The organism is Streptomyces sp. NPDC006529 (assembly GCF_040611795.1).
Classification (GTDB): domain Bacteria; phylum Actinomycetota; class Actinomycetes; order Streptomycetales; family Streptomycetaceae; genus Streptomyces.
This window is the reverse complement of record NZ_JBEXPB010000003.1, coordinates 225606-274559: the sequence shown is the minus strand read 5'-3', so window position 1 is coordinate 274559 and position 48954 is coordinate 225606. Positions and strand designations below refer to the sequence as shown.

General features: G+C 73.4%; 38 protein-coding genes (1 of these 38 cut by a window edge). 23 read left to right on the top strand and 15 right to left on the bottom strand.

Translation table 11 applies throughout. From position 1 onward, the window contains the following. The first annotated feature begins 221 nt into the window (after nucleotides 1-221). Nucleotides 222-878, top strand: coding sequence for a superoxide dismutase (locus ABZY31_RS04890; RefSeq protein ID WP_356404842.1), 657 nt, complete (start codon nucleotides 222-224; stop codon nucleotides 876-878). A 112-nt stretch (nucleotides 879-990) separates the two neighbouring features. Here the strand turns inward: ABZY31_RS04890 and ABZY31_RS04885 are convergent, their stop codons facing one another. After that, entirely contained in the window at nucleotides 991-1638 is a 648-nt protein-coding gene (locus ABZY31_RS04885) for a DsbA family protein (protein ID WP_356404840.1), read from the bottom strand. 146 nt (nucleotides 1639-1784) lie between these two features. Between ABZY31_RS04885 and pepN (ABZY31_RS04880) the strand changes: the two genes are divergently transcribed. From pepN (ABZY31_RS04880) to pepN (ABZY31_RS04855), 6 genes are all read left to right on the top strand, one after another. Next, on the top strand, nucleotides 1785-4343 hold the full coding sequence (gene pepN, locus ABZY31_RS04880) for an aminopeptidase N (RefSeq protein WP_356404838.1): 2559 nt from the start codon (nucleotides 1785-1787) through the stop codon (nucleotides 4341-4343). Between the two features lie 204 nt (nucleotides 4344-4547). Next, nucleotides 4548-5507 carry a hypothetical protein gene (locus tag ABZY31_RS04875; RefSeq protein WP_356404836.1) on the top strand — a complete coding sequence of 320 codons (960 nt, stop codon included), beginning with the start codon at nucleotides 4548-4550 and terminating at the stop codon, nucleotides 5505-5507. A gap of 85 nt (nucleotides 5508-5592) precedes the next feature. Further along, nucleotides 5593-6159 (top strand): CGNR zinc finger domain-containing protein, encoded by a 567-nt coding sequence (locus tag ABZY31_RS04870; RefSeq protein WP_356404834.1) that lies wholly within the window; start codon nucleotides 5593-5595, stop codon nucleotides 6157-6159. Nucleotides 6160-6432: 273 nt separating this feature from the next. After that, the gene (locus ABZY31_RS04865; protein WP_356404833.1) at nucleotides 6433-9756 is read left to right on the top strand and encodes a S8 family serine peptidase; all 3324 of its coding nucleotides are present in this window, start codon (nucleotides 6433-6435) and stop codon (nucleotides 9754-9756) included. Between the two features lie 228 nt (nucleotides 9757-9984). Beyond that, nucleotides 9985-11013, top strand: coding sequence for an aspartate-semialdehyde dehydrogenase (locus ABZY31_RS04860; protein WP_356404831.1), 1029 nt, complete (start codon nucleotides 9985-9987; stop codon nucleotides 11011-11013). A gap of 152 nt (nucleotides 11014-11165) precedes the next feature. Next, nucleotides 11166-13754: an aminopeptidase N gene (pepN, locus tag ABZY31_RS04855; protein WP_356404829.1), complete on the top strand. Its 2589-nt coding sequence runs from the start codon at nucleotides 11166-11168 to the stop codon at nucleotides 13752-13754. A gap of 412 nt (nucleotides 13755-14166) precedes the next feature. Here pepN (ABZY31_RS04855) and ABZY31_RS04850 read toward each other — a convergent pair whose 3' ends face one another. The 4 genes from ABZY31_RS04850 to ABZY31_RS04835 form a co-directional block, all read right to left on the bottom strand. Beyond that, a complete protein-coding gene (locus ABZY31_RS04850) occupies nucleotides 14167-15066 on the bottom strand; it encodes a LysR family transcriptional regulator (protein ID WP_356404827.1) in 900 nt (299 codons plus the stop codon). A 10-nt stretch (nucleotides 15067-15076) separates the two neighbouring features. Beyond that, nucleotides 15077-16009 (bottom strand): DMT family transporter, encoded by a 933-nt coding sequence (locus ABZY31_RS04845; protein ID WP_356404825.1) that lies wholly within the window; start codon nucleotides 16007-16009, stop codon nucleotides 15077-15079. Between the two features lie 53 nt (nucleotides 16010-16062). Further along, the gene (locus ABZY31_RS04840; RefSeq protein ID WP_356404823.1) at nucleotides 16063-17037 is read right to left on the bottom strand and encodes an EamA family transporter; all 975 of its coding nucleotides are present in this window, start codon (nucleotides 17035-17037) and stop codon (nucleotides 16063-16065) included. An 89-nt stretch (nucleotides 17038-17126) separates the two neighbouring features. Further along, entirely contained in the window at nucleotides 17127-18479 is a 1353-nt protein-coding gene (locus ABZY31_RS04835; RefSeq protein ID WP_356404821.1) for an MFS transporter, read from the bottom strand. Between the two features lie 104 nt (nucleotides 18480-18583). On the opposite strand from ABZY31_RS04835, the gene ABZY31_RS04830 reads away from it, so the two are divergent. Further along, nucleotides 18584-19072 (top strand): MarR family transcriptional regulator, encoded by a 489-nt coding sequence (locus ABZY31_RS04830; protein WP_356404819.1) that lies wholly within the window; start codon nucleotides 18584-18586, stop codon nucleotides 19070-19072. Nucleotides 19073-19215: 143 nt separating this feature from the next. Here the strand turns inward: ABZY31_RS04830 and ABZY31_RS04825 are convergent, their stop codons facing one another. The 4 genes from ABZY31_RS04825 to ABZY31_RS04810 form a co-directional block, all read right to left on the bottom strand. Further along, the gene (locus ABZY31_RS04825) at nucleotides 19216-19458 is read right to left on the bottom strand and encodes a hypothetical protein (RefSeq protein WP_356404817.1); all 243 of its coding nucleotides are present in this window, start codon (nucleotides 19456-19458) and stop codon (nucleotides 19216-19218) included. Between the two features lie 20 nt (nucleotides 19459-19478). Then, nucleotides 19479-21533 carry a 4-alpha-glucanotransferase gene (locus tag ABZY31_RS04820; protein ID WP_356404815.1) on the bottom strand — a complete coding sequence of 685 codons (2055 nt, stop codon included), beginning with the start codon at nucleotides 21531-21533 and terminating at the stop codon, nucleotides 19479-19481. A 13-nt stretch (nucleotides 21534-21546) separates the two neighbouring features. Then, nucleotides 21547-21789, bottom strand: coding sequence for a hypothetical protein (locus ABZY31_RS04815; RefSeq protein WP_356404813.1), 243 nt, complete (start codon nucleotides 21787-21789; stop codon nucleotides 21547-21549). Nucleotides 21790-22136: 347 nt separating this feature from the next. Beyond that, nucleotides 22137-22703, bottom strand: coding sequence for an HNH endonuclease (locus tag ABZY31_RS04810; protein ID WP_356404811.1), 567 nt, complete (start codon nucleotides 22701-22703; stop codon nucleotides 22137-22139). Nucleotides 22704-23033: 330 nt separating this feature from the next. Between ABZY31_RS04810 and ABZY31_RS04805 the strand changes: the two genes are divergently transcribed. The 14 genes from ABZY31_RS04805 to ABZY31_RS04740 all read left to right on the top strand — a co-directional run bounded on the left by ABZY31_RS04805 (nucleotide 23034) and on the right by ABZY31_RS04740 (nucleotide 41732). Further along, nucleotides 23034-24077 carry a mechanosensitive ion channel family protein gene (locus ABZY31_RS04805; protein WP_356404880.1) on the top strand — a complete coding sequence of 348 codons (1044 nt, stop codon included), beginning with the start codon at nucleotides 23034-23036 and terminating at the stop codon, nucleotides 24075-24077. Nucleotides 24078-24298: 221 nt separating this feature from the next. Next, on the top strand, nucleotides 24299-25528 hold the full coding sequence (locus ABZY31_RS04800) for an ROK family transcriptional regulator (RefSeq protein WP_356404809.1): 1230 nt from the start codon (nucleotides 24299-24301) through the stop codon (nucleotides 25526-25528). A gap of 180 nt (nucleotides 25529-25708) precedes the next feature. Beyond that, on the top strand, nucleotides 25709-27046 hold the full coding sequence (locus tag ABZY31_RS04795; protein WP_356404807.1) for an extracellular solute-binding protein: 1338 nt from the start codon (nucleotides 25709-25711) through the stop codon (nucleotides 27044-27046). A 3-nt stretch (nucleotides 27047-27049) separates the two neighbouring features. After that, nucleotides 27050-27991, top strand: a complete 942-nt coding sequence (locus ABZY31_RS04790; RefSeq protein WP_356404805.1) for a sugar ABC transporter permease — start codon at nucleotides 27050-27052, stop codon at nucleotides 27989-27991. Between the two features lies 1 nt (nucleotide 27992). Beyond that, entirely contained in the window at nucleotides 27993-28907 is a 915-nt protein-coding gene (locus ABZY31_RS04785) for a carbohydrate ABC transporter permease (protein ID WP_356404803.1), read from the top strand. Between the two features lie 2 nt (nucleotides 28908-28909). Then, nucleotides 28910-30175: a 6-phospho-beta-glucosidase gene (locus ABZY31_RS04780; protein WP_356404801.1), complete on the top strand. Its 1266-nt coding sequence runs from the start codon at nucleotides 28910-28912 to the stop codon at nucleotides 30173-30175. Continuing rightward, a complete protein-coding gene (locus tag ABZY31_RS04775; RefSeq protein ID WP_356404799.1) occupies nucleotides 30166-31170 on the top strand; it encodes a BadF/BadG/BcrA/BcrD ATPase family protein in 1005 nt (334 codons plus the stop codon). Before ABZY31_RS04780 ends, ABZY31_RS04775 begins: the two co-directional genes overlap by 10 nt. Nucleotides 31171-31432: 262 nt before the next feature. Next, the gene (locus ABZY31_RS04770; protein ID WP_356404878.1) at nucleotides 31433-32749 is read left to right on the top strand and encodes a hypothetical protein; all 1317 of its coding nucleotides are present in this window, start codon (nucleotides 31433-31435) and stop codon (nucleotides 32747-32749) included. Between the two features lie 5 nt (nucleotides 32750-32754). Continuing rightward, on the top strand, nucleotides 32755-33768 hold the full coding sequence (locus ABZY31_RS04765; RefSeq protein ID WP_356404797.1) for a glutamate ABC transporter substrate-binding protein: 1014 nt from the start codon (nucleotides 32755-32757) through the stop codon (nucleotides 33766-33768). Nucleotides 33769-33806: 38 nt separating this feature from the next. Further along, nucleotides 33807-35066, top strand: coding sequence for a hypothetical protein (locus ABZY31_RS04760; RefSeq protein WP_356404876.1), 1260 nt, complete (start codon nucleotides 33807-33809; stop codon nucleotides 35064-35066). Nucleotides 35067-35119: 53 nt separating this feature from the next. Then, on the top strand, nucleotides 35120-37849 hold the full coding sequence (locus tag ABZY31_RS04755; protein ID WP_356404874.1) for a tetratricopeptide repeat protein: 2730 nt from the start codon (nucleotides 35120-35122) through the stop codon (nucleotides 37847-37849). Nucleotides 37850-37852: 3 nt separating this feature from the next. Next, entirely contained in the window at nucleotides 37853-39289 is a 1437-nt protein-coding gene (locus ABZY31_RS04750; RefSeq protein ID WP_356404796.1) for a protein phosphatase 2C domain-containing protein, read from the top strand. Nucleotides 39290-39333: 44 nt separating this feature from the next. Further along, entirely contained in the window at nucleotides 39334-40665 is a 1332-nt protein-coding gene (locus tag ABZY31_RS04745) for a VWA domain-containing protein (protein WP_356404794.1), read from the top strand. Nucleotides 40666-40766: 101 nt separating this feature from the next. After that, entirely contained in the window at nucleotides 40767-41732 is a 966-nt protein-coding gene (locus tag ABZY31_RS04740) for an FHA domain-containing protein (RefSeq protein ID WP_356404792.1), read from the top strand. A gap of 3 nt (nucleotides 41733-41735) precedes the next feature. On the opposite strand, the gene ABZY31_RS04735 is transcribed toward ABZY31_RS04740, so the two are convergent. Beyond that, nucleotides 41736-42716 carry a methyltransferase domain-containing protein gene (locus ABZY31_RS04735; protein WP_356404790.1) on the bottom strand — a complete coding sequence of 327 codons (981 nt, stop codon included), beginning with the start codon at nucleotides 42714-42716 and terminating at the stop codon, nucleotides 41736-41738. Nucleotides 42717-42833: 117 nt separating this feature from the next. Between ABZY31_RS04735 and ABZY31_RS04730 the strand changes: the two genes are divergently transcribed. Further along, nucleotides 42834-43238, top strand: a complete 405-nt coding sequence (locus tag ABZY31_RS04730) for a globin (RefSeq protein ID WP_356404789.1) — start codon at nucleotides 42834-42836, stop codon at nucleotides 43236-43238. 33 nt (nucleotides 43239-43271) lie between these two features. Here the strand turns inward: ABZY31_RS04730 and ABZY31_RS04725 are convergent, their stop codons facing one another. The 5 genes from ABZY31_RS04725 to ABZY31_RS04705 all read right to left on the bottom strand — a co-directional run. Further along, nucleotides 43272-43979: a hypothetical protein gene (locus tag ABZY31_RS04725; RefSeq protein WP_356404787.1), complete on the bottom strand. Its 708-nt coding sequence runs from the start codon at nucleotides 43977-43979 to the stop codon at nucleotides 43272-43274. Next, nucleotides 43976-44431, bottom strand: coding sequence for a thioesterase family protein (locus ABZY31_RS04720; RefSeq protein ID WP_356404785.1), 456 nt, complete (start codon nucleotides 44429-44431; stop codon nucleotides 43976-43978). The genes ABZY31_RS04725 and ABZY31_RS04720 overlap by 4 nt, the downstream gene beginning before the upstream one ends. Nucleotides 44432-44450: 19 nt before the next feature. Beyond that, nucleotides 44451-46115, bottom strand: coding sequence for an energy-dependent translational throttle protein EttA (gene ettA / locus ABZY31_RS04715; protein ID WP_356404783.1), 1665 nt, complete (start codon nucleotides 46113-46115; stop codon nucleotides 44451-44453). A gap of 210 nt (nucleotides 46116-46325) precedes the next feature. Further along, a complete protein-coding gene (locus tag ABZY31_RS04710) occupies nucleotides 46326-47897 on the bottom strand; it encodes a phosphatase PAP2 family protein (RefSeq protein WP_356404781.1) in 1572 nt (523 codons plus the stop codon). 99 nt (nucleotides 47898-47996) lie between these two features. Continuing rightward, a protein-coding gene (locus ABZY31_RS04705; RefSeq protein WP_356404779.1) for a TQXA domain-containing protein crosses the window boundary here: on the bottom strand, nucleotides 47997-48954 show its 3' portion. It continues 260 nt past the right edge of the window; the window shows 958 of its 1218 coding nt (coding positions 261-1218); its start codon lies beyond the right edge, outside the window; its stop codon occupies nucleotides 47997-47999.

Genomic DNA, 48954 nt, shown 5'->3' with positions numbered 1-48954 from the left:
TAGGTGGGCTACGAGCTTTGGGGGGCGGGGCCCCCCGTGCCCACACCCCCCCTACCCCCCCCCCCCGGGGGCCGGCGGCGCCCCGCACGCCCTGGCCCGGCCTCCGGCGCACCCGGGGCGCGCCGGAGCCAGGGGACCCTTAGCTGCCCGGGAAAACAGATACTGCTAGCGTGCAGTTGCGCATGTGTTGCAATAAGACACTGAGGGGACCGGATATCCGCATGGCCATCTACACGCTTCCCGAGCTGCCGTACGACTACGCGGCACTGGAACCGGTGATCAACCCGCAGATCATCGAGCTGCACCACGACAAGCACCACGCCGCCTACGTCGCGGGCGCCAACACCACGCTGGAGCAGCTGGAGGAGGCGCGCGACAAGGAGAACTGGGGCGCGCTGAACGGCCTGGAGAAGAACCTCGCGTTCCACCTCTCCGGCCACATCCTGCACAGCATCTACTGGCACAACATGGCGAACCCGAAGACGGACGAGGGCGGCGGCGTCCCGGACGAGAAGGACGGCCTCGGCGACCTCGCGGACGCCATCACCGCGTCCTTCGGCTCGTTCGAGAAGTTCCGCAAGCAGCTCACCTTCGCGGCCTCCGCGACGCAGGGCTCCGGCTGGGGCGTGCTCGCGTACGAGCCGATCAGCGGCCGTCTGATCGTCGAGCAGGTCTACGACCACCAGGGCAACGTCGGCCAGGCCTCGGTGCCGGTCCTGGTCTTCGACGCCTGGGAGCACGCCTTCTACCTGCAGTACAAGAACCAGAAGGTGGACTTCATCGAGGCCATGTGGAAGGTCGTCAACTGGCAGGACGTGGCCAAGCGCTACGCCGACGCCAAGGCGAACACCCCGCTGCTGATCCCCGCCCAGGGCTGAGCGGCCACCGAGCCGCCCGCCTCGTGATCGTCTTCTCACCCTTCACGTGCGGGCGTTTCCACCGGAAGGCCCCCGCGAGGACGTGACTCGCGGGGGCCTTCCGCGTGCGCCGCTACGCGAAGTTCGGACCGACGGTACGGGTCCGCTTGATCTCGAAGAAACCGGGCGTGGAGGCCACCAGCAGGGTGCCGTCCCACAGCCGGGCCGCGGCCTCGCCGCGCGGGGCCGGGGTGACGACCGGGCCGAAGAAGGCCACGTCCTCGCCGTCGGCGCCGGGCACCGAGATCACCGGGGTGCCGACCTCCTGGCCGACCCGGTCTATGCCGTTGTTGTGCGAGGCCCGCAGGATCTCGTCGTACTCGTCGGAGTCGGCGTACTCGATCAGCTCGGCCGGCAGGCCGACGTCGGCGAGGGCGGCGGCGATGGTCTCGCGGCCGGCGCCCTGGTCCTCGTTGTGGAAACGGGTGCCCAGCGCCGTGTACAGCTTGCCGGTGACCTCGCTGCCGTGCTTCTGCTGGGCCGCGACGACCACGCGGACCGGCTCCAGGCCCTTGGGGCCGAGCAGGTCGCGGTAGCGCTCCGGCAGCTCCTCCAGCTTGTTCTCGTTCAGCACCGCGAGGCTCATGACGTGCCAGCGCACCTCGATGTCGCGGACCTTCTCGACCTCCAGCATCCAGCGGGAGGTCATCCAGGCCCAGGGGCACAGCGGGTCGAACCAGAAATCGACCGGGGTCTTCTCGGGCACCTGGGTGTCGGGCATGACTCTCCTCGCGGCGACGGGACTCGGGGGGGCACATCGGGGGCGCACCGGGGTGCACGCCCACGGACGCCAACCGCCCGGCGGTTCGGCGCATTCCCCGTGGGAGGATTCGAACCGAAAACGTGAACACGCACGAAGGAGTGCCCGTGTCCGGTGAAAACCTGTCCCGCGACGAGGCCCGCGAGCGGGCCGAGCTGCTGTCCGTCCAGGGGTACGAGGTGGTCCTCGACCTCCGGTCCGCCGTGGACGAGAACGAACCGGCCGAGGGGCCACGGACCTTCCGCTCGGTGACGACGATCCGCTTCCGCTCCGCGGTCCCCGGCGCCGCCACCTTCGCGGACCTGATCGCCCCCTCCGTGAACGCGGTCACCCTCAACGGCTCCGCCCTCGACGTCGCCGCCGTGTTCGACGGCTCGCGGATCGCGCTGGCGGACCTGGCCGGCGACAACGTCCTGGTCGTGGACGCGAACTGCGCCTACAGCCGGACCGGCGAGGGCATGCACCGCTTCGTCGACCCGGAGGACGGCGAGGTCTACCTCTACACCCAGTACGAGCCGGCCGACGCCCGGCGGGTGTACGCGAACTTCGAACAGCCCGACCTGAAGGCCCCGTACCGCTTCGAGGTGACGGCGCCCGAGGGCTGGCAGGTCTGGAGCAACGGCGTGGAGGAGTCCCGCGAGGGGAACACCCGCCGCTTCGCCGAGACCGCGCCGATCTCGACGTACATCACCTGCGTGGTCGCGGGCCCCTACCACTACGTCACGGACACCTACACGCGCGGCGACCTGACGATCCCGCTCGGCGCGATGTGCCGCAAGACGCTGGCCAAGCACTTCGACGCGGACGACGTCTTCCTGGTCACCAAGCAGGGGTTCGACTTCTTCCACGAGCACTTCGACTACCCGTACCCCTTCGGCAAGTACGACCAGGCCTTCGTGCCGGAGTACAACCTGGGCGCCATGGAGAACCCGGGGATGGTGACCTTCCGCGAGGAGTACATCTTCCGCGGCAAGGTCACCAAGGCCTCCTACGAGCGGCGCGCGAACGTCATCCTGCACGAGATGGCGCACATGTGGTTCGGCGACCTGGTCACCATGAAGTGGTGGGACGACCTGTGGCTGAAGGAGTCCTTCGCGGACTTCATGGGCTCCTTCTCGATGGTCGAGGCGACCCGCTTCGACAACGGCTGGGTCACCTTCGCCAACAACCGCAAGGCCTGGGCCTACCGCGCCGACCAGCTGCCCTCCACCCACCCGATCACGGCCGACATCCGTGACCTGGAGGACGCGAAGCTCAACTTCGACGGCATCACCTACGCCAAGGGCGCGGCCGTCCTCAAGCAGCTCGTCGCCTACGTCGGCCGGGACGCGTTCCTCGACGGCGCGCGCCGCTACTTCAAGGCCAACGCGTACGGGAACACCACCCTGGACGACCTGCTGTCGGTCCTGGCCGAGGTGTCCGGGCGGGATATGGCCGAATGGTCGCGGGCCTGGCTCCAGACGGCCGGCGTGAACGCGCTGACCCCGCTGGTGACCCACGACGCCGACGGGCGGATCACCGAACTCGCCGTGCTCCAGGAGGGCGACGAGCTGCGGCCGCACCGGGTGGCCGTCGGCCTCTACCGGTTGCAGGACGGCGCCCTGGTCCGCTACGCGCGCACCGAGGCCGACGTCGCGGGCGCGCGCACGGTGGTCCCGGAGCTGGCGGGCGCCGAGCGGCCCGACCTGGTCCTGGTCAACGACGACGACCTGACCTACTGCAAGATCCGCTTCGACGAGGGCTCGCTGGCCACGCTGCGCGCCCATCTGGGCGAGCTGACGGACCCGCTGGCGCGCGCGCTGTGCTGGTCCGCGCTGTGGAACCTGACGCGCGACGCGCTGATGCCCGCCCGGGACTTCCTCGCGCTGGTCCTGGCCCACGCGGGCCGGGAGACGGACGTCGGCGTACTCCAGATGCTGCACGCGCAGGCGCAGAGCGCGGTCACCCACTACGGCGCGCCCGAGTGGCGCGAGCAGGGCGGCCGCGAGCTGGCGGCGGGCGCGCTGCGCGAACTACGCCGTGCCGAGCCGGGGTCGGAGCACCAGCTGACCTGGGCCCGCTTCTTCGCGGCGGGCGCCGCGACCGAGGGCGACTTCCAGCTGCTGCTGGGCCTGCTCGACGGCAGCGCCCGGATCGACGGGCTGGAGGTGGACCAGGAGCTGCGCTGGGACTTCCTGCTGCCGCTGAGCGCGCACGGCGCGGTGGACGAGGGCGTCCTGGCCGCCGAGCTGGCACGGGACGACACGGCGTCGGGCAAGCGGCACCAGGTGCGCTGCCTGGCGGCGCGGCCGTCGCAGGCCGTCAAGGCGCAGGCGTGGGCCGTGGTGGTGGAGTCGGACGCGCTGTCGAACGCGCTGGTGGAGGCGACGATCGCGGGGATGCAGCAGTCCTCGCAGCGGGAGCTGCTGGCGCCGTACGCGCAGCGCTACTTCGACGCGATCGAGCGGGTGTGGAGCGAGCGGTCGATCCAGATCGGCATGGACGTGGTCCGCGGGCTCTTCCCCGCCCTTCAGGACCCCGAGCCGACGCTGGCCGCGGCGGACGTGTGGCTGGCGGGGCACGCCGGGGCGGCTCCGGCGCTGCGCCGGCTGGTGCTGGAGTCGCGTGACGACCTGGCCAGGGCGCTGCGCGGGCAGCGCTGCGACGCGGCGGCCGCGGCCCGCTGAGGCACCCCGGGGCTCCGTCCCGGACCCCGCGCCTCGAACGCCGGCGAGGCTTGATCTCGCCGGCGTTCGCGTTGCCCGGCGCCCCCTTTCGGCGGCGCCCCTATCGACACTCGAACGCCCGTACTTTAGCCCGGGCTTGTCCCGGTTTGTCGACGAGCGTGTAACAGCGGTTAGCGGGGCGGCCGGATGCGGAATCCCCGGCTCATGAACCACGACACGCCCCTCCCCCTCCGGCACCTCACCGGCAGCCGCCCCCGCGTCCTGACCCTCGCGGAGCTCCGCGAGCACGGCGTCACCGCCTCCGACGCCGCCGGGCGGCCCTGGCAGCAGATCCTGCCCGGGGTCTTCCTGCTCCACTCGGGGCCCGCGACCAGCGAGGAGCGGCTGCACGCGGCGCTGCTGTACGCGGGCCGCCGCGGCGGGGAGGTCATGATCACGGGGCTGGCCGCACTCGCCCTGTACCGGTTCACCTCCGCCCCCACCCTGCTCGCGCTGCCGCAGATCGACGTCCTGGTCCCCGGCACCCGCAGGCTCCGCTCCACCGGCTGCGCCCGGGTGGTCCGCGCGCAGGTCCCGCCCCGCCCCCAGGAGGTCACCGGGCTCCCGGTGGCGCCCGTGGCCCGCGCGGTGGCCGACGCCGTCGCGCAGCTCTCGGACGCCCAGACCGTGCGCCGCCTGCTGAGCGAGGCGGTGCGCGGCGGCCACTGCGAACCGGCGGCCCTGGTACGGGAGCTGACGGTGGGCCGGCTGTTGAGCCGCCCGCACGTGGTGGACGCCGTCGAGTCGCTGCTGGCGGAGGGGCGGGCCATCGCCGAGGAGCGGCTGTACGACCTGGTGCGCCTGCACGGCCTGCCCGAGCCGCTGTGGAACGTGGACCTGCGGGTCCCCGGCGGCCCGCACCTCGGCGGAGTGGACGCCTACTGGCCGGACCAGGCGGTCGCGGTGGAGCTGGACACCCGGGCCCCGCGCCAGGGCGAGGACGAGGAGTGGTCGCAGTGCGCGCGCAAGCGGGACGCCCTGGAGCGGCTCGGGGTGACCGTCCTGCACCTCACCCCGCGCAAGCTGCGCGACCACGCCGAGCAGCAGGCCGCGGTGGTCCGGACCGCCCTGACGGCGGCGGCCGACCGCGAGCCGGCCGCCTACCTCGTGGTCCTGCCGCGGTGATCCCGAGCGGGCCGGCCGCTCACGTACGCTTGAGGGGATGGGCGCGGCGGTCGGTACGGCGCCCCGCTCGGCCCCTGGAGCAGGCATGACGACGACGGACCCGCGGCCGCTGACCGGGGAACCGATCGCCCTGGACCTGCTGAACACCCGCTGGACGCGGGACGGGGTGCCCGTGGACCTCTTCGCCGGGGCCGGAGCCGCCGGACTGACCCGGGTGGAGGGCGTGGCCCTCTGGCTGCGGTCCACCGGGCTCGACGACCGCTTCCAGGCGGACGCCCCGACCCTGATCCACCTGCTGACCGCGCGCGAGGCACTGGCCCGCGCGGTCGCCGACCCCGCCGACGAGGGGGCGCGCGCGCTCGTCGACGCGGTGCTGGAAAACGGCCGGATCCGGGTCACGCTCACCGCCCGGGGGCCCGGCGAGCGGGCCGAGTTCGCCGACCCGGCCTGGGGCCCGGCCTGGACGGCCGCCCGCGGCTACCTCGACCTGCTGGCCACCGCGCCCGGGCGGATCCGTAGCTGCGCCGGGGAGGACTGCACCCTGCGCTTCTTCGACGCCTCGCGGGGCGGCACCCGGCGCTGGTGCGCGAGGGGCGCCTGCGGAAACCGGGCGCAGGCCCCGCACCACCCCGCGCGCACGCGCGTGCGCTAGAAGCCCGGAAACTGTCACACCCGGGCCGCGGCCGGACCGCCGCCATGCGCTGACATCCGGTCAGCGAGTCTACAAATCTCCTCTTCACCGGCCTCGGTTGGTGCGGGTCTGCCCGCCTATGAGCCCGATGGCGCATACCCCGTGGTGGCGAATATCCGCCATGACAGGTCACGGTCAATGACAACCCTCCCCAAAGAGCGGTCACGTGCACCAAGCTGACCGGTCATCCGGCACCGAAATCCGGACCGTTTCTTTCACTACCCAGGGATGCTGATGACCCTCGAATCCCCCGGCCCCATATCCGGCTCGCGACGCGTGGCACGCGTCGCGGCCGCCGCGGGCCTGGTGGCCGCCCTCGCGGCCACCGGCGCGGTGCCCGTGTTCGCTGCGGGTGGCACCGTCGACCCGGCCGCTTCCGCAGCGGTCAAGTCCGCGGACCAGAAGCTCGGTTCCGCCGACGCCGAACTCCTGCAGCAGGCCCAGGCCAAGGGCGAGAAGACCGTCACCGTGATGGTGGCGACCGCCCCCGGCGAGACCAAGCAGGTGGCCCAGCAACTGGACGCCGTACAGGGCGCCTCCGTGGGCCAGACGTACGACAAGCTCGGCTACGTGCGCGCCACGCTGCCCACCGACAAGGCGGACGCGGCCCTCAAGGCCGCCGCCAAGCTGTCGGCCGTGCACGGCATCGACCTGCGGCACGAGATCGAGCTGCCGGACCCGCGCCCCGACGCCAAGCAGGAGAACGCGGCGGCGCGCAAGACGGCCGCCGAGACCTACCCGGGGCCCGGCAAGGACACCCCCGCGAAGAACCCGTACAACCCGTCCTTCGAGACGGGCGCGGTCGACTTCGTGCAGCAGAACCCGCAGGCCGACGGCCGCGGCGTGACCATCGGCATCCTGGACTCCGGCGTCGACCTCGGCCACCCGGCGCTCCAGAAGACCACCACCGGCGAGCGCAAGATCGTCGACTGGGTGACGGCGACCGACCCGATCGCGGACAACGACGCGACCTGGCGTCCGCAGATCACCCCGGTCACCGCCGCCGGCGGCACCTTCACCGCGGGCGGCCAGAGCTGGAAGGCCCCCGAGGGCTCCTTCCAGTGGAGCCGCTTCAGCGAGTCGATCACCGCCGCCGGTGACATGAAGGGCGACGTCAACCGCGACGGCGACACCACCGACAAGTTCGGCATGCTGTACGACCCGGTGGCCGGCACCGTCCGCGTGGACACCGACCAGAACGGCGACTTCACGGACAACGAGCCGATGAAGCCGTACAAGGACGGCTACCAGGTCGGCTACTTCGGCACCGACAACCCGTCGACCGACGTCGCCGAGCGGATCCCGTTCACCATCGAGATCCGCAAGGACGTCCCGATGGACCCGTACGGCGGGGACTGGGTCGGCAAGAAGGCCGACTTCGTCAACATCGGCATCATCGAGTCCGAGCACGGCACCCACGTCGCGGGCATCACCGCGGCGAACAGCCTGTTCGGCGGCAAGATGAACGGTGAGGCCCCGGGCGCCAAGCTCGTCTCCTCCCGCGCCTGCTCCTGGTCCGGCGGCTGCACCAACATCGCGCTGACCGAGGGCATGATCGACCTCGTCGTCAACCGCCACGTGGACATCGTCAACATGTCCATCGGCGGCCTGCCGGCGCTGAACGACGGCAACAACGCGCGCTCCGAGCTGTACGGCCGCCTGATCGACACCTACGGCGTCCAGCTCGTCATCTCGGCGGGCAACGAGGGCCCGGGCGTCAACACCATCGGTGACCCCGGCCTCGCCGACAAGGTCGTCAGCGTGGGCGCCGCGGTCTCCAAGGAGACCTGGGCCGCCAACTACGGCTCCGGCGTGACCAAGAAGTACGCGCTCTTCCCGTTCTCCTCGCGCGGTCCGCGTGAGGACGGCGGCCTGACGCCGACCATCACCGCCCCGGGCGCGGCCATCAACACCACCCAGACCTGGCTGCCCGGCTCCCCGGTGAAGGAGGCCGGCTACACCCTGCCGGCCGGTTACTCGATGCTGCAGGGCACCTCGATGTCCTCGCCGCAGGCGACGGGCGCCAGCGCCCTGCTGATCTCGGCCGCCAAGCAGCAGCACCTCGCGCTGACCCCGGCGAGCCTGCGCATCGCGCTCACCAGCACCGCGAAGAAGATCGACGGAGCCTCCGCGATCGACCAGGGCGCCGGCCTGATCGACGTCAAGGGCGCGTGGGAGTCCATCCAGCGCGGCCCCAAGGCCAACGACTTCGCCGTCAAGGCCCCGGTCGACACCGCGATCGACCAGTTCCTGAAGACCCCGGGCTTCGGCACCGGCCTCTACGACCGCGAGGGCGGCCTCAAGGTCGGCCAGAAGAAGGTCTACGACGTCGTCGTCACCCGCACCACCGGCGTCAAGTACGGCACCCGCCACGACCTGACCTGGCGCAACAACGACGGCACCTTCAAGGTGGTCGGCGGCTACGACTACGTCACCCTGCCGCTGAACAAGCCCGTCACCATCAAGGTCGAGGCCAACGCGAAGACGGCCGGCGCGCACAGCGGCATCCTGCAGCTGGACGACGCCACCACCGAGGGCATCGACAAGCAGATCATGACGACCGTCATCACGGCGGCCCCGCTGGCGAAGCCGTCCTTCGGCCTCTCCGACACCTCTTCGGTGCAGCGCAACAGCACCAAGTCGTACTTCGTCACCGTGCCGCAGGGCGCCAAGACGCTGGAGGTCGCGCTCGGCGGTCTCGCGGCGGGCAGCCAGACGCGCTTCATCTCGATCCACCCGTACGGCGTGGGCGTCGAGGACAGCGCGACCACCCAGTGCTACCCGAACTACGACAACCCGGCGAACACCTGCCGCCCCGACCTGCGGTCGTACGCGGCCCCGACGCCGGGCGTCTGGGAGATCGAGGTCGAGGCGCGCCGCACGTCGCCGCTGCTCGACAACCCGTTCAAGCTGGACGTCAGCGTCCTGGGCGCGGCCTTCGACCCGGCGGTCAAGGTGCTCCCCGAGGTCAAGCTGGGCACCCCCTCGCAGGTCCAGTGGACCGTCAAGAACGAGGGCGCGGCCATCACCGGCGGCAAGCTCAAGGGCGGCCAGCTCGGTTCCGCGAAGGTCGCCAAGCCGACCATCGCCAACGGTGAGGTCCAGACCTCGACCGTGACCATCGGCGAGGGCGTCTCGCGCCTGGACATCGGCATCGGCAACGTCTCCGACACCGCCGCCGACCTGGACCTCGAGGTCCAGCTCAATGGTGTCAAGGTCGCCTCGTCCGCCGACGGCGACTCCGAGGAGTCCGTCAGCCTGGCCAACCCGGCCGCCGGCACCTACACGGTGATCGTCACCGGTTACGCCGTTCCGTCCGGCTCCACCACCTACGACTACCGCGACGTGTACTTCTCGGCCGGTCTGGGCTCCGTCCAGGTCGACGAGGCCGCGGCCGTCAACCTCGCCAACGGCGCTTCGGCGAACATCTCGGCGAACGTCCTGGTCAGCAGCGCGGCCCCCGAGGGCCGTCAGTTCTTCGGCCAGGTCCAGCTGCTCAACGGCCGCGGCACCGCCGCGGGCACCGGCAGCGTGCAGATCGAGAAGGTCCTCCCGTAGCGGTCGACCTGATCACGGCATGACGGAAGGGGCGGCGCTCTCGCAGCGCCGCCCCTTCCCCGTGTTCCCCGGGCCCCCGCCCGCCGCCGGGGCGCTCCCGCGGCCCGCCGCAACCGTGCGCCGTCCGGACACCGTCCGTTCCTCGGACAATGGATTGGACAAGGCTCGTGGGGTCGAACGCATGATGGCCTCACGCGCGCCCGCGTCGTACGGACAAGAGGAGTCACCGTGAGGGTCGGAATCGTCGGAGCCACCGGACAGGTCGGCGGAGTCATGCGCGGCATCCTCGCCGAGCGGAAGTTCCCGGTGGACGAGCTGCGGCTGTTCGCCTCGGCCCGGTCCGCGGGCACCGTCGTGGAGTGGGAGGGCCGCGAGATCACCATCGAGGACGCCTCCGCGGCCGACTACTCCGGCCTGGACATCGTGCTGTTCTCGGCGGGCGGATCCACGTCCAAGGCGCTGGCCGAGAAGGTCGCCTCCCAGGGCGCCGTGGTCATCGACAACTCCTCCGCCTGGCGCCGCGACCCCGAGGTCCCGCTCGTGGTCTCCGAGGTCAACCCGCACGCGATCGCGAACCGTCCCAAGGGCATCATCGCCAACCCGAACTGCACCACCATGGCCGCCATGCCCGTGCTGCGCCCGCTGCACGACGAGGCCGGTCTGACCGCGCTGATCGCCACGACCTACCAGGCCGTGTCCGGTTCCGGCCTGGCCGGTGTCGCCGAGCTGGACGGCCAGGTCAGGGCGGTCGCCGAGGGCGCCACCGGGCTGGTCCACGACGGCGGGGCCGTCGACTTCCCCGAGCCGGGCGTCTACCAGCGCCCCATCGCCTTCAACGTGGTCCCGCTCGCGGGCTCGATCGTCGACGACGGCTCCTTCGAGACCGACGAGGAGCAGAAGCTCCGCAACGAGTCCCGCAAGATCCTGGAGATCCCCGGCCTCAAGGTCTCGGGCACCTGCGTCCGCGTCCCGGTCTTCTCCGGCCACTCCCTCCAGGTCAACCTCCGCTTCGAGCGTCCGCTCAGCGTCGAGCGCGCCTACGAGCTGCTGGCGGACGCCCCGGGCGTCGAGCTCTCCGAGATCCCGACCCCCCTCCAGGCGGCCGGCAAGGACGCCTCGTACGTCGGCCGCATCCGCGTGGACGAGACCGCCGACAACGGCCTCGCCCTCTTCCTCTCCAACGACAACCTCCGCAAGGGCGCCGCGCTGAACGCGGTCCAGATCGCGGAACTGGTCGCCGAGGAGCTCCGCGGCTGACCCCGCGCGCACACCCGGAGGGCGGCGCCGCCGTGGCGCCGCCCTCCCGTGCGCCGGTCCCCGGCCGATTTCGCCCGTGGATTACTCCGACGCGGTGACGCGTACCGCATGGAAGGATGGCCGGGCAACGTCACCATCAAAGGAGATGCCGCGTGCCTGGCACGAATCTGACCCGTGAAGAGGCGCAGCAGCGCGCGAAGCTGCTGACCGTCGACTCGTACGAGATCGATCTCGATCTGAGCGGCGCACGGGAGGGCGGCACCTTCCGGTCCGCGACCACCGTGCGCTTCGAGGCGTCGGAGGCCGGCGCGGAGACCTTCATCGACCTGGTCGCCCCGGCCGTGACCGAGGTCGTGCTGAACGGCACCCCGCTGGACGTCGCGTCCGTGTTCGCGGACTCCCGGATCGCGCTGGCCGGCCTGGCGGCCGGGCCCAACGAGCTGCGCGTCGTCGCCGACTGCGCCTACACCAACACCGGCGAGGGCCTGCACCGCTTCGTCGACCCGGTCGACGAGCAGACCTACCTGTACACCCAGTTCGAGGTGCCCGACGCGCGCCGCGTCTTCGCGAGCTTCGAGCAGCCCGACCTGAAGGCGACCTTCCGGTTCACCGTGACGGCCCCCGAGGGCTGGACCGTGATCTCGAACTCCCCGACCCCGGCGCCCGCGGACGTCGAGGACAACGTCTGGCGCTTCGAGCCGACCCCGCGGATCTCCACCTACATCACCGCGCTGATCGTCGGCCCGTACCACGCCGTCCACAGCTCGTACGAGGGCCCGGACGGCCAGTCCGTCCCGCTCGGCATCTACTGCCGCCCCTCGCTCGCGGAGTTCCTCGACGCGGACGCGATCTTCGACGTGACCCGCCAGGGCTTCCGGTGGTTCCAGGAGAAGTTCGCCTACGACTACCCCTTCGCCAAGTACGACCAGCTCTTCGTGCCGGAGTTCAACGCGGGCGCGATGGAGAACGCGGGCGCGGTCACCATCCGCGACCAGTACATCTTCCGCTCGAAGGTGACGGACGCGGCGTACGAGCTGCGCGCCGAGACGATCCTGCACGAGCTGGCGCACATGTGGTTCGGCGACCTGGTCACCATGGAGTGGTGGAACGACCTGTGGCTGAACGAGTCGTTCGCGACCTACACCTCGATCGCCTGCCAGGCCTACGCCGAGGACTCGAAGTGGCCGCACGCCTGGACGTCCTTCGCGAACTCCATGAAGACCTGGGCGTACCGGCAGGACCAGCTGCCCTCGACGCACCCGATCATGGCCGAGATCAATGACCTGGACGACGTCCTCGTCAACTTCGACGGGATCACCTACGCCAAGGGCGCCTCGGTCCTCAAGCAGCTCGTCGCCTATGTCGGCATGGACGAGTTCTTCAAGGGCGTGCAGGCGTACTTCAAGGCGCACGCCTTCGGCAACACGCGCCTGTCCGACCTGCTGGGCGCCCTGGAGGAGACCTCCGGCCGCGACCTGACCGCCTGGTCGAAGGCATGGCTGGAAACGGCCGGCATCAACATCCTGCGCCCGCACGTCGAGACCGACGGGGACGGGGTCATCACCGCCTTCGCCGTCCGCCAGGAGGCCCCGGCGCTGCCCGCGGGCGCCAAGGGCGAGCCGGTCCTGCGTCCGCACCGGATCGCGGTCGGCTTCTACTCGATCGACCGGGCCAGCGGACGGCTGCGGCGCGAGCACCGGGTCGAGCTGGACGTCGCCGCCGCCGAGCTGACGGACGTACCGGAGCTGGTCGGCCAGCGGCGCCCCGACGTCATCCTGCTCAACGACGACGACCTGTCGTACGCCAAGGTCCGCCTGGACGAGCGTTCGCTGGCCACGGTCACCGCGCACATCGGCGACTTCGAGGCCTCGCTGCCGCGCGCGCTGTGCTGGTCCGCCGCCTGGGACATGACGCGGGACGGCGAACTGGCCACCCGCGACTACCTCGCCCTCGTCCTGTCGGGCATCGGCAAGGAGTCGGACATCGGCGTGGTGCAGTCGCTGCACCGCCAGGTGAAGCTGGCCATCGACCTGTACGCCGCCCCGGCCTGGCGCGAGGAGGGCCTGACGGCCTGGACCGAGGCCACCCTGGAGCACCTGCGCGCGGCCGCCCCGGGCAGCGACCACCAGCTCGCCTGGGCCCGCGCCTTCGCGGCGACCGCCCGCACCGAGGGCCAGCTGACCTTCCTGGCGGCCCTGCTGGAGGGCACGGCGGAGATCAAGGGCCTGGCCGTGGACACCGAGCTGCGCTGGTCGTTCCTGGAGCGGCTGGTCGCCACGGGCGTGGTCGGCGAGGCGGCCATCGCGGCGGAACTGGAGCGGGACAAGACGGCGGCGGGCGAGCGCCACGCGGCGACCGCCCGTGCCGCGCGGCCGACCGCCGAGGCGAAGGCCGAGGCCTGGGCCTCGGTCGTGGAATCCGGCGACCTGCCGAACGCCGTGCAGGAGGCCGTGATCGGCGGCTTCGTGCAGACGGACCAGCGGGAGCTGCTGGCGCCGTACGCCGAGAAGTACTTCGCGGCGGTCAAGGGCGTGTGGGACACCCGCAGCCACGAGATCGCGCAGCAGGTCGCTGTGGGTCTGTACCCGGCGCTCCTCGTCTCCCAGCGGACGCTGGATGCGACGGACGCTTGGCTGGCCGAGGCCGAGCCGAACGCGGCGCTGCGGCGGCTGGTCTCGGAGTCCCGCGCGGGCGTGGAACGCGCCCTCCGCGCCCAGTCGGCCGACGCGGCGGCCGCGTAACCCGGCCACCGCGCCCTCAAACGCCGGCAGGCTGAATCTCCGCCCCCAGGGGCGGCACCTCCAGCCCCGCCGGCGTTTGAGGCGCGGGTCCGGGCAGAGCCCGGGACGACGGCCCGCGGCGGCCCGCCCTCGCCTCCGGCGGGCCCTCAAACGCCGGGCAGACTGAATTTCCCGCCTCCCGAGCAGCACTTCCAGCCCCGCCGGCGTTTGAGGCGCGGGTCCGGGCAGAGCCCGGGACGACGGCCCGCGGCCGCTCGTGCTTGCCTCCGGCGGGCCCTCAAACGCCGGGCAGGCTGAATTTCCCGCCCCGGCGGCGGTCTGCAGACTCGGGGCAGGCTGACTTTCCGGCCTCAGGGCGGCACATTCAGCCCCGCCGGCGTTTGAGGCGCGGGTCCGGGCGGAGCCCGGGGGGTCAGGTGGGGGCGGCGGTGCGGAGGGCGGACAGGACGCGGGCCACCGCCGGCCCGGCCTCCGCCCCCCGCCGCAGCGCGGCGATGACGTGCCGGGCCGGCCGGTCCGCCTCCAGCACCCGCACCGCGACCCGGTACACCCGCCCCGTCACCGCCATCCGCGGCACCAGCGCCACGCCCATCCCCGCCTCGACCATGGCCAGGATCGCGGTCCACCCGGCGGCCGAGTGCGCCTGTTCCGGGACGAAGCCCGCCCCCTCGCACGCGGTCCGGGTGATCTCCGACCAGGGCCCGCTGCCGCCGAAGATCCACCGTTCGCCGGAGAGGTCCGCGAGCCGCAGCCCCGGCGCGCCGGCCAGCGGGTGGTCCGCCGGGAGCGCCACGTCCAGCGGGTCCGCGAAGAGCGGGATCCGGGTGAACCGCGCGTCGCGGGCGGTGGGCGCATGGGCCGCCAGGGACAGGGCCAGGTCCACCGACCCGGCGGAGAGCAGCTCGTACGCCTCCGCCGCCTCGGCCTCCCGCACCCGGACCTCGATCCCCGGGTGGCTGGCCCGCAGCGCGGCGACGGCCGGAACGACGAGCGCAGGGACGGCGGTGGAGAAGGCGCCCACCCGCACCTCGCCCGCTTCCCCGGCCAGGTACCCGGCCAGCTCGGCGTCGGCCCGTTCCAGCTGGGCGAAGACGGCCTCGGTGTGCCGCAGCACCAGGTGCGCGGCGTCCGTGAGCCGGACCCGGCGCCCCTGCGCCTCCAGCAGGACCACGCCCAGCTGCCGGGCGAGGTTGGTCAGCTGCTGCGAAACGGCCGAGGGCGTCATCATCAGCGCCTCGGCCGTCGCGGTCACGGTCCCCCGTTCGTCGAGGGTCCGCAGGATCCGCAGCTTCTTGATGTCCCAGTCGTGCATGGCACCGAACCTACCGGCGTGCACCCAGCGTCACACCGCCCAGGATCAGGCCCGTGCACAGCAGCTTCGTCAGGCTGGTCTCCTCGCCGATGAGAAGGAAGCCGAGGACCGCGACGAAGACCGGCTGGAGGTAGTAGACGACGCCCGCGCGGGCCGCGCCGATCATCGAGATGGCCTTGTTCCAGGCGAAGAAGGCGACGGCGGAGGAGAAGATCCCGACGTAGAGGAGTGGGCCGACCGTGCCGGCGGCGACCTCGAAGCCACCCTGGACGCGGACGGAGACGGCGTAGACCGGGGCGAGCATCAGGGCGCCGAGAACGAAGGTGGTCAGCAGGAAGGCCGGGCCGCCGATCTCGGCCGGCTTGCGGCGCAGCAGCGCGCTGTACGAGGCGAAGGACAGCGCGGCACCGAACATCCACAGGTCACCGGCGGCGAAGTCGAAGCCGAGCGAGCCGTCGCCGACGAGGAGCAGCACGCCGAAGGCGGCGAGCAGCATGCCGCCGGTCCGGCGCACGCCCAGCTTCTCGCCGCCGATGCGGGAGTAGACGGCCATGACGACCGGGGAGGCCGCCATGATCATGCCCATGGTGCCGGCCGGGGTGGTGAGTCCGGCCTGGTGGACGAGGGTGTTGTACAGCGCGATGCCGAGCAGCGAGGCGAGCGCGAGGTAGCCGAGGTGGCGGCGGATCAGGGCCCGCTGCCGCCAGGCCTGGCGCGCGGCGAAGGGGGCGACGGCGAGGATCGCGATGATCCAGCGCCAGAAGACGGCCTGGACGGGCGGGACGGAGCCCGCCATGTCCCGGGTGGCGACGAAGCTGCCGGACCAGACGACCGTGGCCGTCAGGGCGAGCAGCACGCCGAGTCCGGCGGCGCCCTTCCCGGCCGCGCCCCGCCGGTTCTCCGAGGCGTTCGAAGCGGTACGGACGCGGTCCATGACGGCCACTGGTGTCTCCTCCTGGGATGGGTGTTCCGGTACTCCCGGTGTGTGTCGTGCCGCTACCGTCGCACCGGCCCATTCATCAGGTCCATCGAAATGTTTCGATCAATCTGTTCAGATATCACGAACAATTGCCGGGAGCCGACGCCGGAGCGGGAGCCTGAGCGCGGACGTGGGCGCGGGGTCCGGCCCGGCAGCTGCCCCACGATCGTCGCCGTGAAGGCGATCGCCATCCCGGTCACCTGGACCGGCGAGAGCGCCTGGCCGAGGGCGGCCCAGCCGATGACGGCGGCGGTGAGCGGCGAGAGCGGGCCGAGCAGGGTCACGGAGGTCGCGGTGAGGCGGCCGATCCCGCGGAACCAGAGCCAGTACGCGATGCCGGTGTTGATCAGCATCATGTAGCCGTAGCCGAGGAAGGCCTTGCCGTCGAGGGCGGGCGGGGCGCCTTCGACCAGGGCGGCGACCGGCAGGAGCAGCAGCCCGCCCGCGGTCAGCTGCCAGCCCGTCAGGGCCAGCGGACCGACGCCGTCCGGGCGGCCCCAGCGCTTCGTCATGACCGTGCCGGCCGCCATCGAGGCGGAGGAGGCGACTCCGGCGAGTACGCCGACCAGGTCGAGCGCGGCGCCGGCCTTGAGCACCACCATGCTGACCCCGAAGGCGCCCACGATCGCGGCGAGCAGCGCCTTGGTACCGGCCCGCTCCCCCAGCAGCAGGGCGGCGAGCCCGATGACCACCAGCGGACCCATCGAGCCCAGGACGGCGGCGACCCCGCCGGGCAGCCGGTAGGCGGCCAGGAAGAGCAGCGGGAAGAAGGCACCGATGTTCAGCGCGCCCAGGACGGCGGACTTCCACCACCAGGCGCCCTTCGGCAGGACCCGGGCGACGGCGATGAGCATCAGCCCGGCGGGCAGGGCGCGCATCACCCCGGTGAACAGGGGCCGGTCGGGCGGCAGCAGTTCGGTGGCGACGGCGTAGGTGGAGCCCCAGGAGACGGGGGCGAGTGCGGTCAGGGCGACGGTGGCGAGGCGCTTCATGGCGGACTCCTCGGACGGAAGGCGGAAGGCGCAGGGCGCAGGACGGAAGGCGGGCGGGACGGAGGCGTACGGGCGGAGGCGGGCGGGATTCAGACGGCGGCCGGGACGCGCGCGACCACGACGGCCGGGACCGGAGCGACCACCGGGGCCGGGGCGGCCACCGCGGTCGCGACCGGCGGCTCGGCGTACACGGCCTCGGCCGGCAGGTGCCGTTCCAGCCGGACCAGGGCCCCCGCCGCGCCCAGCGCGGCGACGGCGAGCACGGCCCACGGCAGCCGCCCGTCGACGTCCAGCAGGGCCGTGAACAGGGACGGCGCCAGGGCTCCGGCGAGCGAGTGGGACAGCTGGTAGGTGGCGAGGTAGCGGCCGCGCACCGCCTCCGGCGCGGCGGAGACCGAGAGGGCGCCGCCGGAGGGGCTGTGGACCAGTTCGCCGAGGGTGTAGACGACCACGATCACCAGGAGTCCGGCCGGCAGGCCGGCCGAGCCGGGGCGCAGGGTGCCGAGGACGATCTGGCCGGTGAAGGCGGCGGCGAAGAGCAGGGCCCCCAGGGCGGCGGAGCGGGTGCGGCGGGCGCCGGAGCGGCGGACCCGGCCCTCGATCAGGACGCCGACCCCGGCGCACAGGACGGTGTTGAGGGTGAAGGCGGCGCCGGTCAGCGAGTCGGGGCCGCGCAGCCAGGTGGCGATGTACAGCGGGAAGAGGACCGAGAGGGCCGCGTACCCGAGGGCGGTCAGGAAGTTGGCGGCGGTCAGCGCGAGGAAGGGCCGGTCGGCCAGTACCGTCCGGTACCCGGCGGCCGGGCGGCGCGCCGTGGCGGCGGGCGCACCGGCGGGGCCGCCGACCGGCCGGACGGGGCGGACCCGGGCGGCCAGGAGCCCGGCCAGGGCGAAGGCCAGCGCGTTGGCCCAGGCGGTCCAGGAGAAGCCGCCCGTTCCCCACAGGGCCAGCACCCCGGACACGATCATGGCCCCGGCGCCCATCCCGGCGTTCTGCAGGGCCCGTAGCGAGGCCTGGAGCCGGTCCCGGGCCGCCCCGCGCGCCACCTCGCCGATCAGCGACTGCTGGACCACGGCGACGGAGCGGTCGGCGAGGGCGGCGAAGAGGGCGACGGCGGCGAAGGCGGCCGGCGCGGTCGCCAGCGGGTAGAGGAGGAAGCCGAGCGTGCGGATCCCGTAGAGGACGAGGACGGCCGGCCGGGCGCCGAACCGGTCGACGGCCACGCCCGCCAGCGGCATCAGCGCGAGCCCGGCCAGTCCCGTGAGGGTGAGCACCAGGCCGACGGCCTGGAAGGAGAGGCCGGTGACCTGATGGAAGAAGACCAGCGTGAAGGGGACGTACATGCCGGTCCCCACCGCGCTGATCCCCGCTGCCACGAGCAGTTCCCGCTCCCCGGCGACCCGTTCCCCCGCCGCTGTCCCGTGCCACCGCTTTGCCGACATCGCTCGCCCCCCGAGTAGGTTATTAGGAAGTAGCTTACCGCTAAGCTACTTATCGTCAAGCAACTTTCTTGCGGTCGATCGACAGGACTCGGGATACTCCACACATGAGCGAAAAGGACGCGGTCGACGCGATCACGGACCAGTGGAACGCGGTCCGCCCGGAGCTGGACGTGACGCCGATGGCCGTCTTCGGCCGGATCTACCGGATCAGCCGGGCGATGGGCGACGCCATGGACCGGACCTACGCCCGATACGGCATCTCCCGCGGCGAGTTCGACGTCATCGCCACGCTGCGCCGCTCCGGCGCGCCCTACACCCTCTCGCCGCGCCAGCTCTCGGCCACGCTCATGCTCACCACGGGCGGCATGACCGGGCGGCTGGACAAGCTGGAGAAGGCCGGGCTGCTCGCCCGCAGCCCCGACCCGCACGACCGGCGCGGGATCCAGGCGACGGTCACCGAGCGCGGCCTCGCGCTCATCGACGAGGCGGTCACGGCCGGGCTGGAGGTCCAGCGGGCAGGCCTGGCCGGGCTGGACGAGGAAGAGGTCACCGTCCTGACCGCCCTGCTGCGCAAGCTCCTCGGCGGCCTCTGAGCCGGTGCCGCGGCGGCGCCCGGCGGGTACGCGAAAGGGCGCCGGAGGTCCACGAGCCGCCGGTACCTGACGCGTCACGCGTCACGTATCGGGCTGCGGACCTCCGGCGCCCCGGAAGCCTTGAGGGGGCCGACCCCGCGGGGTCAGCCCTGCTGGTCCCGCGTCTTGCGCGACTTGTCGCCGACCATCACGAGACCCGCGATGACCAGGAACAGCACGAGGGGCGCGGCCACGTACAGGCCGAGCGTCTCGGCGATGCTCAGGCCCTTGCCCGGGTCGGCGCCGTCGTCGCGGGCCGCCGCGAGCGCGGGAGACGTCATCAGCAGCATCATCAGCGTCGTTCCGGCCGTGACGGCGCCGGCGCGCAGAGCGTTCTTCTTGTCCACGGTGCAAACGTAGCGAACACCTAAACAGTGCGCGCGCCCGGGGGTGCCGTACGGGGGTGACCGGCCCCGCGCACCGCGCTCAACAGGGCGTTCGCACGCGGCGACGCGATCAGCCGCTCCAGCGTGAGCGGCCGCCCCGCCGCGTCGGCGACCGGGAGCCGCCAGTTGGGGTACTGGTCCCAGGTCCCCGGCAGGTTCTGCGGCCGCCGGTCCCCCACCGCGTCCGGGAGCCATACGCCGACCAGCCGGGCCGGGGTGCGCAGCAGGAACCCGTACAGGGCGCGGACGGCGGCCTCCTCGCCCTTGGTGTCCAGGCCGAGCCGGTCCAGCACGGCCAGCCACTCCTCGGTGTCGGCGGCGTCCTCTGCCCGCTCCAGTGCGGCCGGACGGGTCAGCAGGCCCAGCCGGTCGCGCAGTTCGACGTGACTGCCGGCCAGTTTCGCGGCGCTGGGCGGCAGATCGTGGGTGGTGGCGGTCGCCAGGCAGTCTGCGCGCCACCGCTCCGGGGGCAGCGGGGCCCCGCCGCCCGCCCAGTCCCGCTCGAACCACAGCACGGAGGTGCCCAGCACCCCGCGCCGGGCGAGCGCCTCGCGGACCCCCGGCTCCACCGTCCCGAGGTCCTCGCCGATGACCAGCGCCCCGGCCCGGTGGGCCTCCAGCACCAGCACCGCGAGCATGGCCTCGCCGTCGTACGAGACGTACGTGCCCTCCGCGGGCGGGGTGTCCCGGGGGATCCACCAGAGCCGGAACAGGCCCATGACGTGGTCGATCCGCAGCGCTCCGGCGTAGCGGAACACCCCGCGCAGCAGGTCGCGCAGGGGCGCGTAGCCGCTGGCGGCGAGCCGGTCCGGGCGCCAGGGGGGCAGGCCCCAGTCCTGCCCGCGCGCGTTGAAGGCGTCCGGCGGGGCGCCGACACAGGCGTCCACGGCGTACGTGTCCCCCGCGGCCCGGACGTCGGCGCCCAAGGGATGCACCCCGACGGCGAGGTCGTGGACGATGCCCACCGCCATGCCCGCCTCCCGGGCCCCGCGCTGGGCGGCGGTGAGCTGGGCATCGGTGAGCCAGGCCAGCCAGCGGTGGAACGCGAGGTCGGCGGGGTCCGGCTCGGCGCCTTCCGGCCAGGCCGCCGGGTCCGGGCCGTGCCGCTCGGCCAGCGCGCACCAGGCCGTGTGCCGGGCCAGCGCGGTCCCGCCCTCGGCCGCGAAGCGGGCGAGGTCCGCCTCGCGGTCCGGGTTCCGCGGGACGGCGTACAGCAGCTCCAGGGCGGACCGCTTGAGGGCCCAGACCGCGTCCCGGTCGATCAGCGCGTCCTTCTCCAGCACCCGGCGGTTCAGCTCGGCCCCCCGCACGGCCAGCGCGTCCAGGGCCTCCCGGTCCGGGCAGGCGGCGTACTCGGGGAGGTCCGCGATCCGCAGGTGCACCGGGTCCGGGAAGCGGCGGGAGGAGGGCCGGTAGGGCGAGGGATCGGTCGGGGTGCCGGGGACGGCCGCGTGCAGCGGGTTGACCTGGATGAACCCGGCGCCGTGGGTCCGCCCGGCCCAGCCCGCCAGGTGCGCGAGGTCACCGAGGTCGCCCATGCCCCAGGAGTTCTCGGAGAGCAGCGAATAGAGCTGGACCAGCAGGCCGTGGGCGCGCTCCGGCGCGGCCGGGGCCCGGTCGGGCGCCACGATCAGGGTGGCCCCGCCGGTCCGCCCGTCGGGGTGCGTCACCGTGATCCGGTGCACCCCGAGCGGCAGCCCGCCGACCGGGAGCGGCCCGCCCGGACCGGTCTCCCACGCGGCGGCCTCCCCTTCCTCCGGGTCCAGCAGGATCCGCGTGCCCGGGGGCAGCGCGGCCAGCGCGGCGGGGGGCGCGGCGCCCTCCCAGTGGACCAGGGTGGTCGGCAGCAGCCGCTGCGCCGCCTCCCGCTCGGCGCGCGCGAGCGCGTCCCGTACGGCCTGCGGCGTCGCCGCGTCCACGCCCAGCAGCCCGAGCACGGTCACGACGGTCCGCTCCGGCACCTGGACGCTCACGCCGGCCGAGGGGTGGTAGGAGGTGGCGACTCCGTGGTGGGCGGCGAGCCGGGCCAGGTCCATGCGTATCCCTCGGCTAACCCGCGGCGGCGGCGGGGGTGGTCGGCTCGCAGGTCAGCGGAGCCTCGTCGGTGAGCGGCGGTTCACTGGTGAGCGGCGCGTGGGCGGTGTCCGCGAGCGGGGACTCACTGGTGAGCGGGCGGGGGGCGTCGCCCCCGGTCACGGAGAGCCGCCGGGGCAGATGGGCGAGCAGCGGTACGGAGCCGGCGGAAGCCGGCCCGGCCCGGACGGGGCGGACAGGTCGGACAGGAAGGTTCATGGCGGTACTCCCGGTGTGCTGACGACGCACGGCCGCCCCCCGTTACGGGGAACACCGCAGCCCTACCCATCCGGCGGTACCGCATTCCCGACCCTTCGCCCAGAACCCCTCCCTCGACCGGAACACCAGCCAAACCCAGCTCCGACCCGACGCAACTCCAGCCCGCCCGGCGTTAAATCCGGCCCGCCCGGCGTTTGAGGGCCCGCCGGAGGCCCCACAAGGCCGCACGGCCCCACCGCAGACGGAAGCACGGACCCGGCCGGACCAGGGCATGGGCAAGGCTGATCCGGGGATGGCGAAGGGGAAGGGGACCCCGGGGACGGCAAAGGCCCGCCCCGGAACCCCCGTCAGGACGCCGCCGCCCCGATCCGCGCAGGATCGGACACCCCGACCCCGATGCGGTCGAGCGCGTCATCGGCCCCGTACGGCTGGAGATACGGCATCCAGCACGGATCCCGGTGCCCGGTCCCGATGATCCGCCAGGCCAGCCCCGACGGCGGCGCCGGCTGGTGCCGCAGCCGCCACCCCAGCTCGGGGAGGTGCCGGTCGGCCTTGACGTGGTTGCACCGCCGACAGGCGGCGACGACGTTGTCCCAGGCGTGCTGGCCACCCCGGCTGCGCGGGATGACGTGGTCGACGCTGGTGGCGACGGCGCCGCAGTACATGCAGCGCCCGCCGTCCCGCGCGAAAAGGGCACGCCGGGTGAGCGGAACGGGCCCCCGGTAGGGGACCCGCACAAATCGCTTGAGCCTGACCACGCTGGGCGCGGGGACGACTCTCGTCGAACTGTGCAGAAAGGCGCCGGAGTCCTCCAGGGAGACCGCTTTGTTCTCCAGGACGAGGACGAGCGCGCGACGGAGCGGTACGACGCCGAGGGGCTCGTACGACGCGTTGAGGACCAGGACGTGCGGCACGGACTGCCTCCTTGTACGCCGGCGGCGCGTGGCTCGCGCCGGGACGATCTGCTTTCCAGTTTCCCCTTACCGCTGGTCGAAGCGCCACCACGCGCCCGTAACGGGTCGGAGGTGTTTTCGACCACACGGGGGCCGTCCCCGGGTGAGTCCGGTCTCTCCCGGGCGACACGGCAACGGGACCGCTGGATTGCCCCGTTAGTGTGGTTGGTCTGCCCGCGCAAACCCCCGGACACGTCCTGGGGCCCCCGGCGGGCAGACCGCTATGCCTGGAGGTTTTCTGCCGTGCCCTGGCCCGCCGCCCCGTTCCCGCTGGCCGATGACGTCCCCGCCATGCCCCGCAACGCCGAGGAAGCCGGTCAGAGCGTCGACAACGCCGCCGGTTTCATCCAGCAGAACTGGGCCGACTGGCTCTTCCTCGGCCTGAAGATCCTGCTGATCATCGTCATCGCGGCCGCCCTGCGCTCCGTGGTCCGCAAGTCGCTGACCAAGCTGATAGGGCGGATGAACCGCGGCGCGGAGGCGGTGGAGGGCACGGCCCTCGGCGGGCTGCTGGTCAATGCCGAGCGGCGGCGCCAGCGCTCCGAGGCGATCGGTTCGGTGCTGCGCTCGGTGGCGTCCTTCCTGATCCTGGGGACCGCCGGGCTGATGGTGCTCGGCGCCCTGGACATCAATCTCGGTCCGCTGCTGGCGAGCGCCGGTGTGGCCGGTGTGGCGATCGGTTTCGGCGCCCGGAACCTGGTGACGGACTTCCTCTCCGGTGTGTTCATGATCCTGGAGGACCAGTACGGCGTCGGGGACAAGATCGACGCCGGGGTGGCCTCGGGCGAGGTCATCGAGGTCGGCCTGCGCGTGACCAAGCTGCGCGGGGACAACGGCGAGATCTGGTACGTCCGCAACGGCGAGATCAAGCGGATCGGCAACCTCAGCCAGGGCTGGTCGACGGCGACCGTGGACGTCCAGGTCAAGCCGTCCGAGAGCATGGCCCGCATCCGCCGGGTGATCGAGCGGGTCTCGGAGGACATGGCGAAGGAGACGCCGTGGAACGAGCGGCTCTGGGGACCGGTGGAGGTGCTGGGCCTGGACGAGGTGCTCCTCGCCTCGATGACCCTGAAGGTGTCCGCCAAGACCATGCCCGGCCAGCAGTTCGCGGTGGAGCGCGAGCTGCGCTGGCGGATCAAGGAAGCCTTCGACGAGGCGGACATCCAGATCATCGGCGGGATGCCGCCCGCGGAGGACGAGACGGAGGCCCCGGATCCCTCGGCCGCGGTCGCCGCGCCGTCCGCGCTGGCCAACCCGGCCTCGCCGCAGTCGCTGGCGACAGCCCCGATCCCGGCGCCGGTCACGGGTCCGGGGATGCCCCGCATCACCAAGTAGGACCGTTCACCGAGTACGACCGCGTTCACCCCGCGGGTCCGCGCCCACCCAGTAGGCTCGCGGCCCGCACTGCCGCTGCCCCGCCGACCCGCACCGCCGCTGCCCCCGCCGATCGCTTTCCGCGGGGGCAGCGGCATTGTCGCGACCGCCATTGACATGGGCCGACGGCTGATAGGAAACTTACCTAACAGTTCACACCTGATTCAGGGAGAGAACACCCCATGGCCGGCACCACCCCCGGAACCCCCAGCCTGCTGCGCGCGATGAACGACCGCGCCGCACTGGACCTGCTGCTGGCCCACGGCCCCCTGTCCCGGACCCGGATCGGCCGCCTCACCGGCCTCTCCAAGCCCACCGCCTCCCAGCTGCTGGCGCGGCTGGAGGCTCGTGGACTGGTCGTGGCCACCGGCACCGCCACCGGCCGCCCCGGCCCGAACGCCCAGTTGTACGCCCTCAACGCCCGGGCCGCCTACGCCGCCGGCCTCGACGTCACCCCGGGCCGCATCATCGCCTCCGTCGCCGACCTGGCCGGGGAGGTCGTCGGCAGCTGCGAACTGCCCAACCCGGGTCCCGGTACGCCCGTCGTCGACCAGGTCACCGAAGCCCTGGGCGAGGCCGTCAAGGCGGCCGGCCTCCAGCGCTCCGACGTCCAGCGCCTGGTGATCGCCACCCCGGGCTCCTTCGACCCGCGCACGGGGGTCCTGCGCTACGCCGACCACCTCCCCGGCTGGCACTCCCCCACCCTCCTGGACGAGCTGGCGGCGGCGCTGCCGATGCCCGTCGAGTACGAGAACGACGTGAACCTCGCCGCGGTCGCCGAGCAGCGCCTGGGCGCGGCCCGCGGGCACGAGGACTTCGTCCTGCTGTGGAACGAGGAGGGGCTCGGCGCGGCCCTGGTCATCGGCGGACGGCTGCACCGCGGCTGGACCGGCGGCGCGGGCGAGGTCGGCTACCTGCCGGTCCCCGGGCGTCCGCTGGTGCGCCACGTGACCCGGGAGAACTCCGGTGGCTACCAGGAGCTGGCGGGCGTGGAGGTGCTGCCCGGCCTGGCCGCCTCGCTGGGCCTGGAGATGCCGCACGCGGATCCGCCCGCGCCGGGCACCCCCGGGCACGCCGCCGACGTGGCGAGCGCGGTGACGCTGCTGGAGCGGGCCGCCGCCGAGCCCGTGGGACCGTACCTGCGGCTGCTGGAGGCGTACGCCACCGCGCTCGCCACCGGTCTGGCCTCGCTGGTCGCCGTCCTGGACCCGGAGATCGTGGTGCTCTCCGGCGCCGTGACCGCCGCGGGCGGGGACCGGCTGCGCGAGCTGATCGAAGCCGAACTGGGCGACCTCGCCCCCTCCCGGCCGCGGCTGGTGACCGGCGAGGTGCGCACGCGCCCGGTGCTGCGCGGCGCGCTGGAGACCGCGCTCGCCGCGACCCGCGACGAGGTCTTCGACACCTCCCGCTGATCCACCGCGCCCGGCCCCGCCGGGCGCGGCACCGCATCACCCCTCACGCGTCACGCATCACCGCATGACGAAGACCACCCGGCCCACCCGTCCCCCACGCCCCACCCGCACCGCCGGCTCCTCCCCGCTCCTCCCGTTGGACCCCGACCGGACGTTCCCCGCGCAGAGAGAGACACAGCCATGCCCGGACGCACCCGCCGCCTGACCACCCTCGCGGCCGCACTCGCCGCGATATCCGCCCTCGCCACCGGGTGTACCGGGCAGAGCGGTGCCGCGGCCTCCGACGACCCGAACAAAGAGGTCACCCTGAACTTCTGGCACGGCTGGGTGGAGCCCCGCGAGGTCAAGGCCATCGAGGACAACATCGCCCGGTTCCAGAAGGCGCACCCCAACATCAAGGTCAAGGTCACCGGCAACATGACCGACGACAAGATCAACCAGGCCCTGCGGGCGGGCGGCAGCAAGGCCCCGGACGTGGTGTCGTCCTTCAGTACCGACAGCGTCGGCAAGTTCTGCACCTCGAAGGCCTTCGCGGACCTGAACCCCTTCCTCGCCAAGTCGGACATCGACAAGACGAAGGTCTTCCCCAAGACCCTGCTGGAGTACACCCAGTTCAAGGGCAACCAGTGCACCCTGCCGCTGCTGAACGACGCCTACGGCCTCGTCTACAACAAGACCGCCTTCGCAGCCGCCGGGATCACCGAACCGCCCAAGACGTGGAGCCAGTTCGTCGCGGACGCGCAGGCGCTGACCAAGCAGAGCGGGGACACCTACCAGCAGCTCGGCCTGATGCCCACCTTCCACGGCTACGAGACCACGCCGATGCGGCTGGCCGCACAGTGGAGCCCGACGTACTTCGCCGCCGACGGCAAGTCGAACCTGGCCAAGGACCCGGCCTTCGCCAAGATGCTGAACGCGCAGAAGGACCTGGTCGCCAAGCTGGGCGGCTACGAGAAGCTGGAGAAGTTCCGCACCACCTTCGGTGACGAGTGGAGCGCCGAACACCCCTTCAACAAGGGGCTGGTCGCCATGCAGATCGACGGCGAGTGGCGGGCCGCGATGGCGAAGGCGGCCGGGACGAACTTCGAGATCGCCACCGCGCCGATGCCCGTGCCGGACGACCAGCTCGCCGACTACGGGAAGGGCTACCTGTCCGGCACCGTCATGGGCATCGCCTCCGGCAGCACCAAGCAGAACGCGGCCTGGGAGCTGGTGAAGTACATGACCACCGACACCGACGCGGTGGTGGCCTTCGCCAACGACATCCACAACATCCCCTCCACGCTCGCCGCACTGGACTCGCCGAAGCTCCAGGTCGCGCCGGAGTTCAAGACCTTCATCGACATCGCCAAGCACCCGAAGTCGAACACCACCCCGGCCCAGGCCGACGGCGGCACCTACCAGCTGACCTTCGCGGACTTCGCGTACGCGGTCGAGAAGGGCGCCGTGCCCGACCTCCAGGCCGGCCTCGCCAAGACCGACCAGCAGATCGACACGGACATCGCGAAGGCCGAGTAGTCGATGACGACCTTCACCCCGCGCGCGAAACGGCGCCGCTCGGCGCTGCGGACCGCGGCCTTCATGTCCCCGTGGCTGATCGGGTTCGCGGTCTTCTTCGCCTACCCGCTGCTGTCCACGGTGTACTTCTCCTTCACCCAGTACGACGGTTTCCGGCCGCCGGTCTTCAACGGCCTGGCCAACTGGTCGTACGTCTTCACCGACTCCCCGATGTTCTGGCCGGCGATGCGCAACACGCTGTGGCTGGTCGTGGTGATGGTGAGCTTCCGGGTGGCCTTCGGCCTCGGCGTCGGCCTGCTCATCACGAAGATCAAGACGGGGACCGGGGTCTTCCGCACCCTGTTCTACCTGCCCTACCTGGCCCCTCCGGTCGCCGCGACGCTCGGCTTCGTCTTCCTGCTCAACCCCGGCACCGGGCCGGTCAACACCGGGCTGGAGGCCCTCGGGCTGCCGGCGCCCGGCTGGTTCACCGACGCCGACTGGTCCAAGCCCGCGCTGACCGCGCTGGCGCTGTGGGGGGTGGGCGACCTGATGGTGATCTTCATGGCCGCGCTGCTCGACGTACCGAAGGAGCAGTACGAGGCCGCGGAGCTGGACGGGGCCGGGCCCTGGGCGCGCTTCCGGCACATCACCCTGCCGAACATCTCCCCGATCATCCTGTTCGCCGTGGTCACCGGGGTCATCCAGGCCATGCAGTACTACACGCAGCCCCTGGTCGCGGGGAAGGTGGCAGCCGGGGTGATCGGCGGATCGGGCCAGCGCGTCGAGCCCGGGTACCCGGACAAGTCCACGCTGACCCTGCCGCAGCTCGTCTACAACCTGGGGTTCCAGCGCTTCGACTACGGCACCGCCTGCGTGGTCGCGCTCGTCCTCTTCGCCCTGTCCATGGCCTTCACCGCGCTCCTGCTGCGGCGCCGTGGCGGACTGATCGGAAGCGGTGACTGAGATGGCCGTGACCACCGGCACGACCCCGTCCCCGCGGACGGTCCCGGCCCCCGCCCCCGGCGCCTCCGGCCGGGCGGCGGCCCGCCACCGCCGCAAGGAGGTGCTGCACTGGGTCGCGGTGCACTCGCTCGGGGTGGCCGCCGCGCTCTTCTTCGTCCTCCCCTTCGTCTTCCTCTTCCTCACCTCGGTGATGAGCAACCAGCAGGCCCTCACCCGCGACCTGTGGCCGCACACCTGGGAGTGGGGCAACTACGCGCGGGTCTGGCACACGTCCGGATTCCTCCTGTGGTGGCGCAACACCCTGCTGTACGCGGGACTCGGGACGCTGCTCACCGTGGTGTCCTCGGTGCCCGTCGCCTACGCCCTCGCCAAGTTCCGCTTCCGCGGCCGGCGGCTCTCGCTGCTGCTGGTGGTCTCGATGATGATGCTGCCGCCGCAGGTGGTGGTCATCCCCATGTACCTCTTCTGGGCCAAGCAGCTCGACCTGTCCGGCACGCTGTGGCCGCTGATCATCCCGATGGCCTTCGGCGACGCCTTCTCCATCTTCCTGCTGCGCCAGTTCCTGCTGACCATCCCCGACGAGTACCTCGACGCGGCGCGGGTCGACGGCTGCGGGGAGGTCCGCACCCTGCTGCGGGTCGTCCTGCCCATGGCCAAGCCCGGGATCGCCGCCGTCGCGCTGTTCCAGTTCTTCTCCGCCTGGAACGACTACTTCGGCCCGCAGATCTACGCCTCCGACAACCCGGCCGCCTGGACGCTCAGCTACGGGCTGGAGTCGTTCAAGGGCGCGCACCAGACCAACTGGAACCTGACCATGGCCGCGACCGTACTGGTCATGGCCCCCGTGATCATCCTCTTCTTCTTCGCCCAGAAGGCGTTCGTCGAGGGTGTCACGCTGACCGGAGTGAAAGGCTAGACATGAAACTCGCAGTGGTGGGCGGCGGTTCCACTTACACCCCCGAACTGATCGACGGCTTCGCGCGGCTGCGCGACACCCTGCCCATCGGCGAACTGGTGCTGATCGACCCCGCCGCCGACCGGCTGGAGCTGGTCGGCGGGCTCGCCCGGCGGATCTTCGCCCGGCAGGGGCACCCCGGAACCATCACCACGACCTCCGACCTGGACGCGGGGGTCGCGGACGCCGACGCCGTCCTGCTCCAGCTGCGGGTCGGCGGACAGGCGGCCCGCCAGCGGGACGAGACCTGGCCGCTGGAGTGCGGCTGCGTGGGCCAGGAGACCACGGGCGCGGGCGGCCTCGCCAAGGCGCTGCGCACGGTCCCCGTCGTCCTCGACATCGCCGAGCGGATCCGGCGCGCCAACCCGGACGCCTGGATCATCGACTTCACCAACCCGGTCGGCATCGTGACCCGCGCCCTGCTGGGCGCCGGGCACAAGGCGGTCGGGCTGTGCAACGTCGCGATCCACCTCCAACGCACCTTCGCGGCCCTGCTCGACCTGGCCCCCGGTGACCTGCACCTCGACCACGTCGGCCTGAACCACCTCACCTGGGAGCTGGGCGTGCGCCGCGGCGGACCCGGCGGGGAGGACCTGATGCCCCGGCTGATCGCGGAGCACGGGGACTCCGTCGCCGCCGACCTGCGGCTGCCGCGCGCGGTCCTGGACCGCCTGGGCGTCGTACCGTCCTACTACCTGAAGTACTACTACGCGCACGACGAGGTGGTGCGCGAGATGGGCCAGAAGCCCTCGCGCGCCGCCGAGGTGGCCGCGATGGAGCAGGACCTGCTGAAGATGTACGGCGACCCCGCGCTCGACGAGAAGCCGGCCCTGCTCGCCCAGCGGGGCGGTGCCTTCTACTCGGAGGCGGCCGTCGACCTGGCGGCGGCCCTGCTGGGCGACGGCGGCAGCCCCGTCCAGGTGGTCAACACGCTGAACAACGGCACCCTGCCCTTCCTCGCGGACGACGCGGTCATCGAGGTGCAGGCCCGGGTGGACCGCACCGGTCCGGTGCCGCTGGCCGTGCCCCGGCTGGACCCGCTGTACGCGGGGCTGATCGCGCACGTCTCCGCCTACGAGGACCTCGCGCTGGACGCCGCCCTGCGCGGCGGCCGGGAGCGGGTGGCCAAGGCGCTGCTCGCCCATCCGCTGGTCGGGCAGTTCGACCTCGCCGAGGGGCTGACCGACCGGCTCCTCGCGCACAACAAGGAGCACTTGGCATGGGCGTGAGCGACGCGGTGCTGCTGGCCGTCGACGCGGGCAACAGCAAGACCGACCTCGCCTTCGTCGACGCGGCCGGGTCGGTGCTCGTCACCGCCCGCGGGCCCGGCTTCCGGCCGCAGGCGGTCGGGGTCGAAGGGGCCTTCGACGCGATCGCCCCGGCGCTCGACGAGGCGCGCGCGAAGGCGCGGGCGCTCGGCCTGCCGCTGGACTCGGCCGACTCCGTGGCCCACGTGTCCGCCTGCCTGGCCGGCGCCGACCTGCCGGTCGAGGAGGAGGCGCTGACCGACGGCCTGCGGGCGCGGGGCTGGGGGCGGACCGTCGAGGTCCGCAACGACACCTTCGCGATCCTGCGCGCCGGTCTGGTGGGCAGCGGGCCGCCGCTGGGCGTCGCGGTGGTGTGCGGCGCGGGCATCAACTGCGTGGGCATGCTGCCCGACGGGCGCACCGCGCGCTTCCCGGCGCTGGGGCAGCTCTCCGGCGACTGGGGCGGCGGCGGCGGGCTCGCCGCCGAGGCCGTGTGGTGGGCGGCCCGGGCGGAGGACGGCCGGGGCGGCCCGACGGGGCTGGCCGCCGCCCTGCCGCGGCACTTCGGGCTGGACGCCATGTCCGAGCTGATCGAGGCGGTGCACCTGGGGGAGATCGCGCCGGAGCGCACGCACGAACTGGTCCCGGTGCTCTTCGCGGTGGCCGCCGCGGGCGACCCGGTGGCCCGCGCGCTCGTGGAACGGCAGGCGGACGAGGTGGTGGCGCTGGCCGCGGTGGCCCTGGAACGGCTCGGGCTGCTGGACCGGGAGGCGCCCGTCCTGCTGGGCGGCAGCGTCCTGGCGGCCGGTCACGCCCGGCTCAACGACCGGATCGAGGAGGGGCTCGCCGCGCGCGCCCCGCTGGCCAGGGTGTCGGTGGTGACCGCGCCGCCGGTGCTGGGCGCGGGGCTGCTGGGGCTGGACGCGATCGGTGCGCCTGCCGCCGCGTACGGAAAACTCCGTGCCCATTTCGGGTGAACCCGCCCCGGGCCGGGACAACTCTGGAACCGTGGCGGCCGTAGGAACGTATTGACGGTGAAGGAGTGGCGGGGGCGCTCCGGCCCAAGATCCAGCACCTGGTGCTGTGCGGGGCCGGGAGTACGGCCATACTGCTCCCGAGCAGTCCACGACCGAGGGGGAGGTCACGGTGGCCATCACATCGCACGCACCCGCGTCCGCGCCCGCGTCCGCGCCTTCTGCCGCGCCCGGCCCGGTGGGGCCCGGCGGCGGCGGTCCGGCGCTGCCGGGGCGCCGCAGCGCGTGGGCGGAGGGCGTGGAGCGGCTGCGGGACGCGGCGACCACCGAGCCCGGCCGGCTGCGGATCATCGGGGCGGCCCTGGCCGTCCTGGTGCTGCTCTTCGGGGTGGTGACGGTCTGGGAGGTCTCCGGCCGGTCCGGCGCCGCCGACGACGTGGTCGGCCGCAGCCAGCCGCTCAGCGCGGACGCGGCGAGCATCTACCGCTCGCTGGCCGATGCGGACACGGCCGCTTCCAGCGGGTTCCTCGCGGGCGGCCAGGAGCCGCGCGAGGTCCGCGAGCGGTACGAGAAGGACATCGCCAACGCCTCCCGGCTGCTGGTCAACGCGGCGGCGAACACCGGCGGCGACACGGAGTCCCGCAAGGAGATCGCGCTGCTCGGCGAGCAACTGCCGCGCTACACCGGCCTGATAGAGCAGGCCCGGGCGACCAACCGGCAGGGGCTGCCGCTCGGCGGCGCCTACCTGCGCTACGCCAACGAGCAGATGAGCACCCAGCTGCTGCCCGCCGCACAGCGCCTCTACCGGGCGCAGACGGCCCGGCTCTACCAGGACTACGACGACGCCCGCGCCCTCCCCGTGGGCTCGTTCGCCACGGGCCTGCTCGCCCTCGGGGTCCTGGGCTGGGCCCAGCGGCGCAACTACCTGCGCACCCACCGCGTGTTCAACCACGGGCTGCTGGCCGCGACCGCCGCCTCGGTGGTGGTCCTGCTGTGGCTCGTCGTGGGGCACACCGTGGCGCGCGCCGAGCTGGGCGAGGCCCGCTCGGGCGGCCAGGAATCGCTCAAGGTGCTGAACGACGCGCGGATCTCCTCGCTCCAGGCGCGGGCCAACGAGAACCTGACGCTGATCGCGCGGGGCGCCGTCCTCGCCGACGACAAGAAGTCCGACAAGTACGACGTCGACTTCGCCAGGAACATGAAGGACCTCGACGCGGGCCTGGCGCAGGCCGCGCGGCTCGCCGACGACACCACCGGGCGCACGCCCGTCGCGCGCGCCGCCGACGGCGTGAAGCAGTGGAAGCAGCGGCACGCGGCCGCCCGGGAGACCGACAACAAGGGCGACTACGACCTCGCGCTGCCCCAGGTCATCGGGGGCAAGGACAGCAGCGGGGCGTCCTTCGACACGGTGGACGCCTCCCTGGAGCAGGCGGTCGCCCACGAACAGCGGCAGTTCACGCAGGCGGCCCGCTCCGGACTCGGCGCCCTGGGCGGTCTGGTCACGGGCGCGGCGGCCCTGGCGGTCCTCGGGGCGGCGGCCGCGCTGCTCGGCATCGGGCGCAGGCTTTCGGAGTACAGGTGATGCGGATGCGAGGGCGCCGGGTGGAGCGGAACGACGTCGGCGGGCCGGGCCCGCGACGGCTGCGCGGCTGGGGCGGGGTGAGCGCGATGGCCGCCGCCTGCGCGGTGACGGCCGTCGCCGTCCTGCTGCCGCTCGCCCAGGCAGCGCCGGAGACGGCACAGGCCGGTCCTGCCGCGCCCGCGGTGGCGCCGGCCGCCCCGGCGGTGCAGGAGACCTGCCAGGACCCGGAGGCCAGCCTGCGCCCGCCGGGCGTGGACGGACCGGCCATCGCCCGGATCAAGGCGGCGGGCAAGCTCGTCGCGGGCGTCGACCAGAACAGCTTCCGCTGGGGTTACCGCAACCCGGTCGACGGCAAGCTCGACGGCTTCGACATCGCCCTGGTCAAGGCCATAGCCAAGGACATCCTGGGCGACGAGAACGCGGTGATATACCGGGCGATCCCGACCAGCCAGCGCGTACCGGCGCTGGTGGAGGGCCGGGTCGACATCGTCGTACGGACCATGACGATCAACTGCGACCGGCTCAAGGACGTCGCCTTCTCCACGGCGTACTTCGAGGCGGGCCAGCAGGTCCTGGCCCCGAAGGGCTCGCCCATCACCGGCTACGACGACTCCCTCAAGGGCCGCAGGATCTGCACGGCGGCCGGTTCCATCGCCGAAAGCAAGCTCAAGGAGAACGGCTACGGCTCGGTGTCCGTCACCGTCCCGAACCAGCTGGACTGCCTGGTCAGGCTCCAGCTGGGCGAGGTCGACGGCATCGTCACGGACAACGCGCTCGCCGCCGGACAGGCCGCGCAGGACCCGACGGTGCGGCTCGTCGGCTCGCCGTTCACCCGCGAGTTCTACGGCGTGGCCATGAACAAGGACGCGACCGACCTGGTGCGCCGGATCAACAAGGTGCTGGAGAACTACCGGGCGGGCGGGGACGCCGGCCAGTGGGCCAAGGCCTACCGCACGCACCTGGAAGCCGTCCTGCCCGGCATCCCCGGCCCCCCCGCGCCCAAGTACCGGGACGGCTGAGCGCCGTGGCGGGAACAGGAGGGGCCGTGCCGGCGGTGATGGACCGGGACGAGGTCGACCGCGCGCTGGCCCGGCTCGACGCGGAGCACGAGGCCGTGGAGTCCTCGCTGCTCGCGCTCCAGGACCACGCCGGGCGACGGCTCCTGGAGGGCGCCGCGCTGACCGGCACCACCCGCGAGCGGTGGGCCGTCACCGACGCCGCCATCACCCGACTGTGGACGTACTTCGACGCCTACAGCGGGGCGCTCGCCGCCGCCCGGGAACTGCGCGAGCGGCGCCGCTGGCCCACCCGCGAGGACCTGGCCGAGTTGACCGAACGGCTGCGCGGCGCCGGGGTGGTGATCGCGGGCGGCGCGGTGGAGGGTGCCCAGCTGGCCGAGCGGTTCTCGCTGGCCGAGCTGGTCGCGCGGATGAACGAGCTGTACGCGGCCTCGCTGGACATGGTGGTCGCCGCCGACGCGGTGTGGTCGGCGCTGCCCGCCCGGATAGACCTGCTCGCCGCCGAACTGCACCGCACGCGCGCGCTGGCCCACTCCGTCGGCGTCCGCCCCGGCGAGCACCCCTCGGGCGACGACCTGGAGGAGATCACCGCCGAACTGGCCGATCTGCGCGCCCGGGTCATCGAGGACCCGCTGGCCTTCTGGACCCCCGCGCCCGGCAGTTCCGCGCCGGGCGGCGGGCGGCCGGACACCGCGCGGTACGACCGGGCGGCGCGCGCGCTGGAGGACGTACGCCGCGAGGTGGAGGCGGTCCTGGCCGTGCGGCAGGACGCCGAGCAGCGGCTGATCAGCCTGCGCGACGTGCTGTCGCGGGCCGACCGGACCCTGGCGGAGGCGCGGACCGCGCGCGTCGAGGTGCTGGCCAAGATCGCCGCCTCCGAGGTGCCCGCAGTGAGCGGGCCGCCGACCGTGCTCCAGGAGCAGCTGGCGGCGGCCGCCGACTACCGGCGGCGCTCCCAGTGGCACCGGCTGTCGCCGCTGCTGGAGTCCCTGGAGGAGCGGGCCGAGGACGAACTGCGCCGGGCCCGCGCCTCCTTGACCGCGGTGACCGCGCCCCTGGCGGTGCGGGCCGAACTGCGGGGCCGGCTCGACGCCTACCGGGCGAAGATGGTCCGGCACGGGACGGCGGCGGACCCCTTGCTCGTCGAGCGGTACGACACGGCCCGGCGGATGCTCTGGAGCGCGCCCTGCGATCTGCGCGCCGCCGAACAGGCCGTCCTGCGCTACCAGCAGGCGGCCGCCGAGTCACTGGTACCGCAGCAGGACCGGCCCCTCGGGCCGGGGAAGGAGAACGCGTGAGCCTGACCGGGACTCCGTGCGGCCGGCCCGGCTGCCCGGGCGCGTACGAGGACATGGGCGGCGGGGAGCTGTACTGCGACACCTGCGGCCTGGCGCCGCTGCCGGGCGCGCCCGCCGCGGCGTCGGCGGGCGCCGCCGAGCTGGTGTCGCCGCCCACCGGGATGACCAGCGCGGCCCGGGGCGCCGGGGCGCGCGGCTCCCAGGGGTCGCAGGCCTCGGCCCGGGGTTCCGGTTCGGCCCGCTCCGCCCGGTCCTCGCGCTCGTCGTCCTCGCGGCGTTCGGTCTCGGGACGGCTCTCGCGCGCCCTGTCGGGGACCGCGGCGTCCGGCCGTTCGGTGTCGGTGCGCAGTTCGGGTTCCTCGTCCGGGCCCTCGGGCCGCGGGCGGCTGGGGGCCGGGCTGGTGAGCGTGCCGGAGGTTCCGCGTCCGGATCCTTCGGCCTCGGTGCTGGCCAATCCCGAGGTGCCGGAGCGCAAGCGGTTCTGCTCGAAGTCGGACTGCGGGGCCCAGGTCGGGCGGGCGCGCGGCGACCGCCCGGGCCGTACCGAGGGCTTCTGCACCAAGTGCGGGCACCCGTACTCCTTCGTGCCGAAGCTCGCCTCGGGCGACGTGGTGCACGGGCAGTACGAGGTGGCGGGCTGCCTTGCGCACGGCGGCCTCGGCTGGGTGTACCTCGCCGTCGACCGGGCGGTCTCGGACCGCTGGGTGGTCCTCAAGGGCCTGCTGGACACCGGGGACCAGGACGCGATGGCCGCGGCCATCTCGGAGCGGCGCTTCCTCGCGGAGATCGAGCACTCCAACATCGTGCGGATCTACAACTTCGTGGAGCACCTGGACCAGCGGACCGGCTCGCTGGACGGGTACATCGTGATGGAGTACGTCGGCGGCAAATCGCTCAAGGAGATCGCCAACGAGCGCCGCCAGGCGGACGGCCGGCGCGATCCGCTGCCGGTGGAGCAGGCCTGCGCCTACGGCATCGAGGCGCTGGAGGCCCTCGGCCACCTGCACAGCCGCAACCTCCTCTACTGCGACTTCAAGGTCGACAACGCCATCCAGCAGGCCGACCAGCTCAAGCTGATCGACATGGGCGCGGTCCGGCGGATGGACGACGACGAATCGGCCATCTACGGCACGACCGGCTACCAGGCGCCCGAAGTCGCCGAGCTGGGACCCTCGGTGGCCTCCGACCTCTACACCGTCGCGCGCACGCTGGCCGTGCTGACCTTCGACTTCCAGGGCTACACCACCGTCTTCGTGGACAGCCTGCCGGACCCCGACCACATCGAGGTCTTCCGCCGCTACGAGTCCTTCTACCGGCTGCTGGTGCGGGCCACCGACCCCGACCCGGGACGACGGTTCGCCTCGGCGCAGGAGATGGCCGACCAGCTGACGGGCGTGCTGCGGGAGGTGGTGGCGCTCCAGACGGGGCGCCCGCGCCCGCAGCTGTCCACACTGTTCGGGCCCGAGCTGCGGGTCCCCGACACCGGGCTGTTCGCCGAGGAGGCGGGGGGCGCGATGCCCCGGCTGGGCGCGCGCGAACTGACGGCGTGGCGCGGGGTGCTGCCGGGCCGCCGCCGCGCGGTGCCCGCGGTGACCGGCGCCTCCGCTCCTGCGGGCGGCCGCGCCGGCGCGGTGTCCGAGCCGGCGCCCGTGCCCATGGCGGGTGCGGTGCCCCTCGTGGGCGCGGCGGCGGTGCCCCCGCTGGCGACGACCGCCACGCGCGTGACGGGTGCCCCGGGAGCCCCCGGGGCGGCCGCGCGGCCGGCTCCGGCCGAGGTGTCCCTGCCCGCGCCGCGGGCGGCGCCGGCCGCGGCGGCGCCCGTCGCGGCGTACCCGGCCGCGCTCCCCGGATCGGCCGTGCTGGCCGCCCTGGACGCGCGGGCGGCCTCGCTGGCCCTGCCCGTGCCGCTGGTGGACCCGGCCGACCCCAACGCCGGTTTCCTGACCGCGCTGCTGACCTCCGCGCCCGCCGACCTGCTGGGCGCGCTGGCGTCGGCGCCCGCCGACTCCGCCGAGCTGCGGCTGCGCGCACTGCGGGCCCACCTGGAACTGGGCGAACTCGGGGTGGCGGGCCGGACCCTGACGGAGCTGGAGGCGCGCCACCCCGACGACTGGCGCGTGGTCTGGGCGCGCGGCATCGCCTCGCTGGCCGCCGGGGACGACGAGGTCGCGGCGCTGTCCTTCGACGCGATCTACGACGCCTTCCCGGGCGAGCCCGCGCCGAAGCTGGCGCTGGGCCTGTGCGCGGAGATCCTGGGCCAGCTGGACAATGCCGCCGAGTACTACAGCCTGGTGTGGGCCACCGATCCGGGGTTCGTGAGCGCCGCCTTCGGGCTGGCCCGGGTCCAGCTGGCCGCCGGGGACCGCACGGCGGCGGTGCGGACGCTGGAATCCGTACCGGAGTCGTCCATCCACTACACGGCCGCGCGGGTGGCGGCCGTACGGGCACGCTTGCGCGACCGCTCCCCCGAGGAGCCGCTCCTGGACGACCTGCTGGCCGCCTCGGGGCAGGTGGAGGCGCTGCGGCGGTTCGGCCTGGACGCCGTCCGGTACGAGGTGCTGACGGCCGAGGTTCTGGGCTCGGCGCTCGACTGGGTACTGTCGGGTAGCCGGGGCGCGGACCCCGGCCGGACCTCGCTGCTCGGCAGCCAACTGGACGAGCGGGGGCTGCGCTTCGGCCTGGAACGCTCGTACCGGGTCCTGGCCCGCCTGGCGCAGCGGGGCGAGGAGAGGATCGAACTGGTGGAACGGGCAAACCGTTTCCGTCCACGGACGTGGGTGTGAGTGATGTCGATGCATCGGCCGTCGGGCTGCCCCAGCTGTGCGGAACCCCTGGAAGAGGGTGACCGTTTCTGCGGAGTCTGCGGATATTCCCTCTCCGCGGACCCCCCGCCCCCGGACGACCACCCGACGGTCGCCCTGACCCCGGACGCGGCGGCGCCCCGGCCCGCCTTCCCGCCCGCCGCCGGCGCGCCCGAGCCCTCGGGCCCCGCCGGCTGGTCCGACGCGTCCCACACCCCGGGTCCGGCACCCGCCCCGCCCGGCTACTGCGCGCCCGAGGCGACCCCCGCACCCGGCGGCTACGGCGCCCCCGCGCCGTCGGCCGCACCCGCGCCCGCCGGGTACGGCGCCGCCCCGGCGCCCGGCGCCGCTCCCGCACCGGCACCCGCCCCCGGCCACGTGCCCACGCTCGTCGACGAGCCCGGCGGCTGGGGCCCCGCCGCCCCGCAGGGGGCCACCACCGGCCACCCGGGCTCGGGCAGCGGCGACGGCGGCGGCAGCGGCGACCCGGCGGGGACCGACCCCGTCGGCGAGCCGACCGGCGGCAAGACCTGTGTCGCCTGCCGCGCCGGCCGGGTCGACACCGACGGCTACTGCGAGCACTGCGGCCACGCCCAGCCCCGCGAGCGGGACCACCTCGAAGAGGAACTCGGCAGCGTCGCCGCCGTCAGCGACCGCGGCCTGCGCCACCACCGCAACGAGGACTCCTTCGCCGTCGCGGCCACCGCGCTGCCCGACGGCTCGGCCGCCACCGTCGCCATCGTCTGCGACGGCGTCTCCTCGGCCAGCCGCCCCGACGAGGCCTCCGCCGCCGCGGCCGTCGCCGCCAACGAGGCCCTGCTGGAGGCGCTGCCCCGCGGCGCGCTGCCCCAGCAGGCCATGCACGAGGCGATCCTGGCCGCCGCCACTGCCGTCAACGCCCTGGCCCCGGAGGTTCCCGGCGCGCAGAACGCCCCCGCCTGCACCCTCGTCGGCGCGGTCACCGCGGGCGGCCTGCTGATCATCGGCTGGGTCGGCGACAGCCGCGCGTACTGGGTGCCCGACGACCGCTCCGCCCCGCCCGCCCGCCTCACCGAGGACGACTCCTGGGCCGCCCAGATGGTCGCGGCGGGCCTGATGAACGAGGCCGAGGCGTACGCCGACGTCCGCGCCCACGCCATCACCGGCTGGCTCGGCGCCGACGCGTACGAACTGGAGCCGCACACCGTCGCCTTCAAGCCCGACCGGCCGGGCGTGGTGGTCGTCTGCACCGACGGGCTGTGGAACTACGCCGAATCCGCCCAGGAAATGGCCCGGTTGCTGCCCGCCGACGCCGCCACCCGGCCGCTGCACAGCGCCCAGGTCCTCGTCGGCCACGCCCTGGACGGCGGTGGCCACGACAACGTGACCGTGGCCGTCGTCCCCTTCGCCGTGTCCGAGGCGGCCGCGGCACCCGCCGCCTGACCGCACCGTCCCCGCCCGCCCCGCACACCGAGGAGACCGTCCTGATGGCGAACTTCGCCAAGCCGAGCGCCCCGCGCTTCACCGTGGAGGTGTACCAGAACGAGTTCCTCCCGGTGGGCGGGCAGGACGTGCACGCCATCGTGACGGTGACGTCCACCGGCGGCGCCGCCGCGACCCGCGCCGCGACCTCCGGCAGCGGTGCGGCCGTCGTGATCATGGTCGACTGCTCGGGGTCCATGGCGTATCCGCCCGCCAAGATGACCGGCGCCCAGGAGGCCACGGCCGCCGCGATCGACACCCTGCGCGACGGGACCTCCTTCGCCGTGATCGCCGGGACGCACGTGGCCCGGGAGGTCTACCCCGGTCAGGGCCGCCTCGCGGTCGCGGACCCGGTCACCCGCGCCCAGGCCAAGGGCGCCCTCGGCGCCCTGACCCCCGGCGGCGGCACGGCCATCGGCACCTGGCTGCGGCTGGCCGACGGCCTGCTGCGCCAGTCCCCCGCCACCATCCGGCACGGCATCCTGCTGACCGACGGCCGCAACGAGCACGAGGACCCGGAGGTGCTCCGCGCCACCCTCGACGCCTGCGCCGGCCGGTTCACCTGCGATGCCCGCGGGGTCGGCACCGACTGGGAGGTCAAGGAGGTGACCGGCATCGCGAGCGCGCTGCTCGGCACCGCCGACATCGTGGCCGACCCGGCCCGGCTGGCCGAGGACTTCACGCTCATGATGGAGAACGTCATGGGCAAGGAAGTCGCGGACGTCGCGCTGCGCCTGTGGAACCCGGTCGGCGCGGAGATCCAGTACGTCAAGCAGGTCGCGCCCGCCGTGCAGGACCTCACCGACCGCCGCACCGAAGCCGGTCCGCGTGCCGGTGACTACCCGACCGGGTCCTGGGGCGACGAGTCCCGCGAGTACCACGTCTGCGTCCGGGTACCGGGCGCGGACGTGGGCCGGGAGATGCTCGCCTCGCGGATCTCCCTGGTCCTGCCGGGCCGCGGCGGCGAGGACGCCACGGTGCTCACCGAGACCCCGGGGCTGGTCCGCGCGGTGTGGACGGCCGACCTGGCCGCGTCCACCAAGATCAACGCTCAGGTCGCCCACTACACCGGCCAGGCCGAGTTGGCCGAGGTCATCCAGCAGGGCCTGGAAGCACGCAAACTGGGAGATCTCGACGGCGCCACCGCCAAACTGGGCCGCGCCGTGCAGCTGGCCAGTGCGTCCGGGAACGAGGACACTGCGAAACTGCTGGCAAAGGTGGTGGATGTCGTGGATGTCGCGGCGGGTACTGTGCGGCTGAAGGCGAAAGTCGCCGACGCCGACGAGATGACCCTCGAAACGCGGTCGACGCAGACCGTCCGCGTGAAGCGGAACTGAAGCGGCACCGAAGCGGTACGACAGCGCCGCGACAGCGGCACCCGAGCGCCACAGAAGCGACACTGACGTCCCGACGCAGGGGAGAAGGGGGAACGGCCGACATGCCGACCTGCCCGAACGGGCACCAATCGGTCTCCGACGACTGGTGCGAAGTATGCGGTCACCGCATGGCCCCCGCGGCCGCGCCCCCGGGTGCCCACGAGCCCCCGCCGCCGCCCTCCTACGACTACGGCTTCCCGATGGCCGGGGGCGAGCCCACCGCGCAGGCGGAGCTGTGCCCGCAGTGCCGGACCCCGCGCGAGGCGATGGCCCCGTACTGCGAGGAGTGCCGCTTCAACTTCCTGACCCGGACGGCGACCTCGTACACGCCGATCGCCCCGGATCCGGACCGCATTCCGGGTCCGCCCGTGAGCACGGGCGCCCCGCACGCGCCGATGCCGACCGCCGAGGCCTCGTACGCGCAGGACCCCTACGACCACCACGTCTCGCGGCCCTCGCAGGTCAACCGGCCCGCCGAGTCCTTGCAGCGCGAGGACGACTGGCTGCTGCCGCCGCCGGTGCAGGAGCAGGAGCCCCGGGGTTACTACGAAGCGCTGCCGTCCGTGCCGCAGCCGGGATACGAGCAGCCCGCGCCGGAGCAGCCCTCGATCCCGCCCCAGGGCGGTGCCTGGACCGCGACGATCGGCCCCGACCGCTCGTACTTCATGGCGATGATGCAGCGCAGCGGCCCCGAGGCGGCGGGTCTCAACCTGCCCGCCTACGCCCCGGAGCAGCACCTTCCGCTGTCCGGCGGCCAGATCACCATCGGCCGCCGCCGCGCCTCCACGGGCGAGTCCCCGGACGTCGACCTGTCGGTCCCGCCGGAGGACCCGGGCGTCTCGCACGCGCACGCGGTCCTGGTCCAGCAGCCCGACGGCAGCTGGGCGGTGGTGGACCAGAACTCCACCAACGGCACCTACATCAACGGGGGCGAGGAACCGATCCAGCCCTACGTGCCGGTCCCGCTGCGCGACGGCGACCGCGTCCACGTCGGCGCCTGGACCACGGTCACCGTCCGCCGCGGCTGAGCGTCAGGCGGCGGCATCCCCCAGGGGCCAGACGTACGGCCCCTGGGGATCGTCCAGCCAGGACCACTGGCCCTCGTCGGTGACCGTCACGCCGAAGCGTTCGCGCGCCGGCCGGTCCTCGCGCCGCCACAGGTCCAGGGCCTCCCGCGGGTGCAGGGCGCCCGCCGTGAGGATCAGCATGAACTGGAAGCGCTCGTTCTCCAGCAGGTCGTACGGCAGGCCGCCCGCCACCCACGCGGGCGCGGCCGCGGCTCCGCGCAGCGGGACGAAGTACGCCGGGGTGTGCAGGAAGTGCCCCTCCGCGAAGGCCGCGTCCCGCACGCGCAGCGCGATCAGCCCCGTCGACAGCGGCGCCAGGATCCGCGCGCCCGGGCGGCACTGGGGCAGCCAGGCGGCCGGGATCTGCGGCAGGGTGCAGGTGACGATGATCCGGTCGAAGGGACCCCGCGCCGGGCAGCCGCGCGCACCGTCCCCGGTGACCACCACCGGGTGGTAGCCGAGCCGGGCCAGGTGGGCCCGCGCCGATTCGGTGATCTCCTCGTCCAGGTCCACCGTGGTGACAAGGTCCTCCCCGAGCCGGTGGCAGAGCAGGGCGGCGTTGTAACCGGTGCCCGCGCCGATCTCCAGCACGTTGTCCCCGTCCCGGACCTCCAGCGCGTCCAGCATCCGCGCCATCAGGGACGGCTGGCTGCTGGAGGAGACCAGCTCGCCGTCGCGCAGCCGGGTCGCGAGCGGGGCGTCCGTGTAGACCCCGCGCAGCCAGCGGGCCCGGCGCTCGGGATCGGGGTCCTCGGCCCACAGCCGCTCGTGGCCCGCGCCGCGGCCGGTCCAGAAGTAGGGGACGAAGACGTGCCGGGGCACGGCGTCGAAGGCCGCCCGCCAGGCCGGATCGGGCAGCGCCCCGGCGGCGACCAGCTCGCGGACCTGGGCCGCGTGCGCCGTCCCCCGCAGGTCCCGCGCCGCTCCGGCCTCCGTACCTCCCATGCTTCCACTGTGCTGCCCGCGCCTCCGGGCCGCCCGTCGGACACGAGGGGCCTGCGCCGGGCGGCCGATGGTCCTAGGACCCCGGTCCTCCGTCCGGGCGTCTGAGACGATGGTCGGGTGAACGAGATTCCGCGGGGCACCCTTCAGGAGCAGACCTTCTACGAGCAGGTCGGCGGCGAGGAGACCTTCCGCCGCCTGGTCCGGCGCTTCTACCAGGGGGTCGCCGAGGACCCGCTGCTGCGTCCCATGTACCCGGAGGCCGACCTGGGCCCCGCCGAGGAGCGCTTCGCGCTGTTCCTGATGCAGTACTGGGGCGGGCCGACCACCTACAGCGACCAGCGCGGCCACCCCCGCCTGCGGATGCGGCACGCCCCGTTCCAGGTGGACAGGGCGGCCCACGACGCGTGGCTGCGGCACATGCGGGACGCGCTCGACGAGCTGGGCCTGGCGCCGGAGCACGAGGCCCAGCTGTGGCGGTACGTGACGTACGCCGCCGCCTCGATGATCAACACCGAGGGCTGAGCGGAGGTACGGCGCGGGCGGGGCGTACCGGCGTCAGACCGGGCGGACCCGGAGGGCGCCCAGGCCGCCGCCCGGGCGGCGGGTGACCACGGAGCCGTACGGGGTGCGCAGTCGCAGCCAGCTGCCGGATGCCAGCAGCGCCACCGGCTCCGGGGCGTCGGGCGCGGCGCTCTGCGCGGGCACGGTGGACCGTACCGGCCGCAGGAAGCCCAGGGACTGGGCGGCGTGCACGGCGCGCAGCGGGAGGGCGGTCTCGCCCACGGTCCGGGACCAGATCTCGCGGCCGATCCGGTCGCGCTCGGAGCGGGTGCGGTGCTGCGGGGGCAGTGCCTCGTCGCGGCTGCGGAACTCGGCGACGGCCAGCGCCACCTGCGCGCGCATCGCGTCGGCGCCGGGCAGCCCGGGCACCTGCTGCCAGCCGCCGCGGGGCGGCAGTACGCCGGCCCAGGGGGGTCCGGTCACGGCCGCGGGCACGACCGCGCTGCCCTCGGCCTCGTCGATCGCCTCCAGGAGTTCACCGGCGGAGACGGTCCGGTCCAGCGGCAGGGCCGGGGGCTGCGCGAGCCGGGCCGTACGGATCGCCAGCACGTCGAAGGACGGCGGACGGCCGAACACCGCCAGCGCGCCGCCGCCCACCTGGAGGCGGACCGCGGCGGCGCGGTCGTAGTGCACGAGCCGGCCCAGGAAGGCGGCGAGGTCCGCCGCCTCCCCGGAATCGGCGAGGCGCAGCCGTTCGCTCATGCGGCGACGGCCCCTTCCGGGCCCGTGGGCTCGTCGAGGTACTTCTGCAGGAACTGCTTCTCCTCGGCCGTGATGCGGCGGGGCCGCCCCTCGGCGAGGTTGTAGGGCACGACGACCGTCGAGGCCCGTACGTAGACCTTCTCGGGCCGGCCGTCCTCCGCCACGTCCTTGACCTCGTAGCCGATGGTCAGGGACGCGGCGCCTATCCGGGTCACCCAGGATTCGATGAGGACCGGCTCGTGCCGGTGCACGAGGGGCAGCTTGTAGTCGATCTCGTGGCGGGCCACGACGGAACCGCCCGTGAAGGACTCGCTGCCCTCGCCCGGCGCGAGCCGGAACATGAAGTCGATCCGGGCTTCCTCCAGGTAGCGGAGGAAGACCACGTTGTTCACGTGCCCGAAGGAGTCCATGTCCGACCAGCGCAAGGGGCACCGGTAGAGGTGTCTGGCCATGCTTGTTCCAGCCTCAGTCTCAGCCTCGGGTGAGCTTCTTGTACGTGGCGCGGTGCGGGCGGGCCGCATCGGCGCCGAGACGCTCGATCTTGTTCTTCTCGTACGACTCGAAGTTGCCCTCGAACCAGTACCACTTCGACTCGCCCTCGTAGGCGAGGATGTGCGTCGCGACCCGGTCCAGGAACCAGCGGTCGTGGGAGATGACCACGGCCGCGCCCGGGAACTCCAGGAGCGCGTTCTCGAGCGAGGAGAGGGTCTCGACGTCGAGGTCGTTGGTGGGCTCGTCGAGGAGCAGCAGGTTGCCGCCCTCCTTGAGCGTCAGCGCCAGGTTGAGGCGGTTGCGCTCACCACCGGACAGCACGCCGGCCGGCTTCTGCTGGTCCGGACCCTTGAAGCCGAAGGCGCTGACGTAGGCGCGGGACGGCATCTCGACCTGGCCGACGTTGATGTAGTCCAGCTCGTCCGACACGACGGCCCAGAGGGTCTTCTTGGGGTCGATGTTGGCGCGGCTCTGGTCGACGTAGCTGATCTTGACGGTGTCGCCGACCTTGATGGCGCCGGAGTCCGGCGTCTCCAGGCCCTGGATCATCTTGAACAGCGTGGTCTTGCCGGCACCGTTCGGGCCGATGATGCCGACGATGCCGTTGCGCGGCAGCGTGAAGGACAGGTCGTCGATGAGGACCTTGTCACCGAACGCCTTGGAGAGGTTGTTGACCTCGACCACGATCGAGCCCAGACGCGGGCCCGGCGGGATCTGGATCTCCTCGAAGTCCAGCTTCCGCATCTTGTCCGCCTCGGCGGCCATCTCCTCGTAGCGGGCGAGGCGTGCCTTGGACTTGGTCTGGCGGCCCTTGGCGTTGGAGCGGACCCACTCCAGCTCTTCCTTGAGGCGCTTCTGGCGCTTCTCGTCCTTGCGGCCCTCGACCTTGAGGCGGGTGGCCTTCTTCTCCAGGTACGTGGAGTAGTTGCCCTCGTAGGCGATGGCACGGCCGCGGTCCAGTTCGAGGATCCACTCGGCGACGTTGTTGAGGAAGTACCGGTCGTGGGTCACGGCGATGACGCAGCCCTTGTACTGCGAAAGGTGCTGCTCCAGCCAGTTCACCGACTCGGCGTCGAGGTGGTTGGTGGGCTCGTCGAGGAGGAGCAGGTCCGGGGCCTCGATCAGCAGCTTGCAGAGCGCGACGCGGCGCTTCTCGCCACCGGAGAGGTTGGTGACGGGCCAGTCGCCGGGCGGGCAGCCCAGGGCGTCCATGGCCTGCTCCAGCTGGGCGTCGAGGTCCCAGGCGTTGGCGTGGTCCAGGTCTTCCTGGAGCTTGCCCATCTCGTCCATGAGCGCGTCGGTGTAGTCGGTCGCCATCAGCTCGGCGACCTCGTTGAAGCGCTTGAGCTTGCCCATGATCTCGGCGGCGCCGTCCTGCACGTTCTCCAGGACCGTCTTGGACTCGTCGAGCTTCGGCTCCTGCATGAGGATGCCGACGCTGAAGCCGGGAGACAGGTACGCCTCACCGTTGGACGGCTGCTCCAGGCCCGCCATGATCTTCAGGACGGTGGACTTACCGGCGCCGTTCGGACCGACCACACCGATCTTCGCGCCGGGCAGGAAGTTCAGGGTGACGTCATCAAGAATCACCTTGTCGCCGTGCGCCTTGCGCGTCTTGCGCATGGTGTAGATGAACTCAGCCAAGAGAAACCGTCCGGCAGATCGATGGGTGGGCAGATACACCCCATCTTGCCTGACGTCCACCCTCGGGGGGAAACGCATAGGCAGCGGCAGGGGCTCGGGGGCGGGGCGCCGCACGGCATGACGAGGCACGGCGGTGCGGAAGCGGCGCCGTGGGGGTGGGGCTCCGCGGAGCCAGGGGCCGGTGGGGGGCTCGGTCCTGGCTCCGGGGGGTCAGCGGGGGCGGTAGACCGTGAGGGCGTCGGGCAGCTCGTCCAGGACGCAGGACCTGGGGGCCAGCGCGTACTCCCCGTCGTAGGCGAGCGGGGTGCCCTCCGGGATCTCGGAGAGGCGCAGGCTGCGCAGCTTGGTCGCCGTGTGGACGGGCGAGCGCGTCAGCGGCCCGGCGAGGGCCGCGGCGAGCAGGCGCGGGCCGGGGCGCCCGCCGCCGAACACGAGCCGTACGTCGAGCAGCCCTTCGCCGAGGCTCATCCGGTGCCGCGGGGTCGCGCCGCTGCCCTGGTAGGTGCCGTTGCCCGCGAAGAGCAGCCAGACGGCCCGCTGCCGCCCGGCCAGCCGCATCCGTACCGGCCGCTCCGCGCGCAGCACCTTCCAGGACGCCAGCAGCGCGGCGGGGCCGCCGCCGATGCGGGGCCCCCAGCGCAGCCGGTGGCCGAGCAGCTCGGGGTAGGCGCCGATGCTGAAGTTGTTCAAGAAGTACCCGAACTCCTCCCGTTCCGCCGTGGCCTGCGCGACCGGCACGGCGGGGCCGGCCGAATCGGCCGGGGGAACGGGGACGGCGCTCGCGTCGAGGGCCGGTTCGGCCCGCGCGGGGCCGGGGGTGAAGCGGCCCACGCCCACCTTGACGGCGTGGCCCGCGGCCACCGCCCGGCAGGTGTCCTCGGGGCCGACGAGCCCGAGGTCGAGCGCGAAGTGGTTCAGGGTCCCGCCCGGGAACACCGCGAGCGGCACCCCGGCCTTGAGCGCGGCGGTGGCGGCGGCGTTCACCGTGCCGTCGCCCCCGCACACCCCGAGGACCTTGCTGCGGGCGGCCGCCGCGGCCAGCTCGGCGGGCACGTCGGGCCCCTCGCACTCGACCACCTCGGCCTGGGGCAAGGACTTGAGCAGCCGCTCGATCCCCGCTTCGGCGGCGGTCCCGGACCCCTTGTTGACGATCACGGTGAGCCCCTCGCCGTCGGGCAGCGCGGGAGCGTCGGCGGCCGGGCGCTCGTTGCCCGGGGTGACCCGGTGCCGCTCGATGCTCCGGGCCACGAACCGGACGGTGCACGCCGCGGCCACGCCGAAGCCCGCTCCCGCCAGGACGTCGGTGGGGTAGTGGACGCCCGTGTACACCCGGGAGAACGCCACCGAGGCCGCCACCGGCGCCACGACCGCGCCCCAGCCCGGGGATTCCAGCGCCAGTCCGGTGGCGAAGGCGAAGGCGGAGGCCGAATGGCCGGAGGGGAAGGAGGTGGTCCGGGGCTGCCGGGCGAGCCGCCGCGCGGTGGGCACGCCCTCCAGCAGCGGCCGGGCCCTGCGGACGGACCACTTGCCGACGGTGTTGATGGTGGCGGAGGCGAGCGCCAGCGAGGCCATCCCGCGCACGGCCCCGCGCCGGGCCCTGACCGAGCCGAACACGGCGAGCGCCGAGGCCGCACCGGCCCAGAGCACCCCGTGGTTGGCGGCGCGGCCGAGTCGCGGCAGCACCTTTTGCGCACCGGGCCACTGCCTGTGGGCGACCGCGTCGAACAGCGCACGGTCGCCCCGGGCGACCGCACCTTGCCAGGTCAGTTCCTGATCAACCATTTCACGCCCTTACCCGCCGCCCCCATTTCGAACCAGCCTCCCCCAGACCCGGCCTCGTCGCGCGCGGGCAGGGCTGCGCGGGGGGCGCGTAGCGGCGCCTTACGCGTCCTGGTCCGCCCGGGCGGCGGGGCCCGCGGCGGGGGTGTCCTCCTCCAGGGGGCGCTTGCGCAGGAGGAGGACGACCACGCCGCCCAGGACCACCAGGCCCACCGCCAGGCCGGCGATGACCGGGGTGGCCCCGGAGCTGCCGCTGGCCGCCAGGCGCTCCTCGTCACCGCGTTCCGCGGTCCCCGTCGTGCTCCGGGTCTGGCCGGTCGGCGGCCCCACCGAGGTCCCGGCCGACCCCTGGGCCCCCTGGCCCCCGGTGGACACCGGGACCACCCGGGTCGGCCACTCCGTGGTGGCCACGGCCGAGGCCGCCGAGGCGCTGGACCCGGCCACGATCAGCGCCCGGGTCTGCTCACCGCCGGTGAAGACCCGGCCCACGGGCACCTTCATCGCGCCCTGCACCGTCACCGACGCCTCCCCGTCGGGCGTGCCCGCCGGGACCTCGAAGTACAGCTTGCTGCCGTTCCCCGCGGTGGTGAGGGGCTGCCCGTCGGCGTCCACCACCCGCACCCCCATCGCCAGGGCCGCCGCGTCCGGGGTGACCGTCACGCTCTGCGCCCCGGTCCGGACGGTCACGGGCCCGATCCTGCCGCCCACCGGCCCGGACACCTCGCCGGGGTCCAGCCCCAGCGAGGCCGGCGGCTCCGGCAACTGGGCCGCCGCGCGCTGGAGGTAGTCGGCCAGCTTCTCCGCCTCCGGGTCGGCCGCCTCCACCTGCGCCGACTCGGCCAGCCGCCAGATCGCCACCTGGGTCCCGGCCGCCGCGCTCTCGGCGGTGAGCGATGCGGCCCCGGCGGCCCTGGCCAGCCCCGCCAGGTCGTTCAACTGCGGGTAGGAGTGCTCCAGTACCCAGCGGATCCGGCCCGCGTCCCCGTGGTCGCCGAGCGGACTGCGGCTCCACGCCGTCTCGGTGTAGTGCGCCTCTGGCTGGGCGAAACCGGTCAGGCCG

Excerpts from the sequence above, each read along its gene's own strand:
- ABZY31_RS04870 (WP_356404834.1), top strand. The coding sequence starts at position 5,593 with ATGACGACGACGGACCCGCGGCCGCTGACCGGGGAACCGATCGCCCTG.
- ABZY31_RS04885 (WP_356404840.1), bottom strand. The coding sequence starts at position 1,638 with ATGCCCGACACCCAGGTGCCCGAGAAGACCCCGGTCGATTTCTGGTTC.
- ABZY31_RS04740 (WP_356404792.1), top strand. The coding sequence starts at position 40,767 with ATGCCGACCTGCCCGAACGGGCACCAATCGGTCTCCGACGACTGGTGC.
- ABZY31_RS04785 (WP_356404803.1), top strand. The coding sequence starts at position 27,993 with ATGGCCGTGACCACCGGCACGACCCCGTCCCCGCGGACGGTCCCGGCC.
- ABZY31_RS04850 (WP_356404827.1), bottom strand. The coding sequence starts at position 15,066 with ATGCACGACTGGGACATCAAGAAGCTGCGGATCCTGCGGACCCTCGAC.
- ABZY31_RS04835 (WP_356404821.1), bottom strand. The coding sequence starts at position 18,479 with ATGTCGGCAAAGCGGTGGCACGGGACAGCGGCGGGGGAACGGGTCGCC.
- ABZY31_RS04780 (WP_356404801.1), top strand. The coding sequence starts at position 28,910 with ATGAAACTCGCAGTGGTGGGCGGCGGTTCCACTTACACCCCCGAACTG.
- ABZY31_RS04820 (WP_356404815.1), bottom strand. The coding sequence starts at position 21,533 with ATGGACCTGGCCCGGCTCGCCGCCCACCACGGAGTCGCCACCTCCTAC.
- ABZY31_RS04765 (WP_356404797.1), top strand. The coding sequence starts at position 32,755 with ATGCGAGGGCGCCGGGTGGAGCGGAACGACGTCGGCGGGCCGGGCCCG.
- ABZY31_RS04725 (WP_356404787.1), bottom strand. The coding sequence starts at position 43,979 with ATGAGCGAACGGCTGCGCCTCGCCGATTCCGGGGAGGCGGCGGACCTC.
- ABZY31_RS04840 (WP_356404823.1), bottom strand. The coding sequence starts at position 17,037 with ATGAAGCGCCTCGCCACCGTCGCCCTGACCGCACTCGCCCCCGTCTCC.
- ABZY31_RS04790 (WP_356404805.1), top strand. The coding sequence starts at position 27,050 with ATGACGACCTTCACCCCGCGCGCGAAACGGCGCCGCTCGGCGCTGCGG.
- ABZY31_RS04890 (WP_356404842.1), top strand. The coding sequence starts at position 222 with ATGGCCATCTACACGCTTCCCGAGCTGCCGTACGACTACGCGGCACTG.
- ABZY31_RS04745 (WP_356404794.1), top strand. The coding sequence starts at position 39,334 with ATGGCGAACTTCGCCAAGCCGAGCGCCCCGCGCTTCACCGTGGAGGTG.
- ABZY31_RS04805 (WP_356404880.1), top strand. The coding sequence starts at position 23,034 with ATGCCCCGCAACGCCGAGGAAGCCGGTCAGAGCGTCGACAACGCCGCC.
- ABZY31_RS04815 (WP_356404813.1), bottom strand. The coding sequence starts at position 21,789 with ATGAACCTTCCTGTCCGACCTGTCCGCCCCGTCCGGGCCGGGCCGGCT.
- ABZY31_RS04710 (WP_356404781.1), bottom strand. The coding sequence starts at position 47,897 with ATGGTTGATCAGGAACTGACCTGGCAAGGTGCGGTCGCCCGGGGCGAC.
- ABZY31_RS04720 (WP_356404785.1), bottom strand. The coding sequence starts at position 44,431 with ATGGCCAGACACCTCTACCGGTGCCCCTTGCGCTGGTCGGACATGGAC.
- ABZY31_RS04775 (WP_356404799.1), top strand. The coding sequence starts at position 30,166 with ATGGGCGTGAGCGACGCGGTGCTGCTGGCCGTCGACGCGGGCAACAGC.
- ABZY31_RS04865 (WP_356404833.1), top strand. The coding sequence starts at position 6,433 with ATGACCCTCGAATCCCCCGGCCCCATATCCGGCTCGCGACGCGTGGCA.
- ABZY31_RS04750 (WP_356404796.1), top strand. The coding sequence starts at position 37,853 with ATGTCGATGCATCGGCCGTCGGGCTGCCCCAGCTGTGCGGAACCCCTG.
- ABZY31_RS04735 (WP_356404790.1), bottom strand. The coding sequence starts at position 42,716 with ATGGGAGGTACGGAGGCCGGAGCGGCGCGGGACCTGCGGGGGACGGCG.
- ABZY31_RS04760 (WP_356404876.1), top strand. The coding sequence starts at position 33,807 with ATGGACCGGGACGAGGTCGACCGCGCGCTGGCCCGGCTCGACGCGGAG.
- ABZY31_RS04795 (WP_356404807.1), top strand. The coding sequence starts at position 25,709 with ATGCCCGGACGCACCCGCCGCCTGACCACCCTCGCGGCCGCACTCGCC.
- ABZY31_RS04830 (WP_356404819.1), top strand. The coding sequence starts at position 18,584 with ATGAGCGAAAAGGACGCGGTCGACGCGATCACGGACCAGTGGAACGCG.
- ABZY31_RS04800 (WP_356404809.1), top strand. The coding sequence starts at position 24,299 with ATGGCCGGCACCACCCCCGGAACCCCCAGCCTGCTGCGCGCGATGAAC.
- ABZY31_RS04755 (WP_356404874.1), top strand. The coding sequence starts at position 35,120 with ATGGGCGGCGGGGAGCTGTACTGCGACACCTGCGGCCTGGCGCCGCTG.
- ABZY31_RS04875 (WP_356404836.1), top strand. The coding sequence starts at position 4,548 with ATGAACCACGACACGCCCCTCCCCCTCCGGCACCTCACCGGCAGCCGC.